Annotated in this window: 58 protein-coding genes and 2 tRNA genes (2 of these 60 running past the window's edge); 37 read left to right on the forward strand and 23 right to left on the reverse strand. The window is 63.7% G+C overall.

Annotation, left to right across the window (positions count from 1 at the left end):
- The 5 genes from ACZ46S_RS11680 to ACZ46S_RS11700 all read left to right on the forward strand — a co-directional run.
- On the forward strand, positions 1 to 353 hold the 3' end of the coding sequence (locus ACZ46S_RS11680) for an NAD+ synthase (protein ID WP_464061856.1). 1192 nt of this gene lie to the left of the window's left edge; the window shows 353 of its 1545 coding nt (coding positions 1193–1545); its start codon lies beyond the left edge, outside the window; it ends in the stop codon at positions 351 to 353.
- A gap of 119 nt (positions 354 to 472) precedes the next feature.
- Positions 473 to 1000 (forward strand): hypothetical protein, encoded by a 528-nt coding sequence (locus ACZ46S_RS11685; protein ID WP_464061857.1) that lies wholly within the window; start codon positions 473 to 475, stop codon positions 998 to 1000.
- Entirely contained in the window at positions 889 to 3192 is a 2304-nt protein-coding gene (locus tag ACZ46S_RS11690; RefSeq protein WP_464061858.1) for a DEAD/DEAH box helicase, read from the forward strand. Before ACZ46S_RS11685 ends, ACZ46S_RS11690 begins: the two co-directional genes overlap by 112 nt.
- 17 nt (positions 3193 to 3209) lie before the next feature.
- A complete protein-coding gene (locus ACZ46S_RS11695) occupies positions 3210 to 4031 on the forward strand; it encodes a sulfotransferase domain-containing protein (RefSeq protein WP_464061859.1) in 822 nt (273 codons plus the stop codon).
- Between the two features lie 134 nt (positions 4032 to 4165).
- Positions 4166 to 4333, forward strand: coding sequence for a YdcH family protein (locus ACZ46S_RS11700; protein WP_008494933.1), 168 nt, complete (start codon positions 4166 to 4168; stop codon positions 4331 to 4333).
- A gap of 70 nt (positions 4334 to 4403) precedes the next feature.
- On the opposite strand, the gene ACZ46S_RS11705 is transcribed toward ACZ46S_RS11700, so the two are convergent.
- Entirely contained in the window at positions 4404 to 4973 is a 570-nt protein-coding gene (locus ACZ46S_RS11705; protein ID WP_008494932.1) for a DUF1013 domain-containing protein, read from the reverse strand.
- A 125-nt stretch (positions 4974 to 5098) separates the two neighbouring features.
- Here ACZ46S_RS11705 and ACZ46S_RS11710 point away from each other — a divergent pair, with 125 nt between their 5' ends.
- Genes ACZ46S_RS11710 through ACZ46S_RS11720 form a run of 3 tightly spaced genes read left to right on the forward strand, consistent with a single transcriptional unit; the run spans position 5099 to position 6219 of the window.
- Positions 5099 to 5299, forward strand: a complete 201-nt coding sequence (locus ACZ46S_RS11710) for a DUF1192 domain-containing protein (RefSeq protein ID WP_295738684.1) — start codon at positions 5099 to 5101, stop codon at positions 5297 to 5299.
- Between the two features lie 6 nt (positions 5300 to 5305).
- The gene (locus ACZ46S_RS11715) at positions 5306 to 5866 is read left to right on the forward strand and encodes a Smr/MutS family protein (protein WP_464061860.1); all 561 of its coding nucleotides are present in this window, start codon (positions 5306 to 5308) and stop codon (positions 5864 to 5866) included.
- Positions 5863 to 6219, forward strand: coding sequence for a helix-turn-helix domain-containing protein (locus ACZ46S_RS11720; protein ID WP_295738690.1), 357 nt, complete (start codon positions 5863 to 5865; stop codon positions 6217 to 6219). The genes ACZ46S_RS11715 and ACZ46S_RS11720 overlap by 4 nt, the downstream gene beginning before the upstream one ends.
- Here the strand turns inward: ACZ46S_RS11720 and ACZ46S_RS11725 are convergent, their stop codons facing one another.
- The 3 genes from ACZ46S_RS11725 to ACZ46S_RS11735 are packed head-to-tail and all read right to left on the reverse strand — an operon-like array spanning position 6220 to position 7976.
- Positions 6220 to 6813, reverse strand: a complete 594-nt coding sequence (locus ACZ46S_RS11725) for a Maf family protein (RefSeq protein ID WP_464061861.1) — start codon at positions 6811 to 6813, stop codon at positions 6220 to 6222.
- Positions 6795 to 7808: an AraC-like transcriptional regulator QhpR gene (gene qhpR, locus ACZ46S_RS11730; RefSeq protein WP_464061862.1), complete on the reverse strand. Its 1014-nt coding sequence runs from the start codon at positions 7806 to 7808 to the stop codon at positions 6795 to 6797. Before qhpR ends, ACZ46S_RS11725 begins: the two co-directional genes overlap by 19 nt.
- Positions 7809 to 7820: 12 nt before the next feature.
- A complete protein-coding gene (locus ACZ46S_RS11735) occupies positions 7821 to 7976 on the reverse strand; it encodes a hypothetical protein (RefSeq protein ID WP_464061863.1) in 156 nt (51 codons plus the stop codon).
- Between the two features lie 76 nt (positions 7977 to 8052).
- On the opposite strand from ACZ46S_RS11735, the gene ACZ46S_RS11740 reads away from it, so the two are divergent.
- The 6 genes from ACZ46S_RS11740 to ACZ46S_RS11765 all read left to right on the forward strand — a co-directional run bounded on the left by ACZ46S_RS11740 (position 8053) and on the right by ACZ46S_RS11765 (position 13904).
- Positions 8053 to 10008, forward strand: coding sequence for a primary-amine oxidase (locus ACZ46S_RS11740; RefSeq protein ID WP_464061864.1), 1956 nt, complete (start codon positions 8053 to 8055; stop codon positions 10006 to 10008).
- A 117-nt stretch (positions 10009 to 10125) separates the two neighbouring features.
- The gene (locus ACZ46S_RS11745; protein WP_295743126.1) at positions 10126 to 11538 is read left to right on the forward strand and encodes an APC family permease; all 1413 of its coding nucleotides are present in this window, start codon (positions 10126 to 10128) and stop codon (positions 11536 to 11538) included.
- A 120-nt stretch (positions 11539 to 11658) separates the two neighbouring features.
- A tRNA-Met gene (locus ACZ46S_RS11750) sits at positions 11659 to 11733 on the forward strand.
- Positions 11734 to 11945: 212 nt separating this feature from the next.
- Positions 11946 to 12371, forward strand: a complete 426-nt coding sequence (locus tag ACZ46S_RS11755; RefSeq protein ID WP_464061865.1) for an Arm DNA-binding domain-containing protein — start codon at positions 11946 to 11948, stop codon at positions 12369 to 12371.
- 44 nt (positions 12372 to 12415) lie between these two features.
- Positions 12416 to 13132, forward strand: coding sequence for a tyrosine-type recombinase/integrase (locus ACZ46S_RS11760; RefSeq protein WP_464061866.1), 717 nt, complete (start codon positions 12416 to 12418; stop codon positions 13130 to 13132).
- A gap of 175 nt (positions 13133 to 13307) precedes the next feature.
- A complete protein-coding gene (locus ACZ46S_RS11765) occupies positions 13308 to 13904 on the forward strand; it encodes a hypothetical protein (protein ID WP_464061867.1) in 597 nt (198 codons plus the stop codon).
- Positions 13905 to 14281: 377 nt separating this feature from the next.
- Here the strand turns inward: ACZ46S_RS11765 and ACZ46S_RS11770 are convergent, their stop codons facing one another.
- The 3 genes from ACZ46S_RS11770 to serB all read right to left on the reverse strand — a co-directional run bounded on the left by ACZ46S_RS11770 (position 14282) and on the right by serB (position 16330).
- Entirely contained in the window at positions 14282 to 14869 is a 588-nt protein-coding gene (locus ACZ46S_RS11770) for a hypothetical protein (protein ID WP_464061868.1), read from the reverse strand.
- A gap of 9 nt (positions 14870 to 14878) precedes the next feature.
- A complete protein-coding gene (locus ACZ46S_RS11775) occupies positions 14879 to 15115 on the reverse strand; it encodes a helix-turn-helix domain-containing protein (protein ID WP_464061869.1) in 237 nt (78 codons plus the stop codon).
- A gap of 330 nt (positions 15116 to 15445) precedes the next feature.
- Positions 15446 to 16330, reverse strand: coding sequence for a phosphoserine phosphatase SerB (gene serB, locus ACZ46S_RS11780; RefSeq protein ID WP_464061870.1), 885 nt, complete (start codon positions 16328 to 16330; stop codon positions 15446 to 15448).
- Between serB and miaA the strand changes: the two genes are divergently transcribed.
- The 4 genes from miaA to ACZ46S_RS11800 all read left to right on the forward strand — a co-directional run bounded on the left by miaA (position 16329) and on the right by ACZ46S_RS11800 (position 20482).
- The gene (gene miaA, locus ACZ46S_RS11785) at positions 16329 to 17297 is read left to right on the forward strand and encodes a tRNA (adenosine(37)-N6)-dimethylallyltransferase MiaA (protein ID WP_464061871.1); all 969 of its coding nucleotides are present in this window, start codon (positions 16329 to 16331) and stop codon (positions 17295 to 17297) included. The two genes, serB and miaA, sit on opposite strands and share 2 nt — an antisense overlap.
- Before the next feature lie 62 nt (positions 17298 to 17359).
- Positions 17360 to 19153 carry an acetolactate synthase 3 large subunit gene (locus ACZ46S_RS11790; protein WP_295743136.1) on the forward strand — a complete coding sequence of 598 codons (1794 nt, stop codon included), beginning with the start codon at positions 17360 to 17362 and terminating at the stop codon, positions 19151 to 19153.
- Complete coding sequence (gene ilvN, locus ACZ46S_RS11795) at positions 19153 to 19662, forward strand: acetolactate synthase small subunit (protein ID WP_295743139.1); 510 nt, start codon at positions 19153 to 19155, stop codon at positions 19660 to 19662. Before ACZ46S_RS11790 ends, ilvN begins: the two co-directional genes overlap by 1 nt.
- Positions 19663 to 19810: 148 nt before the next feature.
- Positions 19811 to 20482 (forward strand): IS1595 family transposase, encoded by a 672-nt coding sequence (locus ACZ46S_RS11800; RefSeq protein WP_464061872.1) that lies wholly within the window; start codon positions 19811 to 19813, stop codon positions 20480 to 20482.
- Between the two features lie 38 nt (positions 20483 to 20520).
- Here the strand turns inward: ACZ46S_RS11800 and tldD are convergent, their stop codons facing one another.
- The 5 genes from tldD to folE all read right to left on the reverse strand — a co-directional run bounded on the left by tldD (position 20521) and on the right by folE (position 25335).
- Positions 20521 to 21957, reverse strand: coding sequence for a metalloprotease TldD (gene tldD, locus ACZ46S_RS11805; RefSeq protein ID WP_464061873.1), 1437 nt, complete (start codon positions 21955 to 21957; stop codon positions 20521 to 20523).
- A gap of 11 nt (positions 21958 to 21968) precedes the next feature.
- The gene (locus tag ACZ46S_RS11810; RefSeq protein WP_464061874.1) at positions 21969 to 23015 is read right to left on the reverse strand and encodes a COX15/CtaA family protein; all 1047 of its coding nucleotides are present in this window, start codon (positions 23013 to 23015) and stop codon (positions 21969 to 21971) included.
- A 3-nt stretch (positions 23016 to 23018) separates the two neighbouring features.
- Positions 23019 to 24119: a COX15/CtaA family protein gene (locus ACZ46S_RS11815; RefSeq protein ID WP_464061875.1), complete on the reverse strand. Its 1101-nt coding sequence runs from the start codon at positions 24117 to 24119 to the stop codon at positions 23019 to 23021.
- 81 nt (positions 24120 to 24200) lie between these two features.
- Positions 24201 to 24680: a nucleoside deaminase gene (locus tag ACZ46S_RS11820; protein ID WP_464061876.1), complete on the reverse strand. Its 480-nt coding sequence runs from the start codon at positions 24678 to 24680 to the stop codon at positions 24201 to 24203.
- 7 nt (positions 24681 to 24687) lie between these two features.
- Positions 24688 to 25335 (reverse strand): GTP cyclohydrolase I FolE, encoded by a 648-nt coding sequence (gene folE, locus ACZ46S_RS11825; protein ID WP_008494914.1) that lies wholly within the window; start codon positions 25333 to 25335, stop codon positions 24688 to 24690.
- Positions 25336 to 25520: 185 nt separating this feature from the next.
- On the opposite strand from folE, the gene ACZ46S_RS11830 reads away from it, so the two are divergent.
- On the forward strand, positions 25521 to 26012 hold the full coding sequence (locus ACZ46S_RS11830; RefSeq protein WP_464061877.1) for a hypothetical protein: 492 nt from the start codon (positions 25521 to 25523) through the stop codon (positions 26010 to 26012).
- Between the two features lie 10 nt (positions 26013 to 26022).
- Here the strand turns inward: ACZ46S_RS11830 and apaG are convergent, their stop codons facing one another.
- Positions 26023 to 26427: a Co2+/Mg2+ efflux protein ApaG gene (gene apaG, locus ACZ46S_RS11835; protein ID WP_464061878.1), complete on the reverse strand. Its 405-nt coding sequence runs from the start codon at positions 26425 to 26427 to the stop codon at positions 26023 to 26025.
- A 91-nt stretch (positions 26428 to 26518) separates the two neighbouring features.
- Here apaG and ACZ46S_RS11840 point away from each other — a divergent pair, with 91 nt between their 5' ends.
- From ACZ46S_RS11840 to ACZ46S_RS11850, 3 genes are all read left to right on the forward strand, one after another.
- On the forward strand, positions 26519 to 28234 hold the full coding sequence (locus ACZ46S_RS11840) for a tetratricopeptide repeat protein (protein ID WP_464061879.1): 1716 nt from the start codon (positions 26519 to 26521) through the stop codon (positions 28232 to 28234).
- Entirely contained in the window at positions 28231 to 29088 is an 858-nt protein-coding gene (locus ACZ46S_RS11845) for a 4-(cytidine 5'-diphospho)-2-C-methyl-D-erythritol kinase (RefSeq protein WP_464061880.1), read from the forward strand. The genes ACZ46S_RS11840 and ACZ46S_RS11845 overlap by 4 nt, the downstream gene beginning before the upstream one ends.
- A gap of 14 nt (positions 29089 to 29102) precedes the next feature.
- A tRNA-Gln gene (locus ACZ46S_RS11850) sits at positions 29103 to 29177 on the forward strand.
- Between the two features lie 7 nt (positions 29178 to 29184).
- Here the strand turns inward: ACZ46S_RS11850 and ACZ46S_RS11855 are convergent.
- Positions 29185 to 29862 carry a sensor histidine kinase gene (locus tag ACZ46S_RS11855; protein WP_464061881.1) on the reverse strand — a complete coding sequence of 226 codons (678 nt, stop codon included), beginning with the start codon at positions 29860 to 29862 and terminating at the stop codon, positions 29185 to 29187.
- A 132-nt stretch (positions 29863 to 29994) separates the two neighbouring features.
- Here ACZ46S_RS11855 and ACZ46S_RS11860 point away from each other — a divergent pair, with 132 nt between their 5' ends.
- Entirely contained in the window at positions 29995 to 30375 is a 381-nt protein-coding gene (locus ACZ46S_RS11860; RefSeq protein ID WP_464061882.1) for a response regulator transcription factor, read from the forward strand.
- An 88-nt stretch (positions 30376 to 30463) separates the two neighbouring features.
- On the opposite strand, the gene pgi is transcribed toward ACZ46S_RS11860, so the two are convergent.
- The 3 genes from pgi to folB form a co-directional block, all read right to left on the reverse strand.
- On the reverse strand, positions 30464 to 32038 hold the full coding sequence (pgi, locus tag ACZ46S_RS11865) for a glucose-6-phosphate isomerase (protein ID WP_464061883.1): 1575 nt from the start codon (positions 32036 to 32038) through the stop codon (positions 30464 to 30466).
- A gap of 63 nt (positions 32039 to 32101) precedes the next feature.
- Positions 32102 to 33964 (reverse strand): excinuclease ABC subunit UvrC, encoded by a 1863-nt coding sequence (uvrC, locus tag ACZ46S_RS11870; RefSeq protein ID WP_464061884.1) that lies wholly within the window; start codon positions 33962 to 33964, stop codon positions 32102 to 32104.
- A gap of 218 nt (positions 33965 to 34182) precedes the next feature.
- Positions 34183 to 34593 carry a dihydroneopterin aldolase gene (folB, locus tag ACZ46S_RS11875; protein ID WP_464061885.1) on the reverse strand — a complete coding sequence of 137 codons (411 nt, stop codon included), beginning with the start codon at positions 34591 to 34593 and terminating at the stop codon, positions 34183 to 34185.
- Positions 34594 to 34713: 120 nt separating this feature from the next.
- Here folB and ACZ46S_RS11880 point away from each other — a divergent pair, with 120 nt between their 5' ends.
- From ACZ46S_RS11880 to attM, 7 genes are all read left to right on the forward strand, one after another.
- Positions 34714 to 35172, forward strand: coding sequence for a copper chaperone PCu(A)C (locus tag ACZ46S_RS11880; protein ID WP_464061886.1), 459 nt, complete (start codon positions 34714 to 34716; stop codon positions 35170 to 35172).
- Positions 35169 to 35492: a c-type cytochrome gene (locus ACZ46S_RS11885; RefSeq protein ID WP_464061887.1), complete on the forward strand. Its 324-nt coding sequence runs from the start codon at positions 35169 to 35171 to the stop codon at positions 35490 to 35492. The genes ACZ46S_RS11880 and ACZ46S_RS11885 overlap by 4 nt, the downstream gene beginning before the upstream one ends.
- Before the next feature lie 171 nt (positions 35493 to 35663).
- A complete protein-coding gene (ahcY, locus tag ACZ46S_RS11890; protein WP_295743190.1) occupies positions 35664 to 36971 on the forward strand; it encodes an adenosylhomocysteinase in 1308 nt (435 codons plus the stop codon).
- Positions 36971 to 37387 carry a DUF4149 domain-containing protein gene (locus tag ACZ46S_RS11895; RefSeq protein WP_464061888.1) on the forward strand — a complete coding sequence of 139 codons (417 nt, stop codon included), beginning with the start codon at positions 36971 to 36973 and terminating at the stop codon, positions 37385 to 37387. The genes ahcY and ACZ46S_RS11895 overlap by 1 nt, the downstream gene beginning before the upstream one ends.
- A gap of 38 nt (positions 37388 to 37425) precedes the next feature.
- Positions 37426 to 38283: an amidohydrolase family protein gene (locus tag ACZ46S_RS11900; protein WP_464061889.1), complete on the forward strand. Its 858-nt coding sequence runs from the start codon at positions 37426 to 37428 to the stop codon at positions 38281 to 38283.
- A 57-nt stretch (positions 38284 to 38340) separates the two neighbouring features.
- Positions 38341 to 39477, forward strand: coding sequence for an iron-containing alcohol dehydrogenase (locus ACZ46S_RS11905; RefSeq protein ID WP_464061890.1), 1137 nt, complete (start codon positions 38341 to 38343; stop codon positions 39475 to 39477).
- 36 nt (positions 39478 to 39513) lie between these two features.
- Positions 39514 to 40305, forward strand: coding sequence for an AttM family quorum-quenching N-acyl homoserine lactonase (attM, locus tag ACZ46S_RS11910; RefSeq protein WP_464061891.1), 792 nt, complete (start codon positions 39514 to 39516; stop codon positions 40303 to 40305).
- 62 nt (positions 40306 to 40367) lie between these two features.
- Here attM and ACZ46S_RS11915 read toward each other — a convergent pair whose 3' ends face one another.
- Complete coding sequence (locus ACZ46S_RS11915) at positions 40368 to 41381, reverse strand: WD40 repeat domain-containing protein (protein ID WP_464061892.1); 1014 nt, start codon at positions 41379 to 41381, stop codon at positions 40368 to 40370.
- Between the two features lie 153 nt (positions 41382 to 41534).
- Here ACZ46S_RS11915 and ACZ46S_RS11920 point away from each other — a divergent pair, with 153 nt between their 5' ends.
- From ACZ46S_RS11920 to ACZ46S_RS11940, 5 genes are all read left to right on the forward strand, one after another.
- Positions 41535 to 42896, forward strand: a complete 1362-nt coding sequence (locus ACZ46S_RS11920; RefSeq protein WP_464061893.1) for a hypothetical protein — start codon at positions 41535 to 41537, stop codon at positions 42894 to 42896.
- Positions 42897 to 43141: 245 nt separating this feature from the next.
- Positions 43142 to 44521: an aspartate aminotransferase family protein gene (locus ACZ46S_RS11925; protein WP_464061894.1), complete on the forward strand. Its 1380-nt coding sequence runs from the start codon at positions 43142 to 43144 to the stop codon at positions 44519 to 44521.
- Complete coding sequence (locus ACZ46S_RS11930) at positions 44518 to 45882, forward strand: glutamine synthetase family protein (RefSeq protein ID WP_464061895.1); 1365 nt, start codon at positions 44518 to 44520, stop codon at positions 45880 to 45882. The genes ACZ46S_RS11925 and ACZ46S_RS11930 overlap by 4 nt, the downstream gene beginning before the upstream one ends.
- 7 nt (positions 45883 to 45889) lie before the next feature.
- The gene (gene aguA / locus ACZ46S_RS11935; protein ID WP_464061896.1) at positions 45890 to 46969 is read left to right on the forward strand and encodes an agmatine deiminase; all 1080 of its coding nucleotides are present in this window, start codon (positions 45890 to 45892) and stop codon (positions 46967 to 46969) included.
- A gap of 110 nt (positions 46970 to 47079) precedes the next feature.
- Positions 47080 to 48444, forward strand: a complete 1365-nt coding sequence (locus ACZ46S_RS11940; protein WP_464061897.1) for an APC family permease — start codon at positions 47080 to 47082, stop codon at positions 48442 to 48444.
- Positions 48445 to 48557: 113 nt separating this feature from the next.
- Here ACZ46S_RS11940 and ACZ46S_RS11945 read toward each other — a convergent pair whose 3' ends face one another.
- The 4 genes from ACZ46S_RS11945 to ACZ46S_RS11960 all read right to left on the reverse strand — a co-directional run bounded on the left by ACZ46S_RS11945 (position 48558) and on the right by ACZ46S_RS11960 (position 51128).
- A complete protein-coding gene (locus ACZ46S_RS11945; RefSeq protein ID WP_464061898.1) occupies positions 48558 to 49352 on the reverse strand; it encodes a hypothetical protein in 795 nt (264 codons plus the stop codon).
- A gap of 130 nt (positions 49353 to 49482) precedes the next feature.
- Positions 49483 to 50112: a DNA oxidative demethylase AlkB gene (alkB, locus tag ACZ46S_RS11950; protein WP_464061899.1), complete on the reverse strand. Its 630-nt coding sequence runs from the start codon at positions 50110 to 50112 to the stop codon at positions 49483 to 49485.
- 3 nt (positions 50113 to 50115) lie between these two features.
- A complete protein-coding gene (locus ACZ46S_RS11955) occupies positions 50116 to 50943 on the reverse strand; it encodes a PhzF family phenazine biosynthesis protein (RefSeq protein WP_464061900.1) in 828 nt (275 codons plus the stop codon).
- Complete coding sequence (locus ACZ46S_RS11960) at positions 50943 to 51128, reverse strand: HIG1 domain-containing protein (RefSeq protein ID WP_026439014.1); 186 nt, start codon at positions 51126 to 51128, stop codon at positions 50943 to 50945. The genes ACZ46S_RS11955 and ACZ46S_RS11960 overlap by 1 nt, the downstream gene beginning before the upstream one ends.
- A gap of 78 nt (positions 51129 to 51206) precedes the next feature.
- Between ACZ46S_RS11960 and ACZ46S_RS11965 the strand changes: the two genes are divergently transcribed.
- Entirely contained in the window at positions 51207 to 53501 is a 2295-nt protein-coding gene (locus ACZ46S_RS11965; protein WP_464061901.1) for a mechanosensitive ion channel family protein, read from the forward strand.
- Here the strand turns inward: ACZ46S_RS11965 and ACZ46S_RS11970 are convergent.
- Positions 53498 to 54220 carry a class I SAM-dependent methyltransferase gene (locus ACZ46S_RS11970; protein ID WP_295743559.1) on the reverse strand — a complete coding sequence of 241 codons (723 nt, stop codon included), beginning with the start codon at positions 54218 to 54220 and terminating at the stop codon, positions 53498 to 53500. The two genes, ACZ46S_RS11965 and ACZ46S_RS11970, sit on opposite strands and share 4 nt — an antisense overlap.
- 39 nt (positions 54221 to 54259) lie before the next feature.
- Between ACZ46S_RS11970 and gloB the strand changes: the two genes are divergently transcribed.
- Positions 54260 to 54893 carry the 5' portion of a hydroxyacylglutathione hydrolase gene (gloB, locus tag ACZ46S_RS11975; protein ID WP_464061902.1) on the forward strand. 92 nt of this gene lie beyond the right edge of the window, so only the first 634 of its 726 coding nucleotides appear in the window; the start codon lies at positions 54260 to 54262; the stop codon falls past the right edge of the window.

A 54893-nucleotide genomic window follows, 5' to 3' on the forward strand; every position in this document is an offset into this window, starting at 1 on the left:
ACGACAATCACCCGCAGGGCGCGCTCACCGCGCCCGGCCCGGCCATGCCCGAGCGCATCATCACCAAGCCGCCTTCGGCGGAGCTGCGCGACAACCAGACCGACCAGGACAGCCTGCCGCCTTACGAGGTGCTGGATGCGATTCTCGAACATCTGATCGAGGGCGAGCGCTCGGCCGAGGAGATCGTGGCGCAGGGGTTTGAGCGCGAGACGGTGCTGCGGGTGATCAAGCTGCTGGACCGCGCCGAATATAAGCGCCGCCAGGCCCCGCCGGGGGTGAAAATCACCGCGAAGGCCTTCGGGCGCGATAGGCGTTATCCGCTGACCAACGGGTTTACCAACCTTATCAAATAGCTCGGGTCAGCGTCCCGCAATATTCGCTGTAATTCCTCTGGCCTTTTCTCCAGAAGCGGCTATTACACCCTTTCGCCGGTTATTCCGGCGGGTGTCCTGTGGGGAGTTTGAGCTAGACGATGCCGGTGCCGTTTTCCGCCGAAGATTTTGATCGTGTCTTCGATTCCGCCATCATCCGCCGGGCTCAGAGCGTCATCGCGCTGGGCTTCGTGAAGGATGTGACGCTGCAGGGCGACACCATTGATGGCATCGTCGAGGATATGGACGGCACCCGCCGCACCACCTCCCTGACCCCGGAGCGCAAGGGCAGCCGGGTTTCCTTCGCCGAGCGGGAATGCTCCTGCGGTGAGCGCGGCTGCCGGCATCTGGCCGCCACCGCGCTGGCGGCGCTGGCGAAATTTCCCGAATTGCGCAAGGCCGAGCCGAAGAGCCTGATCGATACCGTGATTCCGGCCGCCGAGCGCACCTATACCCCGCCCCGGCCCGCCCGCGCCCGACCGGACGGCGCGCCCGCCCCGCCGCCACCCTGCTGGCCGTGGTGCCGGATGCGCCGGAGCCGGGTGCCACCGTGCTGGAGCGCGCCGCCACCCCGGTGCTGCGCCTGCGCCGTGTCACCGGCCCGGATGAATATAACCGCCAGCGCATGATCGATGTGCTGACGCTGGATTTCGATTATGGTGGCGTGCGCGTGGATGGCGCGGATGACAGCCAGTTCATGCGCATCCGCACCGGCGGGCAGATCGCCTTCATCCGCCGCGACCCGGCAGCCGAGGCCGCTGCCCTGGATGAGCTGCGCCCGGATGGCTTCGTGCAGATGCGCGTGGCCGACGGCAAGGCCGCGCGCGGCCAGCGCGTGCTGGTGTTCCGGGGTGAGGACGCCGCCGCCAAATGGCACCATTTCGTCGCGGTGCGCATCCCGGAACTCACCGAAAAAGGCTGGCAGGCGCAGATCGACGCGAATTTCGGCCCGCAGTTGGCCGATAATGTCGGCAATCTGGACGTGGTGGTGCAGGATGCCGAGAAGGGCAATTTCAGCCTGGAATTCGGCATCGAGATCGATGGCGAGCGGCACCCGCTGCTGCCGATCCTCGAACATCTTTTGGCCCGTGGCGGCTACGAGGCCGCGCAGATCGTCGATGGCGAGATCATCACCTCGCTGGAGGATGGCCGCGTGATCAAGCTGCCGGCGGATCGCATCAAGCGGCTGCTGAACGTGATGGGCGATCTGATCGAGGCCGCCGGGCGCACCGCCGAGAAAAACCTGGTGCTGCCGGTGGGGGCCGCCGCCACGGTGCTGGATCTGGAGGATGTGCTCACCACCTCCTGGCAGAATGCGGCGGATATCGAAGCCTATGTCGAGCGCTTCCGCGGCGAGCCGGAGATCATCCCGGTGGAAGTGCCGGAGGCCTTCAAGGGTTCGCTGCGCCCGTATCAGCAGCATGGCGTGGACTGGCTGCAGCATCTGGCCGGGCACGGGCTGGGCGCCTTCCTGGCGGACGATATGGGGCTGGGCAAGACCGCGCAGACCATCGCGCATATTTGCGTGGAGCATGCCGAAGGCCGGCTGACCGCCCCGGCGCTGATCGTGGTGCCGACCTCGCTGGTCGCCAACTGGACGGCGGAGCTGCGCAAATTCGCGCCGCATCTGCGGGTGGAAGTGCTGCACGGCATGGAGCGCCATGAGAAGCGCGACAAGCTGGAGGATGTGAATGTCGTCGTCACCACCTATACGGTGCTGACCCGCGATATCGAATTCATGAAGCCGCTGCCCTGGCACCTCACCGTGCTGGACGAGGCGCAGGCGATCAAATCCCCCGAGGCGCGGGCGACGCGCGCGGTCTGCCAGCTCAAGGCCGAGAACAAGATCTGCCTCTCCGGCACGCCGATTGAGAATAATCTGGACGAGCTCTGGTCGCAGTTCGCCTTCCTGATGCCCGGCCTGCTGGGCGACCGGCGCGGCTTCACCAAGCGCTTCCGCACGCCGATCGAGAAGAACGGCGACCCGGTGGTGCGCGGCCAGCTGATCAGCCGCATCCAGCCTTTCATCCTGCGCCGGACCAAGTCCGAGGTGGCAACCGAGCTGCCGCCCAAGCACACCATCCTGCGCCGTATCACGCTGGCGCCGGACCAGCGCGAGCTCTACGAGACCATTCGCGGCACGCTGTACGAGACGGTGAAGGAACAGATGGCCGAGCGCACGCTGGCACAAAGCCGGGTGATCGTGCTGGATGCGCTTTTGAAGCTGCGCCAGGCCTGCTGCGACCCGCGCCTGGTGAAGCTGGGTGCCACGCGCGGCACCGAAAGCTCCGCCAAGCTGGACGATCTGATGGAGATGGTCTCCGAGCTGATCCCGGAAGGGCGGCGCATCCTGGTGTTCTCACAATTCACCTCGATGCTGGACCTGATCAAGCCGCGCCTGGACGAAGCCGGCATTCCCTTTGTGGAGCTGCGCGGCGATACGCGCGACCGCGCCACCCCGGTGCAGCGCTTCGAGGCCGGCGAGGTGCCGCTCTTCCTGATCTCGCTGAAAGCCGGCGGGCGCGGGCTGAACCTGACCTCGGCCGATACCGTGATCCATTACGACCCCTGGTGGAACCCGGCGATCGAGGCCCAGGCCTCGGACCGCGCGCACCGGATCGGCCAGACCAAATCCGTGTTCGTCTATAAGCTGATCGCCACGGAGACGGTGGAGGAGCGGATTCTGGAGCTGCAGCAGCGCAAGGCGGAGCTGGCCTCCATCGCCTTCCAGGATGCCGGCGGCATGGCCTTCAATGCCGACGATATCGACTTCCTGTTCGGGCGCGATGCGGCGGCGGCGGAAGCGGCGGAAGCGGCGTAACCAGCCAGGAGGCGTGCATGGGCAAGCTGGTCTGGCTCGCCTCCTACCCCAAATCCGGCAATACCTGGGTCAGGGCGTTTCTGCATAATTATATCCTGAATGCGGAGACGCCCCACAGCATCAACGCGCTGGTGGATGTCACCATCTCCGAATGCGCGATGGCGTTTTTCGGCCCGCCGGGTGAGATTTTGCCCCCCGCCGAGGTGCAGGCGCGCCGGCCCCAGGTGCATGAGGCCCTGACCCGGCTGCATGAGGATCTGGTGTTCGTGAAAACCCATAACGCCCATCTCTCGGCGCATGGGGTCAGGCTGATCACGCCCGAGGCTACCGCCGGGGCCATCTATATTGTCCGCGATCCGCGCGATGTCGCACTCTCTTACGCCGCCTTCACCGGCAAATCGGTGGATGAGATCATCGATTTCATGGCCGCCGAGGGCGCGGCCAATGCCTCGGACGGCACCCAGGTGTTCGAGCTGCTCTCCTCCTGGTCCGCCCATGCGCTCTCCTGGGTCGCCTCCCCGCGACGTCTGCTGGTGCGCTATGAGGATCTGCTGGCCGATCCGCGGCGCGGCTTTGGCCGGATCATCCGCTTTCTGGGTGAAGCCGGGGACCAGCCCGACCCCGAGCGGCTCAGCCGGGCGATCGAATTCAGCAGCTTCAAGATCCTGGCCGGGCAGGAAGCGCGCGATGGCTACCGCGCCGGCGGCCCGGGTGAGGCAAAATTCTTCCGCCAGGGCGAGGCCGGGGGCTGGCGCGGCCGGCTCAGCCCCGCCCAGGCCGGCAAGATCTGGGCCGCGCACGGGCCGGTGATGGAAAAATTCGGTTATCCACAGAATTGATCCGCCCACAAACCAACTGATCCCGATTTCACGTGACAGTTCGATGGCAATGGGACTAGCCTGAGCATCCGGGCACAGCCCGCCGATCAAGGGGGCACCCGGGTTTCGTTGGCCATCAGCCATTAGGAGACACCATGAACCTGCAATCACGTCTCGCGGCCCTGAAAGGGCGTCATGCCAGCCTGGAAAGCCAGATCGCCGCCGAGGATCGGCGGCCGCTACCGGACATGGCGGCACTTTCCCGCCTGAAAGTTGAGAAATTGCGGCTCAAGGAAGAGATGGAACGGATACGCACTCAATAAGAGATCAGCGTCGGAATACGGAAAAGGGGGCTAAAAGCCCCCTTTTTTGCTGCCTTGCGTGTCGCTTTTGTCAGGCCGCTTCGGCCGGGCCGGGCGGCGGCGGCGGGGTGAGACCTTCGCGGGTGACGCGCTCATTGGCGGCATTCACCGCATCGTTCAGATCGGACTGCTTGCACAGCCCCAAAATCACCGGGTCGCGCGGCTTGATGTTGGCGGCGTTCCAGTGCGAGCGGTCGCGGATCTTCTGGATGGTGTCCTTGGTGGTGCCCAGCAGCTTGACGATCTGCGCGTCGGTGAGATGCGGGTAGGAGCGCAGCAGGAAGGCGATGGCGTCCGGGCGGTCATTGCGCTTGGCCACGGGGGTATAGCGCCCGCCCTTCTGCTTCTTGTGCATTTCCGGCTGCGGCAGCAATTTCAGCCGGCGGGAGCTGTCAGCCTCGCAGCGCTGGATATCCTCGGCGGTGATCTGCTTGTTCATCACCGGATCATAGCCGACAATCCCTTGCGCAACCTCGCCATCCGCGATCGCCTGGACTTCCAGCGGATGCATGCCACAGAAATCCGCGATCTGCTCGAAGGTGAGGCCGGTCTTGTCAATCAGCCAGACTGCGGTAGCTTTGGGCATCAAGGGCAAGGACATGGATCGATTACCTTTTCTCGTTTCGGGCCGAGGCGCCCGAAACGGACATAGTTACTCGCTTCGGCCCCGCAAGTACAACTGGCGGGGTTATCGAGCCCGCGCCACCTTTTGGTCAAGTCCAAACCATGACATTTTCTGAAGAAGACCTGCCGCCACGGAAGAAAAAGAGGCTGGAGCCGCCGGTTCTGGACACGCTCGGGGTGGAGGAGCTGCGGCTTTATATTACGGAATTGCAGGAAGAAATCCGCCGGGTGGAGGCGGAGATCAAGGCCAAGCAGGCGCATGCCGCCGCCGCCGCGCTTTTCTTCAAGCCGCCCGGCGCCTGAGCTTAGATGGCGCGACGCAACCAGGTGGGACGGGGGGCGCTGGAAAAACCAGCGCCCCGCCGGCCGAAAGGGCTTTCGGCTGAGGATCTGGAGCTGTGGGCGGCCTATGGGCGCACGCTGAGCCGGCTGATGCCAGGCCGCCGCCACGCGCCCTTGCCGCCGCCGCCGCCGGCTCCGGAACCGGCCCCGGAAGCGCCAGCGCCCGAGCCGCCGCGCGTAAAACTGCCCAGCCCCTCCTGGCTGGCGGTGAATGCGCCGCCGGCGGGGCTGGATAAATCCACCTGGTCGAAATTCCGGGGCCAGAAAATCCGCGCCGAGGCGAAGCTGGATCTGCACGGCCACACCGCCGCGCGGGCGCATACCGAGGTGACGCGGTTTCTGGAGATGGCGCAGGCAACGGGGCTGCGCTGTGTGGAGATCGTCACCGGTAATGGTGAGATTCTGGCGCGTGAACTGCCGCACTGGCTCAATACCCCGGCGATGCGCCCGCTGATCCTGGGCCTCGCCCACCCGCATGCGCGCAATATGGGGGCCATTCGCGTGCTGCTGCGCCGGCGCCGGGGATGACACCGTTCGGAGAGAAATTGCGGGCGCTGCGCCAGGAGCGGGGCATTCTGCTGAAGGACATGGCGGCGGCGCTGGAGGTCTCGCCGGCCTATCTCTCGGCGCTGGAGCATGGGCGGCGGGGCGCGCCCTCCGCCGGGCTGGTGCATCAGGTCTGCCAGTTTTTCGGGCTGATCTGGGATGATGCGGATGAGCTGGCGGCCCTGGCCCGGCAATCGCGCCCCAGGCTGAAGCTCAACAGCGCGGGGTTGAGCGCGGCGCAGACGGCACTGGCCAACCGGCTGGCCAAGGAGCTGCGGAATTTATCGCCGGAGACGGTGGCGGCGATCCAGAAGCTGTTGGACGCCAAGGAGTAGCTAGCCAGGCAGCACGCCCTGGGCGCGCAAGGCGCCGAGCAGCGGCAGCAGCGGCAGGCCGAGCACGGTGAAATAATCGCCCTCGATCCGCTCGAACAGCTGTGCGCCCTGCGCCTCCAGCCGGTAGGCGCCGACGCAATGCAGAATCTCATCGCCCTCGGCGACCAGGTAGTCCTGCAGAAAATCCTCGCTGAACTCGCGCATCGTCAGCCGTGCGCGCGCCGTGTGCGCCCAGAGCAGCGCCCCGTCCTGCACCAGGCAGGCGGCGCTGATCAGCTCATGGGTGCGGCCGCGAAAGCCGCGCAGCTGGTTGGCCGCCGCCGCCAGATCCGCCGGCTTGTCATAGACCACGCCGTCGCAGACCAGGACCTGGTCGGCGCCGATCACCCGCGCCCCGGGATAAAGCGCGGAGACCGCCTGCGCCTTGGCCTGCGCCAGCGCCGCCGCCAGCGCCTCGGGCGCGCCGGTAAAGCCAGATTTCAGCGCGGTTTCATCCACGGACGAGGCCACCGCCGAGAAATTCACCCCGGCCCCGGCAAGCATGGCTTTGCGGCTGGCGGAGGCGCTGGCGAGGATCAGGGAGCGTGTAGGCACGCTTGTCTGTACCGCGCGGGGGAGCGCCCCGTCCAGCGCGTGAAGGCGCGGGTGAAGGCGCTGAGTTCGGAATATCCCAGCAGCAGCGCGATATCCGTGAAAGCGATCCCCGGCTGGGCGACATAATCCTCGGCCAGCTCGCGGCGGATGCGGGCGGTGAGGTCCGAAAACGCCACCCCTTCCTGGCGCAGCCGCCGATGCAGCCCGGCCCGGCTCACCCCCAGACGCTGCGCCACCTGGTCGATCTGCGCCGCGCCGCTCAGAAACCCGTCCCGGATCAGCGCCAGCACCTGGCCGACAAAATCCCGCGCTCCCCCATCCGCCAATTGCGGGCGCAGCGCCGCGAGCAGCCCCGGCAGCCGGGCCGCATCCGCCCCGGGCATCTTCGCCGCCAGCAACTCCGCCGGAAACAGCAGCGCATTGCGCGGCGCCGCGTAATAGACCGGGGCGCGGAAGCCAGCCGCGGCGCGTGCCCCGGCCGGGCGCAGATGCTCGAACTGCACCTCCAGCGGCGCGAAGCCCGGCCCCAGAGCGCGGCGAAATATCCCCGCGAACACCGCCAAAGACAGCTCCGCATCCTGCCGGCGCTGGGTAATCCGCCCATCGCCGATCTGATATTCCAGCGCCATTATCGGCCCCTGGGCGCGCAGGCGCAGGCAGGAATGCTCCTGCAGCACCGGGAAATAGGCGCAGAGATTGCGCAGCGCCGCCCCCAGATCCGGCGAGGCCAGCACCAGCGCCCCCAGCGCGCCCATCTGTTCGGGCGTGTATTGCTGGCCAAAGCGCAGCCCGAAATCATCCAGCCCGGTCTGCGCCGCCGCCTGCTCAAACAGCCGGCAATAGGCCATCAGGCTCAAACGCTGGGTGGGGTCGGCCAGCCGGCCGGCGGGCAAGGCCAGCCCGGCCAGCAAGGACGGCGCGTCCCCGCCACACTGGCCGATCAGCGCCTCGATCCCTGCCGCGGCAGCGGCGGCGATATGCGGCTCCACACCCATGCGCCCACCCTTTCAGGAAAGATTTTTTACGCTAAAGCAAAAAATCACACAAGAATAAGCAATCGCCCATTTACGATGCAAACCAAGCCCAGTTTCTGCGCCGCCACTCTCAACAGCTTTGCTGGCTGCACCGATTTTGACACCAAATGTCAAGCGCGCCGCCGGCATCTTCGTCTCTACTCCTGGCATCAAACAGCCACCTGCCTTCAGGACGGCAGAACTGACCAAAACCAGGAGTGTGACGATGGACGATCTGCATCTGCCAACCCCGGCCACGCCGGCTCTGAGGAACGGCGCCCGCCACCCGCTCACCCCGCTGGACGCCGCCGAAATCCAGCAGGTGGTGGCGATCATCCGCGCCGATGCGGCATTCGGGCCGGATTATCTGTTCGAGGTGATCGAGCTGAAGGAGCCCAGCCCCGCTGCCCTCGCCGCCTACCGCGCCGGCCAGCCCTGCCCGCGCGAGGCCCGCGCCAATATCTTCCTGGCCGATGCGCCGGGCGTCTGGCGCCTGAGCCTGTCCCTGGCCGACAATCTCGTCACCGCAAAGAGCTTCCATCCGGACGCACGGCCGATGATCCAGCTCGAACAATTCATCCAGATCGAGGATATCGTCCGCGCCCATCCAGATTTCATCGCCGCCTGCGCCAAGCGCGGCGTCACCGATATGAGCAAGGTCTGCGTCGACCCGTGGTCGGCCGGGAATTTCGGCGTAAAGGGCGAGGAAGGCGGCTATCTTTCCCACACATTCTGCTGGCTGCGCCTGTATGAGAACGAGAATTTCTACGCCCACCCGATCGAGGGCATCAACGCCGTGGTCGATATCAAGGCGGGCAAGGTGATCCGCGTCGATGATTACGGCGTGCTGCCGATCCCGATGGCGGAATTCAATTACGAGGCGCAGTTCCGCGAGGATTTCCGCGCCCCCTTGAAGCCGCTGGACATCATCCAGCCGGAAGGGGCCAGCTTCGTGCTCAAGGACCGCGAAATCAGCTGGGATAAATGGCGCTGCGTGATCGGCTTCAACGCCCGCGAGGGGCTGACCCTGCACGACATCGCCTATGACGGCCGGCCGATCGTGGCCCGAGCCTCCATCGCCGAGATGGTGGTGCCCTACGGCGTGCCGGAGGGCGGGCATTTCCGCAAGAATGTGTTTGATATCGGCGAATATGGGTTGGGCAAGCTGACCAACTCGCTGAAGCTGGGCTGCGACTGCCTGGGCCATATCGCCTATCTGGATGCCGAGCTGAACACCATGGAAGGCGGCATTTTCAAGATCGAGAAGGCCATCTGCATCCATGAGGAGGATAACGGCATCCTCTGGAAACATTGGGATTTCCGTACCGAACGCACCGAGGTCCGGCGTGGCCGCAAGCTGGTGATCTCCTCGATCTGCACCGTCGGCAATTACGAATATGCCTTCTACTGGTATTTCGACCAGGCCGGCGAGATCGCCTTCGAGATGAAGGCCACCGGCATCATCAACACCTCCGCTTGCCTGCCCGGCCAGCCCACCAAATACGGGGTTGAAGTGGCCCCCGGCCTGCAGGGCCATATCCATCAGCACGCTTTCTGCGCCAGGCTGGAGATGGCGGTGGACGGGCCGGGCAATTCCATTGTCGAATGCAACAGCTATGCGGAGGAGGACGAGGCCAAGAACCCCTACGGCAACGCCTTCTACCAACAGGATACGGTGCTGAAGACCGAGCTGGAGGCCTGCCGCACCGCCAATCCGGCGACCCAGCGCTACTGGAAAGTGATCAACCCCAACAAGCTGAACCATACCGGCAAGCCGGTCGGCTATAAGCTGATGCCGGAATCTACCCTCACCCCCTTCTTCCGCCCCGGATCTCCGTCCGGAATCCGGTCTAATTTCATGCAGAACCATCTGTGGGTGACGAAATTCTCCGAGGAGGAGCGCTTTCCCGCCGGGGAATATATGAACCATTCTGACGGATCAGGCGGGGTGGCGGATTTCGTCAAGCAGGATCGGGCGCTGGAGAATACCGATCTGGTGCTCTGGCACGTCTTTGGCCTGCACCACCAGCCCCGGCCGGAGGATTTTCCGGTGCAGCCCTGCATCAAAACCGGCTTCAAGCTGATGCCGGTGGGCTTCTTCAACCAGAATCCCGGCATCGACATCGCCCCGGAGACCAACCGCGCCAGCAAACTGCATGGCGGCGGATGCTGCGCGCATTAGGCGGCCTCCCCGGGGGCATACGCAAAAACGGCACGGCGTTTGCATTGCCGCAACAACAGACCCCGCCGGCGCCCGGCGCTGGCGGGAGACAGGCTTCCAGCAAGGAGATTGAAGAGTATGGTCGCAACCACGGACATCGCGGCGCACCAGACTGAAGCGAAGTTGAGGCAGGGTTCGCTGAACCTGCCGGAGACGATCGGCCAGTCGATCGCCAATATCTCGCCCACCCTGACCCCGGCGCTGAATATCGCCGTGGTCGCCGGCATCGCCGGTACCGCCTCCTGGGTGTCGTATCTCATCGCCACCATCGGCTGCGTGTTCGTGGGTGCGAACATCTCCACCCTGGCCAAGCGCCATCCGGAGGCGGGCTCCTATTTCGTCTATATCGGCCGCAATCTCGGCCCGGTGGCGGGGGCGATGGCCGGCTGGCTGATGATCCTGGCCTATCTCGCCTGCGCCATCGCCGTGGTCACCGCGGCGCCGCTCTACATCAACACCATCCTGGCACCGTTCAATCTCAGCCTGAATAATTTTAGCCTCGGCGTGTACGGCGCCGCCTTCCTCGGCCTCGTCGCCTTCGCCTCCTTCCGCGACATCAAGATGTCCTCGCGCGCCGGGCTGCTGCTGGAAGCGTTGTCGATGGCGATCATCGTCGTCATCATCGCCATGGTGGTGGCGCAGAAGGGCACCGTGATCGACCCCAAGCAGCTGGATTTCAGCCATATGCCGGTCGGCGGCATGATGTCCGCGATGGCCTTCGCGGTGTTCAGCTTCGTCGGCTTCGAGAGCAGCGCCACCTTGGCCAAGGAAGCCCGCAACCCGCAGCGCGCCGTGCCGTTCGCCGTCATCGGCTCCGCCGCCGCCGCCGGGCTGTTCTTCGTCGTCACCAGCTATTTCATGGTCATGGGTTCGGGCGACAACACCACCGCCATGGGCAACTCCGCCTCGCCCTTCTCCGACATGACCAAGGCGGCGCATCTGCCCTGGGCCGGTGCCGTGGTCTATTTCGCCGCCACCATCAGCGCCTTCGCCTGCGCCCTGGCGTGCCTGAATGCCGGCTCGCGCATGCTCTTCTCCATGGGCCGCTACCAGTTCCTGCATAGCTCGATGGGCCTGGTGCATAAAACCCACCAGACGCCCTATGTCGCGGTGGGCTTCAGCACCGTCATCGTGATGATCGGCTATCTCGGCCTGGCGATCACCCAGGGCTATCTCAACGCCTTCAATATCGGCGGCACGATTTCCACCTATGGCTTCGTGGTGGTGTATCTGGGCGTGTCCATCGTTTCCTCGCTGGATGTCGCCAAGACCGGCAAGCTCAGCGCCTGGAACATCATCTGCAGCCTGGTCGGCGTGGCGCTGATGGGCTTCGTGATCTACAGCTCCGTGATCCCCTGGCCGGCCGCGCCGGACCAGTATCTGCCACAGATCTTCGCGGCCTATATCATCCTCGGGCTGATCTGGTTCATGGTGCTGAAATCCAAATCCCCGCAGGTGCTGGCCAGCATCGCCAACGACATGGAAGGCTGAAGCCCAGCCTCCACGGAAAAAGCCCCGGAGCACGTCCGGGGCTTTTTTTACGTCCATGTGCCGGTTTAACCACCATTGACTTCTGCCGCGCGGCGAAGTACCCGCACGCTCACCTCTTGTGGCGGCGTAGCTCAGTGGTAGAGCAGGGGAATCATAATCCCTTGGTCGGAGGTTCAAATCCTTCCGCCGCTACCAGTTTCTTATCGTCTCATGGTATCTCATGTGGCAAAGAAACTGCCAGAAATCAGCCGTATTTTCCGCTTATCCACAGGCAAAATTTGCTTCGCGGATGGTCTTAACCGTCTCATCCCGTATCACGAAGTGCGCCACAGTCTCGCTTTCGGCGAATACCCGTTGAATACTCGGCTACCGCCGGGTATTCACCTCCGCGTCATCGGAGCAAATGCATGACAACCATCCATCTCACCGATCCAGCCATCAACAGGGCTACACGCGAGGCAGTGGACGGGAAGAAGCGTATTGACCTGACCGACAGCACCCAGGAAGGGCTGCGCCTGCGCATAGGGGCTTCCGGGACGCGGATGTGGAATCTTGCGTGCCGGGACTCGGAAGGAAAGTTCCGGCTGTTTCCGTTCGGCGCGTATCCCGCCGTCGGCATCGCTGATGCCAGAGACAAGGCACGGCAACTTCGCGAGGAGGTGCGGCACGGGCGCGATCCAATAGCCGAGAAACGCCTTGCCAAGGGGTTGGGGCAGCAGGGCAGGTATCGACGCTGGAAGACCTCCTCGACACCTACAAGGCGAGCCGGGACGCACCGAAGACATGGGCACATTCGGAAATCAGGGTGCGGCGCGTTTTCGCGGGGCTGTTGAGAACAAGGCTCTCCAAATTAAAGCCTTCTCACTTCCAAATCGCCATGGATAATTGGCACAAAGCCCCCTCAGCCTATTTCGCCGGTAGAAACCTGCGACCGGTCATGAAATGGGCGGTGAAACGGGGCTATGCGGAGTGGGAACTGACCCGAATCGAGACTAAACCGGCAAATGAACGGGACAGGGTTCTTTCACCAGATGAACTCACCGCCATACTCAAATCGCTCAAAGCCTCCCCCTCCATGTATGCTCGCGCGATGCAGTTCGTTATTTGGACGGTCTGCCGCCTTAACGAGACATGCAATGCCAAATGGCAAGATGTGGATTTCGAGCTGGGGGTTTGGACCGTCAGGGAGACCAAAAACGAGTTGCCGCTGGTTTTGAAGCTTCCGAAGCAGGCGTTGGATTTCCTCACAAATCACAAGCCAGCAAAAAGCAAGCCGACAGACCTCATCTTTCCAAATGTGAAAGGCAGCAACAAGCCCATTACCAACTGGGATCGTTTCACAAAAGTGCTTCAAAAAGAGAGTAAAACCGCCGGTTGGCATCGGCATGACCTTCGCCGAACAGGAGCTACTGCGATGGCAAACGACCTTGGTATCGATGCAATTATCGTTGATTCGGCATTGAATCACAAAAACATATACTCGGCAGCCTTGGGCAAATATATCCGAGGAAGACCGCAAGGGCAGGTTGCAGACGCTTTGCAGAAGTATGCTGATTATCTGGACAAGCTGTCTGAACCAAAAAACGAGAGCTAAAACGGCATACTGGCCGCACGGCGGCCAGTATGCATCAGCAATCACAACAGGACATAGGCAGAGTTCAGGAATATAAGCCTATTTGTAATCGTTCCTTCTCGATGATAATTAGCGAATTCGTTGCAGACTAATAGGTAGTGCGGAAAGCCTAACTCTTGATAACGGGAGTGTTTTAATGCAAATCATCAACGGCTTCGCTTCCTATTTTATAAGCAAAAAACCCCGGCATTTTTTTGGACTGCTAACTTTCCTGTCTATTTTTCTGATTGGGCATACAGCAAGCGCAGTTCCACCATTATACGATGGCGACATGCACAATAATTGTCCTCCAAGTGGAATATGCAACAGCCAATCGCTCGATAATACCTTTGCGACGCCTGGTGTAACGCTCCCAACACATGGTTTCGTTCAGGCTACGGGGAGTTTCATTTCACCTATTGGGGAGTGGACGGTCGTCGATTTTGATCATCAGACTGTTGCGTCCATCACAACGATCTTTGATAGTTCAACGCGGACTTCAACCGTGCAGAAGAAGACCTCAGTAAAAGTTAGCACCGAGGCTATCGCCGTTGTGAAGAACTTGGCTGCCAGTTTGTGGAATGCAAAGACGTCTTTACCGCCTCATGATTTTTGCACCGATGTTGCGCAAGAATTTATACTTTTCGACGGCGACCGTGCAATGTGGTATAGGGGGGGCTGCCCTCCCGACGGTATTTCCGGCGAGATGAACAAATGGGCTGAAACGCAGTTGCAAGGCTCCACCAAACATTAATGTCTGCGTCAATTCAAATGGAGGCATAGCCTCCATTTTTCTTCATTGTTTCTTTTAAGATTTCTTTTTTGGCTTGTGTTCCGGATGTTTCTTTGGGGTGTCTCCCGGCTCAATGTGTTTGATCGGTTTTAGGTTTTGTAATGGCTTCATTGTTGGTAGCATCTTAATTTAGTCGGGTTTTGGTTTGATTACCTTAACTGGCTTTATCTCTTCTAATCTCATGGCGCATGTCCCTATTCTGTGTATCGTTAGCTTTTGACATAATTTTCTATTGCCACTCTTCCCAATGAAAAATGGCTCAAATTTCTCTGATATTCATTACTATCGGGAACGCGCGGGTGCCGCTTCGTCCTATCGAGAGAAATGACCCTCTGACTTCACACAGTTACGAGTTCTTGGCTGATGATCATTTCGTGCAATGAGCTTTGACCCACGCAATATTTGATCCAACCTTCGACGTCGTAAATTCGTTCGCACTTATGGGTTCCAGCAACCACAACTTGCGTCCATGGCGTTTTCTGCGCGCCATCGGCAAACAAGTTTTCAAAAGTGCTCCAACGATCCTGCGGGACGGTCCAGACCATGTGAACGTGCAACATGCATCCAGGCTGTGTGCCCGCAGGGAATGCGAAGAAATTCGACCGACCGGACAACGGCTTCTCATTGAAGCGGCATCCGAAGAGCCCACCATCCACCCTCGCCGAAAGCTCGTAAAGGTGGCGGCGAAGCGCTGCGTCGGTCGTTGATGCCCAGTGAGGGGCGGGGCGATTCGAGAAGGATTTGACGCCGGGAACAAGTTGCACCGTTCCCGTCGTTCCATCAATCCGCCTTCCCTCCCCAGCAGCCGACTTTACGACTGGGTAGGTGAGAGTCAGCGCGTGCGTCCAAGGCAATGCGCAAAGCCAGCCGAATGCGGCTTGGTCAATGGCGGTTTGTTGGAGGGCAGTCGAATTTGAATACGTCATAAATTCTATTTAGGCTGCACGCCCAGATACCGGCTTCCATGACGGAAGCGATTCGACGTAGGCAACTAACGCGGTGTGTAGGATAAGAGTCCTACCGTTTTGCCGGACTGCCCGGATTCTACCGGCGTTCATCTCGCGCCACATCGTGGCTCTCGATACGCTTATGGAAACGGCGGCTTCCTCGACTGAATAGGCTATTTTTCTGACAACAAATTTTTCTTGGCTGGGTTGAGGGTTAAGGGACATGAAAGGCACTACTGAAATACATGAGCCTGGATTGGCTAATTGAGGACAGATTACCACCTCACTGGCGCTCGCCGCATTATTGAAATGCCATAGTTATATGAAATTTTTATGACAGTCGTAAATTTTCCTTGACAACGAATCTTGGAGCTATCTTTCGGTGAGATGCCGCAGATTTGAATACCTGCGGAATACCCAGAGCAAAATAAGCTTATTGTATTTCCATTATTTGTAGTTTATAACTAAGATTATGGCGTTTGAGACTAAGGTAATCATAATCCCTTGGTCGGAGGTTCAAATCCTTCCGCCGCTACCAGGGTTTTCCTTACAATTTCAGCCTTTGAACGCGGATGCGGGATAGCCCTGCGCGAAGAGCAGCGCGGTCAGATCCGTATGCACCACGCGGTTCACCATTTCCGCCGCCACCACCGGCTTGGCACGATACGCCACGCCCAGCCCGGCGGCCTTCAGCATCGGCAGATCATTGGCGCCATCGCCCACGCTCAGCGTCGCGCTCAGCTGCACGCCGCGCGCCTGGGCGAGCTCGTTCAGCGAAGCGAGCTTGGTATCCTTGTCCAAAATCGGCTCGCCGACCTCGCCGGTCAGCGCTGTTCCGTCATCCAGCAGCGTGTTGGCGCGGTGGACGGCAAAGCCCAGCTCCTGCGCCACCCGGGCGGTGAAGAAGGTGAAACCGCCCGAGACCAGCGCCGTGGTGGCGCCGAAGCTGTTCATGGTGGCCACCAGAGTCTTCGCGCCGGGGCTGTACTGGATCTCTTTCCAGCATTCCTCCAGCTTCGCCACCGGCAACCCCTTCAGCAGCCCGACGCGCTCGCGGATGGCGGCATGAAAATCCAGCTCCCCGTTCATCGCCCGCGCGGTGATGCCGGCGATCTTTTCCTTCAACCCGGCGAAGGCCGCCAGCTCATCCAGCGTCTCGGCGGTGACGATGGTTGAGTCCATATCCGCCACCAGCACCGCCTTGCGCCGGCCGCGCGGCTTGGTGAGGAAAATATCCACCGCCTTATGGCTGAGAATGGCCGCGATCGCCGACCGGTCCGGGGCGCGCGGGGCATGGAATTCCACGGCCCGGCCCTCATCCAGCCAGGTCAGGTTGCGCCCTTCCGAATAGGCCAAGGCGCGGGCGGCGTCCTGGGCGGAGAGGGTGCCGGCCTCGATGCTGGCCACGAGCGTCACGATATGGGATTGGGCGGATGTCATGGACGCGACGGATAGGGCAGAGAACGGCTTAGAGCAACGGCGGGGGCTGATCCTGGCCGGGCCGACGGCGAGCGGCAAATCCGCCCTGGCCCTGGCTCTGGCCGGCGAACTGGGCGGCACCATCATCAATGCCGATGCGATGCAATGCTACCGCGAACTGCGCCTGCTCACCGCCCGCCCCTCTTTGGAAGACGAAGCCCAGGCCCCGCACCGGCTCTACGGCGTGCGCGCGGCGCATGAGCCGGCCAATGCCGCCTGGTGGCGCGAGGCGGCGAAGGCGGAGATGGCGGCTTGTGGCTATCCCATCCTCTGCGGCGGCACCGGCATGTATTTCTCCGCCCTGGTGAACGGCATCGCCGATATTCCGGACCCTGGCGAGACCGCCCGCGCCGAGGCCAGGGCGCTGCTGGCGCAGATCGGCCCGGAAGCGCTGCATGCGCGGCTGGATGCGCCGACCGCCGCCAAGTTGAAGCCCGGCGACAGCCAGCGCATCGCCCGCGCCTATGAGGTGCTGATCGGCACCGGCAAGGGCATCGCCCACTGGCAGGCGCAGCCGACCGACCGGCTGCAAGGCTGGGATCTGAAAATGATCCTGCTCGACCCGCCGCGTCCGGATTTGAAAACCGCCATTGAAACCCGCTTCACCGCCATGCTGGACGGCGGGGCGCTGGAGGAGGCGCGGGCGCTGCTGGCGCAAGCGCTGCCGCCGGACGCCCCGCTGCTGCGCGCCCATGGCATGCCGGAGCTGGCGGCGCATCTGCGCGGCGAGATCAGCCTGGAAGAGGCGAAAGCCCGCGCCTGCCTCGCCACCTTTCAATATACCAAGCGGCAGATGACCTGGTTTCGGCATCAGAAGCTTGTGGGCACAACAGGCATGCAAATAATTCATTCAAGAATTGGCGGTCAAACGCAATTTTCGGAAAGAGATATTGCCGATTTACGAAATTTTCTGAACAGCCCCGGTTGACCTTCGCATCTTGCCGCTGTACCGGAACATGAAATACTCCCGACGTGAATGGCAGGTTTAGCATGGATCACACGAACACAGCACCCGAGCTGATGAATTCCGGCGCGGAAGCCCTGCTCCGGGCGCTCAAGGCGCAGGGCGTGGATGTGATTTTCGGCTATCCCGGCGGCGCCGTATTGCCGATTTACGACGCGATTTTCCAGCAGAACGAAATTCGCCACATCCTGGTGCGCCACGAGCAGGCGGCGGTGCATGCGGCGGAGGGCTATGCCCGTTCCACCGGCAAGGTCGGCTGCGTGTTGGTCACCTCCGGCCCCGGCGCCACCAATGCCGTCACCGGCCTGGTCGATGCGCTGATGGACAGCATCCCGCTGGTCTGCCTGTGCGGCCAGGTGCCGACGCATCTGATCGGCAATGACGCCTTCCAGGAGGCGGATACCACCGGCATCACCCGCCCGGCGACCAAGCATAATTACCTGGTCAAGCAGTCCGGGGATCTGGTGCGGGTCGTGCACGAGGCCTTCCTGGTGGCGCGCACCGGCCGCCCCGGCCCGGTGCTGATCGATCTGCCGAAGGATATTCTCATCGCCCCGGCGCCCTATCAGGAACCGGCGGCCCAGGCCGTGCACCGCTCCTACCGCCCGCAGACCGCGCCGGATCCGCGGCGCATCGCGGAAGCCGTGGCGCTGCTCAAGCGCGCCGAGCGCCCGGTGATCTATGCCGGCGGCGGCGTCATCAATGCCGGGCCGGAGGCCTCGCGCCTGCTCACCGAGTTCACCCGCCTCACCGGCTTTCCGATCACCAACACGCTGATGGGCCTCGGCGCCTTCCCGGCTTCCGACCCGCTCTTCCTCGGCATGTTGGGCATGCACGGCACCTACGAGGCGAACCTCGCGATGCATGGTTGCGACGTGATGCTGAATCTCGGCGCCCGCTTCGATGACCGCGTCACCGGCCGGCTCAACGCCTTTTCGCCGAACTCGAAGAAAATCCACGCCGATATCGACCCCGCCAACATCAACAAGACGGTGCAGGTGGATGTCGCCATTATCGGCGATGCGTTGGAGACGCTGAAGGCGCTGATCGCCGCCTGGAAGCAGGACAGCACCAAGAGCGACAAGACCGCGCTGGCGAACTGGTGGGCGCAGATCGATGTCTGGCGCAGCAAGAACTCGCTGCGCTTCACCCAGCCGCGCGACAAGGGCAGCATCATCAAGCCGCAATACGCGATCGAGCGGCTGTACCAGGCGACGCGCGGGCGCGAGACCTACATCACCACGGAAGTCGGCCAGCATCAGATGTGGGCGGCCCAGCATTTCAAGTTCGAGAAGCCGAACCGCTGGATGACCTCGGGCGGCCTGGGCACCATGGGCTACGGCCTGCCCGCCGCGATGGGCGTGCAGGTGGCGCATCCGGACGCGCTGGTGGTGGATATTGCCGGCGAGGCCAGCATCCTGATGAACATCCAGGAGATGGGCACGCTGGCGCAGTACCGGCTGCCGGTGAAGATCTTCATCCTCAACAACCAATATATGGGCATGGTGCGCCAGTGGCAGGAGCTGCTACATGGCAGCCGCTATTCCCAGAGCTACAGCGAAGCCCTGCCGGATTTCGTGAAGCTGGCGGAGAGCTTCCATGGTGTCGGCCTGCGCGCCGAGAGCGTGGATGATCTGGACCGGGTGATCGCGGAGATGATCGCGATCGACAAGCCGGTGATTGCCGATATCTGTGTCGACCAGAAGGAGAACGTCTTCCCGATGATCCCCTCCGGTGCGGCGCATAATGAAATGCTGCTGGGGCCGGAGCATAAGGATGAAGGCCCGGCGGTTACCAATGAAGGGATGGCGCTGGTCTGATGTCTGAAACGAATTTGCGCTCCGCCACCATCTCGGTTCTGGTGGAGAATGAATCCGGCGTGCTGGCGCGCGTCATCGGGCTGTTTTCCGGCCGTGGCTATAACATCGACAACCTCACCGTGGCGCCGGTGGAGCGGGACGGCTCGAAGAGCCGCATCACCGTGGTGACGCGCGGCACGGCGATGGTAATCGAGCAGATCAAGGCGCAGCTGGACCGGCTGGTGCCGGTTTACAAGGTGCTGGATCTGTCGGTTGGCCCGCATCTGGCGCGCGAGCTGGCGCTGATCAAGGTGCTGGGCACGGGCGAGAAGCGGGCCGAGGCGCTGCGCCTGGCGGATGCGTTCCGCGCGCGCGTGATCGACGCGACGACGGAGAGCTTCACCTTCGAGCTGACCGGCGCGACGGACAAGCTGGACGCGTTTCTGGAGCTGATGCGCCCGCTGGGCTTGGCGGAAGTGTCGCGCACTGGTGTCGCGGCGATTGCGCGGGGCACCACGACGATCTCTTAAGTTTCAAAAGTTTTTGGGGGTGTGGGGTGTTTTTCAAAAACACCCCACAAACGTTTGGGGCGTTGGCACTTGCGTTGCCAACGCCCCAAACGTTTCCGCACCTTTTTTGAAAGGCTCTAGACCATGAATACTGAGGTATTGTGGTCTAATGCTGAACAAAAAGAACGGGTTATCTAAGTACAAGCAGCGAAAAATAATGAAGGCGTTTGCGGTGGACCTGACGGCCACCCAAACGGCCCATCTGCTGGGCTTTGATCGCAAGACGGTAAACCGTTACTACCGCTTGTTTAGAGAGGTCATTCACGCTCATCAGTGCCGGGAAATCGAGGCGCTGACCGGGGTTGTCGAGTGTGATGAAAGCTATTTCGGTCCGGCAAGAACGCGCGGTGTGGTTGGGCCGCGCAAGCGCGGACGCGGTACTTCAAAACAGCCTGTCTTCGGCATCTTCGAGCGTAATGGGCGCGTTCTCACGCAGATCGTCCCGGACGTAAAAAGAAAGACTTTACAGGACATTATTCGCGGAAAGATCGATCTCGAGAGCGTTGTGATGACCGATGGCTGGACCGCTTACGATGGTCTTGTTGACGTCGGGTATGACAAGCATTTCCGTATCAAGAAGCACAAAAAGGAAGGCAGCCCCTTCACCGACGGCATTATCCACGTCAACGGCATCGAGAGCTTCTGGTCATACACAAAACGCCGCCTCGCCAGGTTCAATGGCGTGAAGACGAACTTCGAACTTCACCTCAAAGAATGTGAGTGGAGGTGGAGCAAGGACCCTGATACGATCCTTGCCGAACTCGCCAAATTACTGGTCTAGAGCCTTTGAAAAAAGGGCTGCACCCCAAAAACTTTTATTTACGCCGCCGTCCCGCCGATGGTCAGCCCCGACAGCTTGATCGTCGGCTGACCCACCCCCACCGGCACGCCCTGGCCGTTCTTGCCGCAGGTGCCGATGCCCGGATCCAGCGCCGGATCATCCCCAATCATCTCCACCTTGGTCAACGCATCCGGCCCGTTGCCGATCAGCGTCGCCCCCTTCACCGGCGAGGTCACCTTGCCGTCCTCGATCAAATACGCCTCGGAGGCCGAGAACACGAACTTGCCGGAGGTGATATCCACCTGCCCGCCGCCGAAATTCACCGCATACAGGCCGCGCTTCACGGAGGCGATCATGTCCTCCTTCTTGTCCTGCCCGCCTTGCATGATGGTGTTGGTCATGCGCGGCATCGGCGCATGGGCATAGCTCTGGCGCCGGCCATTGCCGGTGGCGCGCATATTCATCAGCCGCGCATTTTGCCGGTCCTGAATGAAGCCTTTCAGAATCCCATCCTCGATCAGCACGGTGCGGCTGGTCGGCGTGCCTTCATCGTCGATGGTGAGCGAGCCGCGGCGGTTGGGGATGGTGCCGTCATCCACCACCGTCACACCCGGGGCGGCGATGCGGCTGCCCAGCAGGCCCGCGAAGGCAGAGGTCTGTTTGCGGTTGAAATCGCCTTCCAGCCCGTGGCCGATCGCCTCATGCAGCAAAATCCCCGGCCAGCCCGGCCCCAGCACCACCGGCATCTCGCCGGCAGGGGCCGCCACCGCGCCGAGATTGACCTCCGCCTGGCGGATCGCCTCGTGCACCGCATTCTGCCAGAAATTCGGGTCCACATAGGCGCCGTAGCCCGAACGCCCGCCGGCGCCATGGCTGCCGGATTCACGCTTGCCGTTCTCTTCCAGCACCACGGAAATATTGAGCCGCACCAGCGGGCGAATATCCGCCACCCGCGCCCCGCCGGCACGGACGATCTCGATCACCTGCCACTCACCGGCAATGCTCGCCATCACCTGCACCACGCGCTTATCCGCGCCACGGGCGAAATCGTCGATCTGCTTGAGCAATGCCGCGCGGTCCGCGAACGGCGCCTCGCCCAACGGGTTCACCCCGACATAAAGCGGCGCCCCGGCGGCGGCGGGCTCGCCGGCCGTCACACTCTGCTCCATCGCCTTCGCCGCGCGGATCGTCTGCGCCGCGCGGCCCAAGGCGGCAGAGGAAATATCCCCGGCATGGGCGTAATAGGCGGCCTCGCCCAATACCGCGCGCAGGCCAAAGCCCCGGCGCGTATCGAAGGAGGCGGCACGGATGCGGCCATCATCGAGCGAGATCGATTCCGATTCCCGGTATTCCAGAAACAGCTCGCCATCATCCGCCCCATCGAGCGCGGTGGCGATATGCTTGGCCGCATCCTGAAGGTCCAGCCCTTGCGGGCCGTGGAAAAATTCATCCGCCTTGGTCAGCGCGTCACTCATCTCTCATACTCCTATTCCGCCGCCGCCAGCGCCCCGGTTGGCGCGGCCACCGCGCCGCGCAGCCCGTGGCGGGCGGCGATGGCGGTGGCGAACAGCAGCACGGCGTTCAGCTCATGCACAAAGCCGAGCTCATTATTGCCTAGCACGAGCGTGGCCATGCCCAGCACATATTGCAACGCCACCAGCAAGGCGAGCAGCAGAAAAATATCTCGCAAGGAAGGCGGCAGCTTGCGGCGCAGCCCCATCACGGCGGTGGTGAGCACGGTCAACGCCGTGATCGTCGCCAGCAGCCGGTGGCAGAACTGCACCGTGCCCTTATTGGTGACGAAATTGCTCCAGACCGGGTCCTGGGCGAAGGCGCCGGGCGGCGTCCAGGCGCCATCCATGGTCGGGAAAGAGTTATAGACATGCAGCGCTCCGGACGTCGCGACCAGCGCCCCAAACCCCATGGTGATCCAGATCAGCAATACCGAGGCGCTGGCCAGCCCGCGCAAGGTGCCGGCACCTTCCAGCGGCGCCGGTTCCGGGGTGCGCAGGCTCATGCCGGTCCAGATCAGCAGAAACAGGATCAGCATGGCGGAGAGCAGATGCGGCGCCGCCCATTCCGGCGGCGGGGAGACCACGCCGGGATACATCCCGGTCCGCACCATGTACCAGCCATAGGTGGCCTGGCCGGCGCCGAGCAGGAAGATGAAGCCGAGCCACAGCGCCAATTTCCGCTGGATGCGGCCCTTCCAGAGAAAATAGCCGAACGGAACCAGGAACACGCAAGCCATCAACCGGCCCCAGCAGCGATCCAGGAACATCGGCCAGAACAAGGCCTTGTACTGCGCCATGTCGATCGGATGCGCCTGATATTGCGCGGTGTGCTGATACAGCCCGTAAAGCTGGTTCCAGTCCGCCGCGTTCAAAGGCGGGATGAAGCCGGTGAAGGGCCGCCAGACCTGAATGGAAAACCCCGCCCCGATGGTGCGCGCATGGCCGCCGCCGATGACCATGCCAAACACCATGCAGGCCAGCAGCAGCAGCCAGGTGCCAACGGCGCGGTCCTGCTTCATTGTTTAACGCGCCACGACTTTAACGCGCCGCGTCGCCCCGCGCAGGGTGAAGACGATGAACAGCATCCCCCCCAGCAGCAGCACCGCGTTCATCTGATGCGCCACGCCGATATCGTAGCGGCCAGAGACCAGAGCGGTCACGCCCAGGATGAATTGCAGGATCACCAGCCCGCCGACAATCAGCGCGCCATCGCGCACCGGGCCGGGCAGCTCACTGCGCAAGGCGCGCACGGTGAGGGTGAGGATGCCCAGAGCCGCCAGCACCGCCAGCAGCTGATGGCCGAAAATAATCGCCCCGGCGGAGTTCAGCACGCCGCTCATCGGCCAGCCGGCGGGCGGCTGGCCGGTGCCGATATGGTCCTTCAGGCTGAAATCCGCGATGCCGTGAATGCCGGAGACCATGGTGCCGCCCCACATCGCCAGCAGCAGCAGCAGCAGCGCGCCGATGGTATGGCCGCGTAAGCCCTTCAGCCCTTCATAACGCGCCGGTTCCGGGTGGCGGATGACCAGAGCCGTCCACAGCACCGCGCCGAACAGGAACATCGCCCCGAAGAAATGCAGCGAAAGCCGCCAGCCCTCCACCGCGATGCTGTCCGCCCGGAAGCCCGAGGAGACCATGAACCAGCCGATGAAGCCCTGCAGCCCGCCGAGCAGGAACAGCAGCGCCAGCCAGGGCACCAGCCGTTTCTCCACCCGCCCGGTGAGCGCGAAGACGATCAGCGGCAGCAACAGCACCGCCCCCATCAGCCTGCCCCAGAGGCGGTGGATATATTCCGGCCAGAAGAGCTGCTTGAATCCGGCCAGGTCCATGCCCTGATGCAGCAGCTGATATTGCGGGATGGTCTTGTACAGCGCGAATACTTTATTCCAGGCATCCTGGCTCAAGGGCGGCAGCACCCCGATGATCGGCTCCCATTTCATGATCGACAGGCCCGAGCCGGAATCGCGCGTATAGCCGCCGATGCCGACCATCACCCAGATCATGAAGGCCAGCAGGAACAGCCAGTTGGATACAAGTTTTCGGTTGGCCAGACTGCCCGCCCCGCCTTGCGGGCGGATGTTGGAAAAGGCTGTGGCGTTCAAGCGGGTCGTGTCGCTCGGCACGAGGAAACTCCTTCAAACTTGGCGCAGAGGGCTTACGCCTCCAGGCCCGAAATCGCCAGCCCCTGTACCGAATGGCAGCAATCAGTAAGTGATGCGCGCCTCGCGCCGGATCCAGTCCTGATAGGAGTCCCGCGCCTCTTCGAGGAATTCCGTGAGCTGGATGGCCGGGGTGTCGCGCTCGCCCTCGGGCTTGGCGAGCTGGCGGTAAAATTCCTGATCGTCAAAGCCGATCGCCTCGGCATCCGCCGGGGCGCAGGCATAATACACCTTGCCGATCCGGGCCCAGAAAATCGCCGACATGCACATCGGGCAAGGCTGGCCGTTCACATAGATCTCGGTGCCTGAGAGGTCGAACTGGCCTTCCTTCTTCGCCGCGTCGCGAATGGCCGTCACCTCGGCATGGGCGGTGGGGTCGATCGAGGAGAGCACGCGATTATGCCCCTCGCCGATGATCTTGCCATCGCGCACGATCACCGCGCCGAACGGGCCGCCATGGCCCCCAGCCACGCCCTGGCGCGCCAGGGCGATGGCGCGTTTCATGAAAGGCTCGTGCTGACTCATGCGTAGGCTACTCCCCGGTGCAACTCCGGGTTTGGATCATGGCCAGAAATTCCCGCCGGGTCGAGGGGTTGTCGCGGAATTCGCCCACCATATGGCTGGTGATCATCGAGACACCAGGCTTGTGCACGCCGCGGGTGGAGATGCATTGATGATTCGCCTCAATCACCACCGCCACGCCGCGCGGCTGCAGCACCTCCTGGATGGTGTTGGCGATCTGGGCGGTGAGTTTTTCCTGAATTTGCAGACGCTTGGCATAGGCATCCACGACGCGGGCGAGCTTGGAAATCCCCACCACGCGCTTGCCCGGCAGATAGGCGACATGCGCCTTGCCGGTGATCGGCACCATGTGATGCTCGCAATGGCTCTCCAGCCGGATGTCCCGCAGCAGGATCATCTCGTCATAGCCCTCGGTTTCCTCGAAGGTGCGCGAGAGGATCTCGACCGGATCCTCCTCATAGCCCTTGAAGAATTCCGCGTAGGATTTGGCGACCCGCTTGGGGGTATCCAGCAGCCCCTCGCGGGTCGGATCGTCCCCGGCCCAGAGCAGCAGCGTGCGCACCGCCTCCTCGGCCTGTTCCCGCGTCGGGCGGACCAGGCTCTGCTTGCGTTTCGCGGCCTTGGCGGCTTTCAACTGGATGTTCACGCGGCGCTCCATTTCAGGTCTCAGGCATTAAAGACGTCATTTATGACGGATACGTTTATATGGGCCAGCCGGATCACTGAGCCAATATCAAGTTCCCATATGGCAGGGATGGCTTGCGGCGGCCCCCTTTGAAGGGCAATAGTTTAATGAACCAAAAAGGTGGGACAATGCCAGGCTACATCAGCAGGCAAAGCCAAATGAACAACAATCACATCTCGCAAGAAGACGGTAATGTGCTACCGTGGCCGGACTTTATTTCCGGAGTGCGGCGCTTTGCTTATGCTGTATGGTTCACTCTAATCGGGCTGGGAATGCTCATCACCGCCGCTGTATATCAGTATGATTTATCAAGCCCGACACTCGACTTCGATCAACCATTGATCGCCGGCGCCATCCCTCTCGCGATCTTTGTCATGATCATCGCTTGGAATGGCCCTTATCGCAAACGCCGCTGGGCAATTGGATTGACGTTCATTTTGGCTCGGGCCGTATTCATCCTCACCCTTCTCGGACAGTGTCTATTCTGGATCTGGGCGGCCCGCCTTCATCCAGCTTTCGACCTTATCAACCCCTCTTTTGGTGATAACCCGCCGGCGATGACCGCATTCTGCCTAATTTGTGCGACAATTTGCGCCATCGCGTCACTGCTCATCGGCTATCGCAACCGCTGGTTCCGCGGGCTCTGGTAGCCAGCCAGGCTCAGTGCCGCCTGGTATCCTCGTGCGGGCTGTCCAGGCTGAAGGCCGGCACCGCGACATCAAACGGCTCACCCCCGGGCAGACGCTGCATGTGATAGGTGCCGACCATGAAGCCCGAGGCGGTGGCCAGCGGCGTGCCGGAGCTATATTCGAACCGCGCCCCCGGAGAGAGCACCGGCTGCTCGCCCACCACCCCGTCGCCATGCACGATATGGGTGTAGCCGGTGCTATCGGTGATGTGCCAGGTGCGCTTGAGCAGCTGCACGGTGGCGCTGCCTTGGTTGATGATGGAAATATGATAGGCCCAGAAGAAGCGCCCTTCATCCGGCTCAGACTGCGCGTCCAGAAACGTGACCCGCACCTGCACGGTGATGTCGTTGGTTGTCGCTTCGAACCCAGGCTCCATGCCGCCAGCCTATCCCAGCCCCCGGGCGCGAACAAGCGAGCCCTGCTTCACGGTTTTTGCCGCTCCGCAACAGCGCTGCTAGTGTTTGTTCATGCGCATCTCCTTGCCGTTCGGCCGCTTCGCCGTCGCTGCCTGCATCATGCTTTCCGCCTGCGCGGCGGGCGCTGCCGGTACGGCCCCCTTCCCCGACACCGCCCCCACCCCGGCCACCAAACCCAACCCGGCCTTCGGGGCGTTTCTGGCGGCGCGCTACGCGGCTTCCGTGAACGACCCGGCGCGGGCCGCCAGCTTCTACGCCAAGGCGCTGCAAACGGACCCGGATAATCCGCGCCTGGCGCAGGAAGGGTTTCTCTCCGGCGTGCTGGCCGGCAGCGACGAGGCGCAGGCGCTCGCCCCGCGCCTGCCCGGCAACGCGCTGGCCGCCTTGCTGCGCGGCAATCAGGCGGCGATGCAAGGTGATTACAAGCAGGCCGCAACCTTCTTCAAATCCCTGCCCAGCGACCAGCTGGCGGCGCTGATCGAGCCCTTGCTGATCGCCTGGACGCAATTTGGCCAGGGCGACGAGCAGGCGGCGCTGAACACGCTCGGCCCCAGCTTCAATAATGGCGCCTTTGGCGGCGTGTATGTGCTGAACGCGGCGCTGATCGCCGATGCGGCGGGCGATACCAAGAGTGCGACCCAGCTTTACGGCGCCGTCTCCGCCGCCTCGCCCAATCTGCGCCTGGCGCAGATCCTGGCCAGCTGGGATACGCGCCAAAGCAACAAATCGCAGGCCGAGGCGGTGCTGATGGCGCTGATCGCGGCGCATCCGGACCTCGCCATCGCGCTGCCGCAGCTGCAGGCGCAGATGGGGGCGAAGGTGATCTCCACCCCGGTGCAGGGCATGGCGGAGGCCTATCTCACCTTGGCGGCCTCGCTCAGCCAGCCGCAGGCTCTGTTCCTGCGCAGCGTGTTCCTGCGCTTCGCGCTGGAGCTGCGGCCAGACCTGTCCGCCGCGCGGCTGATCCTGGCCTCCACCCAGATCGACAGCGATGACCCCAACGCCACCCCGACGCCGGTGGAAATGCGCAATGCGCTCGAGACGCTGGCGCCAATCCAGCCCGGCGATGCGCTCTACGGCCCGGCGGCGGTGCAGCAGGCCAGCCTGCTCGCCAGCCTGGGCGAGCCGGACAAGGCGGTGGCGCTGCTCGACGGGCTGAGCGCCAAGCACCCGGACAATGCCGGGCTGCTGGCCGCCGCCGGCGATGTCTGGCGCACCGCGCAGCAATGCGGCCAGGCCCTGCCTTATTACCAGAAGGCGATCGCGCTGGCCGGCAACCCGCCGCCCGCCGCCGCCTGGAGCCTGTATTTCGACCGCGGCATCTGCGAGGACGAAACCGGCAACTGGGCGGCCGCGGAGCCGGACCTGGAACAGGCGCTGAAACTCTCTCCCGACCAGCCTTATGTGCTGAATTATCTCGGCTATAGCTGGGCCTCGCGCGACGAGAAGCTGGATGAGGCACAGGCGATGCTGAGCAAGGCCGCCGGGCTGGACCCGAAGGACCCGGCGGTGCTGGATTCGCTCGGCTATGTCGAGATGAAACGCGGCAACACCAAACGGGCCCTGGCGCTGTTGATCCAGGCGGTGGAGCTGTCGCCGGACGATGCCGAGATCAACGGCCATCTCGGCGATGCGTTCTGGCAGGGCGGGCAAAAGCTGCAGGCGGCCTATCAATGGGACCGCGCGCTGGGGCTGAACCCGGATGCGAAGCTGAAAGCGGCGCTGGCGGCGAAGATCCAGCAGCATTTCGGCGCCGCCACGCCATGAGCCTGACGGTTTTCGCGCCGGCGAAGGTCAATCTCTATCTGCATGTCACCGGCAAGCGGGCGGATGGGTATCATCTGCTCGACAGCCTGGCGGTGTTCCCGGATGTCGGCGACCGGGTGGAGGTTGAGGCGGCGGAGACGCTGAGCCTGAGCCTGGGCGGGCGCTTCGGCGCGGCGTTGCAGAGCGAGCCGGATAATCTGTTGCTGAAGGCAGCTCGGGCGCTGGCGCCGGGGCGCGGGGCGCGGCTGCATCTGCAAAAGGATCTGCCGGTGGCCTCGGGCATTGGCGGCGGCTCGGCCGATGCGGCGGCGGCGCTGCGCGCCCTCTGCCGGCTCTGGGGCGTGCAAAAGGCGGATCTGCCGGGGCTGGCGCTGGCGCTAGGGGCGGATGTGCCGGTCTGCCTGCGCAGCGAGCCGGCGCGGATGCAGGGCATCGGCGAGGTGCTGGCGCCTGCCCCTCGCCTGCCGGAGTTTGGCATGGTGCTGGTCAATCCCGGCGTGGCGGTGCCCACGCCGTCCGTGTTCAAGGCCCGCAGCGGCGGCTTCTCGCCGCCGCCGCGCCTGCCCGCGATGTGGCCCAGCGCCCGGCTGATGGCCGAGGATCTGAAGCGCTGCGGCAATGATCTGCAGGCGGCGGCGATCTTCATTCAGCCGGTCATCGGCACGGTGCTGGCGGCCTTGGCAGCGCTGCCGGGCGTATTGCTGGCGCGGATGAGCGGTTCCGGCGCCACCTGCTTTGCCCTGTTCGAAACCGCCGATGCCGCGCGCGACGCCGCCGCGACGCTGCAGGGTGAACAATCTTCCTGGTGGTGCTGGGGCGGGGGGCTTTACCAGCCGCCCCCGACCGGCTTATGAGAGCGCCCAGCCGATGGGACGTCGCCAAGCGGTAAGGCAGCGGATTTTGATTCCGCCATGCGGAGGTTCGAATCCTCCCGTCCCAGCCAGGCTTTCCTACCCCTCCGCCGGCCGCAACAGCAGCCGCGCCACGCAGCCCTGCCCTGGCGCGCTGTCCAGCACCAGCGTCCCGCCGGCCCGCTCCACACTGCGCGCGGCGATGGCCAGCCCCAGCCCGCGCCCGGCGCCGTTGGCGCGGGTGGTGAAAAGCGGTTCGGCGGCCTGGGCCAGCACCTCCGGCGCCATGCCCGGGCCATCGTCGCGCATTTCGATACAGACCATGCCATCCTGCAGCGCGGCCCGCAGCGCCAGGGCGCGCGAGGCCGGGGCGGCTTCCCGTGCATTTTCGATCAGCTCCACCACCGCCTGCTGCAGCCCGTCCGGATCGGCCATGGCGAAGAGCGGCTGCGGCGGCAGCGTCATCGCCACGCCACGCCCTTCGGGCTGGCCTGCCAGCGTGCGCAGCAAGGCGGTCACCTCCACCGGCTCCGCCGGGCGGGCAGTGCGGCCGGAATAGACCAGCAGCCGGTGCGCGAACCCCGCCGCGCGGGCGCCGGCATTGCGGGCGCCGGAGAGATAGCTCTCCAGCCCCTCGATCTTGTTGCGGGCGGCGCGCATCTCCAGCAATTCGAGATTGCCGAGCACGCCGGTCAGCAGATTATTGAAGTCATGCGCCACCTGCGCGGCGAAAGGCTCCAACCCGCCGGGGACGTCGTCCTCCTCGGCGGGCATCATGCCTGAGTCTCCTGTGCCACTCTCATCCCCGCTTTCTTCAACCAAAAGCAACCCAACTGTAAACTATGATCATAGAAATTGGCCCTATACAGGAGGTGAACAAGTGTTTGTGAGACCGGGAAAGAGAGTTGGATGATGCGCATTCTGCTCATCGAGGATGACGAGACGGTGGCCAACTTGGTCACCAATGGCATGGCCGAGGCGAATCACGAGGTCACGCATACGATGGACGGGCAGGACGGGCTGAGCCGCGCCGCCAAGGGCAAGTTCGACGTGATGATCTTCGACCGCCAGCTCCCCGGCGGGGTGGACGGGGCGGAATTGCTGCGCGAGCTGCGCGCGCATGACGTGACCACGCCGGTGCTGTTTCTCTCCGGCCTCGGTGCGCTGGGCGACTGGATGACCGGGCTGGAAGCCGGCGGCGATGACTATATCGTCAAGCCCTTCGTATTTTCTGAGCTGCTGGACCGGGTGGAGGCGTTGCATGAACGCCGCGCCACGCCGGAAGTTTGAAATAACGCCCTGAGATAATCATGAAGTTTTTTGGTGCCGCTTTTTTGCAAAAAAGCGGCGAAAAACCTTCGGGGCGTTGGCAACGCCGTTACCGCTGCCCCCCGCGCAGATAGCCAAGCAGCCCGGTGGTGGAGCCATCCGCCCCATCGCCGGCCTCGCCGCGCACCATCGGCAGCAGCCTGGTCGCCAGCTCCTTGCCCAGCTCCACCCCCCATTGGTCGAAGGCGTTGATGTTCCACACCGCCGCCTCGGTGAACACGCGGTGCTCATAGAGCGCGATCAGCTTGCCCAACGTCGCCGGGTCCAGCTTGCGGTAGGCGGTGACGATGGAGGGGCGGTTGCCGGGGAAGACGCGGTGTGGATTGCCCTTCGCCTCCTCCAGGCTGCGGCCCTGCAGCAGCGCCTGGGCCTGGGCCAGGCAATTGGCCACCAGCAGCTCATGATGCGCCGCCATCTCCGGCTCATGGCCTTCGGCGGCGATGTAGAATTCGCACGGGATCACATCCGTGCCCTGATGGATCAGCTGATAGAAGGCGTGCTGGCCGTTGGTGCCGGGTTCGCCGAACACCAGCGGGCCGGTGGGCTGCGCGACCGGGCTGCCCTCGCGCGTCACCTGCTTGCCATTCGATTCCATGTCCAGCTGCTGCAGATAGGCCGGGAGCCGCGCCAGGCGCTGGTCATAAGGCAGGATGGCGCGGGCCGGGTAGCCCAGCGCGTCGCGATGCCAGAGCCCGACCAGCGCCAGCAGCACCGGCAGGTTTTCCTCCAGCCTGGCGTCGCGGAAATGCTCGTCCATCTCCCGTGCCCCGGCCAGGAAGGCGCGGAAATTATCCGCGCCGATGGCGATGGCCACCGGCAGCCCGACCGAAGACCACACCGAATAGCGCCCGCCGACCCAGTCCCAGAAGCCGAAAATCCGGTCCGGCGCGATGCCGAAGGCCGCGCATTTCTCCAGCGCGGTGGAGACGGCGCAGAAATGCGCCCCCACCGCCTCCTCACCCAGAGCGGCCGCGAGCCAGCGCCGGGCGGAGGCGGCGTTGGTCATCGTCTCCACCGTGGTGAAGGTTTTCGAGGCGATGATGAACAGGGTCCGCGCCGGGTCCAGCCGCTTCAGCGTGTCCGAAAGATGCGCCGCATCGACATTGGAAACGTAATGCAGGCGCGGCCCGTCATGATACGGGACGAGCGCGGCGGTGACCATCGCCGGGCCGAGATCCGAGCCGCCAATGCCGATATTCACCACATCGGTGAAGGGCCTGCCGTCGGCGGCCGCGATGGCGCCGCCGCGCACCGCCTCGGCGAAGGCCAGAAAGCGGCCCAGCGTCTCCTGCACCGCCGGCACCACATTCTCGCCGCCGACCAGGATTTGCGCATCCGCCGGGGCGCGCAAGGCGGTGTGCAGCACGGCGCGGTTTTCGGTGAGGTTGATCGGCGCGCCGGCGAACATGGCGGCGCGCTTTTCCTCCAGCCCGCTGGCGCGGATCAGCCGCAGCAAGGCCGCGAAGCTGCTGCCGGTGAGGGAGGTTTTGGAGAAATCCAGCAGCAGCCCGGCGGCGGCGACGGAGAAATCCGCGAACCGCCGGGCATCTTCGGCAAATAACGTGCGCATGTCCGGCGCCTCGGCCGCCAGTCGCTTCACATCCGCCCAATCAGACTGGCTCATCGAAACCTCCACGCGCTTGTTTTGTCCCCCAAACTTATAGCTTCGGCGCGGGAAGCCAAGAGGCTAATCCTCCAGCCTTACACCGGGATGAAAGAAGCCATAGACGGCGCGGGCCGTGGCCCGGTTGATGCCGGGAACGGATTCCAGATCCTTCAGCCCCGCCCCCTTCACCCCGCGCGCCGAGCCGAAATGCAGCAGCAGCGCCTTCTTGCGCGCGGCGCCGATGCCCGGCACCTCGTCCAGCTCCGAGGTGGTGAGCTTTTTGCTACGGGCGGCGCGGTGGGTGGTGATGGCGAAGCGATGCGCCTCGTCGCGCAGCCGCTGCAGAAAATACAGCACCGGGTCGCGCGGCGGCAGCTGGAATGGCGCACGATGTTCCATGTGGAACCATTCCCGCCCGGCATCGCGGTCCGGCCCCTTGGCGATGGCGACCATCGGGATATCCTCCAGCCCCAGATCCGCCATCACCGCCTTCGCCGCCGAAAGCTGGCCGGCACCGCCATCGATCAGCACCAGATCCGGCCAGGTTTCGCCGCTGCGGTCCGGGTCTTCCTCCAAGGCGCGGCCGAAGCGGCGCTGCAGCACTTCGCGCATCATCGCGAAATCATCGCCCGGGGTGAGCATGGATTTGATGCTGAATTTGCGGTAGGCGGATTTCATCGGCCCCTCGGGCCCCGCCACCACCATCACCCCATAGGCGTTGGTGCCCATGATGTGGGAGTTATCATAGGTCTCGATCCGCCTTGGCGTCTCCGCCAGCCCGAACAATTCCGCCGTGGCGGCGAGCAATTTGCCCTGGCCAGCACTCTCCGCCAGCCTGCGCTCCAGCGCCTCGCGCGCATTGGTGGCGGCATGGGCCACCACATCGGCCTTCTCGCCCCGCTGCGGCACCGAGATATAGACCTTGCGCTCAGCCTTCAGGCTCAGCGCCTCGGCCAGCAGCGCCTGCTCCTGCGGCGCGTAATTCAGCAAAATCTGCGCCGGGGGCGGCTTGTCGTCATAGAATTGCGCGATGAAGGCGGCCAGCACCTCCGGCGCCTCCTCATCCTTGGCATGGGCCGGGAAGAAGCTGCGATTGCCGTTATTGCGCCCGCCGCGGATGAAAAACACCTGGACGCAGGCCTGGCCCGCCTGCTGGTGCAGGGCGATCACATCCGCATCCCCCAGGCTTTCCGGGTTGATCACCTCGCTGCCCTGCACATAGGCCAGGCCCCGGATCCGGTCGCGCAGCGCCGCCGCGCGCTCGAACTCAAGATTTTCAGAGGCTTGCTGCATTGCGGCAGCGAGATCCTTTTGCACCGCGCCGGTCTTTCCCTGCAGGAAATCCCGCGCCTGGGTGACGAGCTTGCCGTATTCTTCCTGGCTGACCCGGTCCACGCAGGGCGCGCAGCAGCGCTTGATCTGGAACAGCAAACAAGGCCGGGTGCGGTTGGCGAAGACGGTGTCCGCGCAGGTACGGAGCAGGAACACGCGCTGCAGCGCCTGCACGGTCTGGTTGACCGCCCAGACCGAGGCGAACGGCCCCCAATAGAGATTGCCCTTCTCCTGCACGCCGCGATGCTTGGCGATGCGCGGGAACTCATGCCCCGCCGTCAGCATCAGCCAGGGATAGGTCTTGTCGTCCCGCAGCAGGATATTATAGCGCGGCTTCAACCTCTTGATGAGATTGGCTTCCAGCAGCAGCGCTTCGGCCTCGGTATGGGTGGTGAGGATCTCCATCGCGGCGGTATCCGCCACCATGCGCCGCAGCCGCTCCGGCAAACGGGCGATCTGCGTGTAGGAGGTGACACGTTTCTTCAGGTTGCGCGCCTTGCCGACATAGAGCGCATCGCCCTTGCCATCCAGCATGCGATACACGCCTGGGTTGTTCGGCATCGTCTCCAGCGCGGTTTCGATCACCTCGACGCCGATTTTCGCAGCCTCCAAACTTATCCCCTTCCGCCTGTGGATAACTCTGTGGAATTTACGCGGCGAAGCTGTGCGCAAGCCCTGCCGGCACGCCCCGAAAAGAGCCGGGCGCGGCCCTGGTTATTCGCAGTTAATATGTTGTTTTTGAACGAAATTAACATTTGTTCAGCGAATTATCCCCGCTTCCACATTCACCCGGAACCCGTTGATAGATGGGTCTTCCGGGCCGTGGACAACTAGATATTCCGGCGTTCGATTTCCACACCCACGCTGGCGGCATCGGCGAACACGTCCAGCTTTTCCACCATCACCCGCGCCACCCGCACCCTTGGATCGCGCAGGCAGGCCTCGGCGACGCGCTCGGCCAGCGTTTCCACCAGCTGCACATGGCCGCTGGCGATGATCTCGCGCACCGCGTTGATCACCGTGTCGTAATCTACCACCCGGCGCAGATCATCCGCCCCCACCGCAGGGCGCGACAGATGCGCCGCGCCATCATCCTCGACCGCCAGATCCAGATTGAAGCGCACGCGCTGGGTGCGGCCATGCTCCTGGGCATAGACGCCGATCTGCGTCTCCAGCACCAGGTCGCGGACGAACATGCGCCGCGTGGCCCGGGCGGCATCGGCGAGGCGGATATGGTCCATGGCCGCCTTTTGCGCCGCAACGGCGGGATTGGCAATAAATGCCGGCCATGCGGCAATGTCGGGCAAAGCCTCCCACGCTGTAAGCTTTTCTTGCGCTGAAGGCTGCGCTATCCAGGCTGCATGAAACGCCTCCTTGCTCTGCTCGCGCTGCCGGTGCTGCTCGGCGCCGCCGCCCCCAGCCCCTCGGCCACGCCGCAGCCCTCTCCGGCCAACATCCATGCCTCGAATGGCTGGTTCCGGTATCTGCTGCCGAACATCCCGGCCGGTGGCTACATGACGCTGAGCAATAGCGGCGACAGCACCACCAGGCTAATCGGCGCCAGCTCCCCGGCCTGCGGCACGCTGATGCTGCACAAGACGGTGAATGATGGCGGCACCTCGATGATGGAGATGGTGAAGAGCATCACCATCCCCGCGCATGGCGAGGTGAGCTTCGCCGAAGGCGGCTACCATTTGATGTGCATGAAGCCGAAGATGAAGGTGGGCGACAAAATCGGCATCACGCTGAAATTCGCGGATGGCGGCGATTTGCTGCTGCTGCTGCCGGTCTATGGCCCCTCCGGCCCGTCGGGCGCGTGAAGGCGCTGCGCGCCGCACCTGTGCTGCTGCTGGGCCTGGCCGCCGCGGCGCCGGCGGGGCAGCAGATCGTCCTGCACGGCAATGAAAACGGGGCCATGCCCTGCGCCGCCTGCCATGGCGCACAGGGCCAGGGTAACAGCGCCATCGGCGCGCCGGCGCTGGCCGGGCGCAAGGCGGACGACATCGTCGCCGCGCTGAATCTGATGGCGGCCGGCCAGGGCGGCAATGCGCTGATGCGCCGCATCGCCAGCGCGTTGACCTTGAGTGAACGCCAGGATGTGGCCGCCTATTTCGCCAGCCTGCCCGCCGCCAAGCCTTAAAATATCAAATTGATTTATATAAGACGGGCGCGATTGAACCGCAATTCATCAATTCGCAAGCCATTCCGGCGAAAGCTGAAAGCCTCGCCGGTTGGCATATCCGCCCCGAGCGAATAAGGGTTTCTCCAGTTTTTCAAGTTTCCCGTTTTTCAAGTTTGAGGACGTACCGCCATGCCAGACGCCAACCTGCCCACCGATTACAAGGTCAAGGACATGTCCCTGGCTGAATGGGGCCGCAAGGAAATCTCCATGGCCGAGGACGAAATGCCCGGCCTGATGGCGCTGCGCGAGGAATTCGGCAAATCCAAGCCGCTGGCCGGTGCCCGCATCGTCGGCTGCCTACACATGACCATCCAGACCGCGGTGCTGATCGAGACGCTGGTGGCGCTGGGTGCCTCCGTGCGCTGGTCCTCCTGCAATATCTTCTCCACCCAGGACCAGGCCGCCGCCGCCATCGCCGCCGCCGGCATCCCGGTCTTCGCCTGGAAGGGCTTGAGCGAGGAAGAATTCTGGTGGTGCATCGAACAGACGCTGCGCGGCCCGGATGGCTGGACCCCGAACATGATCCTGGACGATGGCGGCGACGTCACCCAGATCATGCATGACAAATACCCGGAGATGCTGGCGAATATTCGCGGCATTTCCGAGGAGACCACCACCGGCGTGCATCGCCTCTGGGAGATGGCCAAGGCCGGCAAGCTGCTGGTCCCCGCCATCAATGTGAACGATTCTGTCACCAAGTCCAAGTTCGACAATCTCTATGGCTGCCGCGAGAGCCTGGTGGACGGCATCCGCCGTGGCACCGACGTGATGATGGCCGGCAAGGTCGCCGTCGTCGCCGGCTTCGGCGATGTCGGCAAGGGCTCCGCCGCCAGCCTGCGCAATGCCGGCTGCCGCGTGAAGGTCGCCGAGATCGACCCGATCTGCGCCCTGCAGGCCGCGATGGAAGGCTATGAGGTGGTGACGATGGACGATGCCGCCCCGGAAGGCGATATTTTCGTCACCGCCACCGGCAATGTCGATGTCATCAATATCGACCATATGCGCGCCATGAAGCATCGCGCCATCGTCTGCAACATCGGCCATTTCGACAGCGAGATCCAGATCGACGCGCTGCGCAACTATAAATGGGAAAATGTGAAGCCGCAGGTGGATGAGGTGGTGTTCCCGGATGGCAAGCGCCTGATCGTGCTCTCCGAGGGCCGCCTGGTGAATCTCGGCAACGCCACCGGCCATCCGAGCTTCGTGATGTCCGCCAGCTTCACCAACCAGGTGCTGGCGCAGATCGAGCTCTGGACCGCCCCGGAAGGCAAGTATGAGCGCAAGGTCTATGTGCTGCCACGCCATCTGGACGAGAAGGTGGCGGCTTTGCACCTCGCCAAGGTTGGCGCCAAGCTGACCCAGCTCACCAAGAAGCAGGCCGATTATCTGGGGCTGGACGTGCAGGGCCCGTTCAAGCACGAGGCGTATCGCTACTGATGCGCCGTCTCGGCCGCCTGCTGGCCCTGCCTGGGCTGGGCTTGCTTGCGGGCGGGATGCTGTTTTTCGGCGCGGTGATGGCCCCTCTGGTCTTCACCAGGCTGCCGCTTGCCATCGGGGGGCCGTTCATCCGAACGGCCTTTCCGGTTTTATATCTCTATTGCCTGATCACCGCCGGGGTTTCGGCCTTTGGCTATCTGCTGCTGGGCCGGGGCCGCGCCGCCTTGGTGCCTTGCGTCACGCTCATCGGCACGCTCTGGAGCTGGTTCTGGCTGATGCCAAGGCTGGATGCGTGGCGGGCCGCGGGCAATGCAGCCGCCTTCGCGCGCGGGCATGATATTTCCACCTGGGTCTTCGGGCTGGAATTCTTCCTGGCGCTGCTGCTGCTGATCCGCGAGGGTGCCAAGCGCGGCTGAGGCTTTGCCGGACGGATCAGCTGCGCTTCACTGGCGCCATGACCGACCTCGCCACGCTGATCCGCGAACCCAAGATCGACACCCATCTGCATCTGCTCGACCCGGCCCGCCATGGCTATGCGGCCGGGACCGGCTATCACCCGGGCGGGCAGGAGCTGTGCACGCTGGATTATCTGCGCCCGCTGCTGGCCTGCCATGGGGTGGGCAAGGCGGTGCTGGTGCAGCCCACCTCCGGCTACGGCCAGGACAATACCGCGCTGCTGGAGGCGCTGGCCGCCGCACAGGGCGCCTGGCGCGGCATCGCCGTGCTGGCGCCGGATATCAGCGTCGAGGCGCTGGCCGCGCTGAAGGCGCAAGGCATCATCGGCGCCGCCTTCCAGATGCCCGCCTACCCGCCCGGACATTTCCGCACTCATGCCGGGCTGATCGAAAGACTGGCGGCGTTGGACATGGTGCTGGATCTGCAATTCGAGGGCGAGCAGGTCTTCGAGGCGATGGCGCTGATCGAGGAGTCCGAGGTGCGGGTGGTGATCGACCATTGCGGCCGCCCGGATCTCGCCGCCGGGCTGGATGGCTTCGCCTTCCGCGCCCTGAAATGCCTGGCCGAGCGCGAGGCGCCGACCTGCATCAAACTCTCCGGCCTGCATAAATTCGCCCCCTTCCCCTGGCCGTTCGAGGGCGCGCACCCGGTGGTGGCCGAACTGCTGCGCGCCTTCGGACCGCAACGCTGCATCTGGGGCTCGGATCTGCCTTATCTGCGCCTGCCGGAGCGGCTGGATTACGGCATGTCGCTGGCTTTAGCCGGGCGGCTGTTTCCGGACCCGGCGGTGCGGGCACAGGTGATGCACGAGACCGCCGAGGAGATGTTCTTTTTTGACACATCTTTGAAGGGCTGACCAAGTCAGCCATCCTGCCTGGGTTACCCGCGAAATCCAATAATCAAGGAAACGCCGATGACCCCGTTTGCCTTCAACACGGTCCCCGCGCTGGACATGGCCTGGCAGGGCGCCGGCCGGCTGGGTGAAATTCTCTCTACCCGCTTCGCCGCGCGGAAGCTGTTTCTGATCACCGATGCCGGGCTGGTGAAAGCCGGGCTGATCGCGCCGGTGGAGGCGGATCTGCGCCGCGCCGGGTTCAGCGTGACGATCTTCGACGCGGTGGTGGCGGACCCGCCGGAAGCGGTGCTGCTGCAGGCCGTGGACCTCGCCAAACAAGCCGGTACGGACATCGTGCTCGGGCTGGGCGGCGGCTCCTCGCTGGATATTTCCAAGCTGGTGGCGGTGCTGCTGCACGGCAGCCAGAGCCTGGCGGAGATGTATGGCATAGGCAACGTCAACGGCACGCGCGCGCCTTTGGTGCTGGTGCCGACCACGGCGGGCACGGGTTCGGAAGTCACCAACATCGCCATCATCACCACCGGCGCGACCACCAAGATGGGCGTGGTCTCACCGCAGCTCTATGCCGATTACGTGCTGCTGGACGCCGCGCTGACCACCTTCCTGCCGAAACTGCACACCGCCGCCACCGGCATCGATGCGATGGTGCATGCGATCGAGGCCTATACCGGACGGCACAAGAAAAACCCGGTCTCGGACGCGCTGGCGCGCGAAGCGCTGCGGCTGCTGGGCGGCAATCTCATCGCTGCCTGCCAGGATGGTGGCAACCGGGAGGCGCGGGAGGCGATGCTGCTCGGCGCGATGCTGGCCGGCCAGGCTTTCTCCAACTCGCCGGTCGGGGCTGTGCATGCGCTGGCCTACCCGCTGGGTGGGCATTACCACGTGCCGCACGGCCTCTCCAACGCGCTGATGCTGGGGCCGGTGCTGCGCTTCAACGAAACCGCCGCCGGGCCGCTTTATGCCGAGCTGGCGGGCGTGCTGGGGGCGGGCAGCACGGCCACCGCTTTCGTCAGCCATATGGAAACATTGATGAACGCAAGCGGCGCGCCGCGGCGCCTGCGCGAGGTGGGGGTGACGGATAACAACCTCGCCATGCTGGCCGCCGATGCGATGAAGCAGACCCGGCTGCTGCAGAATAATCCGGTCGAGGTGACGGAAGCGGACGCGCTGGCGCTGTACCGCGAAGCCTTCTGATTTTCGCCGCATAAATCCCTAAAGGAGGAACCCAAAATGAGCGATATCCGGCTCTACATGCTGCAATCCGGCACGCTGAAATGCAAACTCCACAACATCAAGATGAATGAGGGCAATGGCGCGGATTATGAAATCCCCGTGCCCTTCTTCCTCATCACCCACCCCAAGGGCCATGCCATCATCGATGGCGGCAACGCCATCGAGGTCGCCACCGACCCGCGCGGCCATTGGGGCGGGGTTTGCGATGTCTATTGGCCAGTGCTGGACAAGGACAAAGGCTGCGTGGACCAGGTGAAGGCGCTGGGGATCGACCCGGCGGATGTGAAGTACGTCGTGCAGTCGCACTTACATCTGGATCATACAGGCGCGATCGGCCGATTTCCGAACGCCACCCATATCGTCCAGCGCGCCGAGTATGAATATGCCTTCACCCCGGACTGGTTTTCCGCCGGCGGCTATATCCGCAAGGATTTCGACAGGCCCGGGCTGAAATGGCAGTTCCTGAAAGGCGATATCGATGATTTCTACGATCTCTATGGCGACGGCACGCTGACCACGATTTTCACGCCGGGCCATGCGCCGGGGCACCAATCCTTCATGGTCAAGCTGCCCAATACCGGCAAGATGCTGCTGACCATCGATGCCGCCTACACGCTGGACCATTGGAACGAGAAATCCCTGCCCGGCTTCCTGGCGTCCACCGTGGATACGGTGCGCTCGGTGCAGAAGCTGCGTACCCTGGCCGAACGCGAAGGCGCGCAGGTGGTCACCGGGCATGACCCGGATGCCTGGCCGCGCTTCAAACAGGCGCCGGCGTTTTACGATTGAGATGCAAGGGGTGGGGTGTTTTTAAAAACCCCCCAAAAACTTGGACCTTTGGAGCCGGGGTGTCAGCCGGCGAAATCCACGATCGCGGCGAAGCCTTCTTCCGTGCCGAAGGCGAGCTGCGCGCCGTTCTGGCTCCAGCCCAGCGCGCTGACACTGCCGCGCCCCGGCCCGCACACCGCCAGCACGCGCTCACGCGCCACATCCGCCACCAGCACCATGCCGGTATTGAACCCGGCCGCCACCACCTCATGCTGCGGATGGCAGGCGACGCGCTTGATCACGCCATCGCCCATGCCCAGCTCCATCGGCGGCTTGCCCATCGGCCCGCCGCCGAAGAAGGGCCAGAGCACAATGCTCTCCGCCCCGGCCGTCGCCAGCCATTTGCCGGATTTGGTGAAGCCCAGCGATTCCGGTTTGGAGGGATAGCCGGACATGCGCATATGCTTGCCCCCCGGCAGCGTCCAGCCATGCAGGGCGTTCTCCTGCATCGCCGTCACCAGCGCCTCCCCGGCCGGGTGGATGGCAACGCCGGTATGGCTGCCCTTCCATTCCAGCTTCGGCGCCACCAGCGCGCCGGACGCGGTGAACCACAGGCTCGCCCCGTTATAATGCGAGGCCGCGACGCGCTTGCCCTTGGCGTCAAAGGCGATGCCGGTGACGGTGGAAGGGTGCGCGATCTCTTTCAGCACCTCGCCGCCAGGGCTCAGCAGATAGAGCATCTTGCCCACCGCGGCCGCCAGCAGCGCGCCTTTGCCGGCGAAGGCCGCCACCTGCTCCACCCATTTGGAGCCGAATTTATACAACTCCTGGGTGCCGCCATCCGGCCTGGTCCAGATCAGCCGCCCATCATCGCCGCCGGTCACGAAGCCACCCTGCGGATGCGCTGACAGGCTCAGCGCCGCGCCGTCATGCGCGGCGATGCTCTGATGCGCGGGCCCCAGGCGCAACGTGCCGTCACCCAGCGCGAAGCCGGGCAAGCCGGATGCGTCAAACGCCAGGGCGGTGACATAGGCGCCGAATTGGCTGGAACGGCCGCGCTTGCTCAGCAGCTCGTCGAGATCGGTAAGGTCGGACATGGCCCTTGTCTTGCCCCGACCGGCCCGGGCGGGCAAGGGGCGGCGTTTCCCGCAAACATGATGGGGTTTGCGCCATATCAAGGCCAACAGGGCGAAATGGGACGATGGCAGGCTTGGCTTCACAACCACAACCAAACAGCCAGGAGACGCGCGATGCGCCGCTTCATCAGCTCCACCACCGCCCTCAGCTTGGCCGGGCTGGCCGGGCTGCTGGCCTTCAGCCGCCCCGCCCAGGCGATTCCCGCCTATGCGGCGCAAACCGGCCTGGCCTGCGCCGCCTGCCATATCGGCTTTCCCCAGCTCACCCCGTTCGGGCGGCTGTTCAAGCTGGAAGGCTACACGCTGGGCGACCAGACCTACCCGCGGGCGCATAATTTTTCCGCCATGCTGGAGGCCGGCTATACCTATCTGAACAAGAGCGTCCCCGGCGGGCTGGCGCCGGATTATCCGCCCAATAATGCCTGGTCGATCCAGCAGACCAGCCTGTTCTATGGCGGCGTGCTGGATAAAAATCTCGGCCTCGGCGCCTTCATCCAAGGCACGTTCGACGGCGTGGCGCATCAGTTCCACTGGGACAATACCGATATACGCTTCGCCCAGAGCGCCAAGCTGGCCGGGCGGCAGATCGTCTATGGCGTCACCTTCAACAACGCGCCGGGCCTCACCGATGTGTGGAACACGCTGCCCGCCTGGGGCTATCCGTTCATCCCCGATGAGCTGGGCGTCTCGCCCACCGCCGGGCTGCAGATCAGCGGGCTAGCGCAAAGCGTCGTCGGCGTGGGCGGCTATGCGGCCTATTACGTGACCCCGGCGGACATGCTCTATGGCGAGTTCGACGCTTATAAATCCCTGCCCAACCATACCGCCTACGCGCTGGGGGTCGGCCCCGCCAACGGGGTGGGCGGCACCATTCCTTACTGGCGCCTGGCCATCCAGCACAGTGTCGGTGAGAATTCCTACGAGATCGGCACGTCCGGGCTGGTCGACCATCCTTATCCCAGCGGCTTCAGCCATGGCCCGCAGGACGACATCACCGATCTCGGGCTGGACGCGCAGATCCAGCACATCACCGCCAACCAGGCGATCTCGCTGCAAGCCTCCTGGTATCATGAGAGCCAGCATTGGGGGGCGAGCTTCCCAGCCGGCAACACCGCCAATCTGAACGACACGCTGAACCAGGAGAGTGTGACCATCTCCTATCTCTGGCACCAGATGTTCGGCGCCACCGAATCCTTCACCAATATCGGCGGCAACGCGGATTCCGGGCTGTACGCCGCCGCCCCCATCTCCGGCAACGCCAACGGCAAGCCCAACACCGCCAGCTTCACCACCGAGCTGGATTACTATCCGTTCAACAAAGGCGGACCGAAAATCTTCCCCTGGGTGAATGCGAAATTCTTCCTGGAGGGCACGATCTACCCGTATTTCAACGGGCTCGCGCATAATTATGACGGCAATGGCCGCTCGGCTTCGAATAACGACATCTTCTTCGGCGGCATCTGGCTGGTGTTTTAACCCGCCGCGCCCCGTCCGCCTCCCGGCGGGCGGGGCGGTCTGTTATAAAAATTTCTTGATAGGTTTTTACCGCCATGCCAGATTTGGGCATGGTTTCGGCAGCCCTACCACCTGCGCTTACTTTACAAGCAGAGTTGCTTATCCTCTGCGCACGTATTGGCTTCAGCCCGCCCCGGTTCTGAGTTTTCCCCTGCCCGAACGGGGAGTTTGGGCATTTTCATATTCAGAAATCATCGGAGCCCACTATGCTGGACAACCTCACCCACGGCCTTGATTGGCAGGCGCTGGACGCCGCCCACCATTTCCACCCCTTCACCGACCATAAGGAGCTGCACGAGCAGGGCGTGCGGCTGATCACCAAGGCGGAAGGCGTGTATCTGCACGATTCCAACGGCAACAAGATCATGGACGGCATGGCCGGTCTCTGGTGTGTCGCCGCCGGCTATGGCCGCCAGGAGCTGGTCGAGGCCGCCGCCACCCAGATGGCGAAGCTGCCTTATTACAACACCTTCTTCAAAACCACGAACGAGCCGGCGGTGCGCCTGGCCACCAAGCTGGCGGAGATTTCCCCGGCCGGGTTCGAGCACGCCTTCTTCGCCTGCTCCGGCTCCGAGGCGGTGGACAGCGCCCTGCGCACCGCGCGCGTCTACTGGCAGACGCTGGGCAAGCCCGAGAAGAAAATCATCATCGGCCGCGAATATGGCTATCACGGCTCCACCACGCTCGGCGCCTCCGCCGGCGGCATGAAGGATATGCACCGCCAGGCCGGCGACATGCCGAATTTTGTCCAGGTGCTGCCGCCTTACTGGTATGGCAAGGGCGGACAGATGAGCCCGGAGGAATTCGGCCTCTACGCCGCCAAGGAGGTCGAGAAGAAGATCCTCGAACTCGGGCCTGAGAACGTCGCCGCCTTCATCGGCGAGCCGATCCAGGGCGCTGGCGGCGTGCTGATCCCGCCCGCGACCTACTGGCCGGAGATCAACCGCATCTGCAAGCAGTACGATATTCTGCTGATCGCCGACGAGGTGATCTGCGGCTATGGGCGCACCGGCAACTGGTTCGGCAGCAACACGTTCGGCATCGAGCCGGACATGATGACCACCGCCAAGGGCCTCACCTCCGGCTATCTGCCGCTCTCGGCCTTGCTGATGAACCGGCGCGTCGCGGATGTGCTGGTGAATGAGGCGGGCGAATATTATCACGGCTTCACCTATTCGGGGCATCCGGTCTCCTGCGCCGTGGCGCTGCGGAATCTGGAAATCATCGAAAGCGAGAATCTGGTCGCCGAGGCCACCCGCAAGGGCGCGCTGCTGCGTGAAAAACTCACCGCGGCCATCGGCGATCTGCCGATCGTCGGCGAGATCCGCGGCGTCGGGCTGATCGGCGCGATCGAGCTGACCGCCGACAAGCGCACCCGCAAGAATTTCGAGAAAAATGGCCGTGTCGGCGTCATCTGCCGGGATCATTCGATCAAGGCCGGGCTGATGATGCGCGCCACCCGCGACACCATGCTGTTCTCCCCGCCGCTGACCATCAGCGATGCCGAGATCGAGCAGTTCGCGGCGATGGCGAAAATCGCCTTCGAGAAGACCTATGCCGATGTGCGCAGTGAGGTTGCGGAATGAACATGCTCGCCAACCCGGAGCTTGAAGCCAAGCTCTCCTTGCTCTCCGGCGCCGATTACATCGAGGCCTTCATCATCGATGTGAACGGCGTGCCGCGCGGCAAATGGCTGCAGCGCGACAAGGCGAAATCCCTGCTCGGCACCGGCATCGCGATTCCGCGCTCGGCCTACCTGCTCGACATCTGGGGCCGCGACATCGTCGAGGGCGGCATCGCCTACGATACCGGGGATCCGGACGGGCTCTGCGTGGCGGTGCCGCATTCCATCACCCGCATGGGCTGGGCGGAGGGCAATGTCGCCCAGGCGCTGCTGACCATGCGCGAGGAAGATGGCAGCCTCTATTACCTCGACCCCAGAGGCGCGTTGGAGCGGGTTCTCGCCCGCTACGCCAAGGCCGGGCTGACCCCGGCTCTGGGCGTGGAGCTGGAATTCTATTTGGTCGATTCCCGCCAGAACGGCATGAAGATCGCCCCGCGCGGCGCCGATGAGAGCGGCTGGCGCGGCTGGCAGATCGACGCCGTCGGGCTGGGCGAAGTGCATGATTACGAGCCGATCCTGCGCGAAATGATGGGCTGCGCGAAAGCGCAGGACATCATCCTGGAAACCCTCGTCTCCGAATCCGGCCCCGGCCAGTTCGAGGTGACGCTGAAATACTCGACCGACGCGATGCGCCTGGCCGACGGCGCCACTTTGTTCAAGCGCACCATCAAGCAGGTGGCGCGCAAGCACGGCCTCACCGCCACCTTCATGGCCAAGCCCTACGGGCAATGGGCGGGCTCGGGCATGCATGTGCATATGTCGATCCTCGACAATGCCGGCAAGAACATCTTCGTCGGCACGCCGGAGCGCGCCGCGCCGGAGCTCTATCACGCGCTGGGCGGCATCATCCACAACATGCCGGATACGATGCTGACCCTGGCGCCGCACGCCAATTCCTATCGCCGTTTCGCGCCCGGCGTGCATGCGCCCACTTATGGCGATTGGGGGCATGATAACCGCATGGCCTCGGTGCGGGTGATCACCGCCGACCCGGCGGCCTCGCGCATCGAACATCGCGTCGCCGGGGCGGATTGCAACCCCTATCTCTCCTTCGCCTCGCTGCTCGGCACCGCTCTGGCCGGGCTGGAAGGGCGGATGGACCCGGGGCCGGAAACGCATGGCACCATCCGCAGCCCCCTGGCGCCGCCATTGCCCATCGCCTGGTCGGGTGCCGTGGACAAGTTCGGCGCCTCCGCCATGATGGGCGATATTTTCGGGGCGGAATTCCAGCGCTATTACACCGCCACCAAGCGCCAGGAAATCAGCGAGCTGCGCAAGCGGATTTCCGATGTGGAATATGACGCCTATCTGAAAAACGCCTGAGGGTGCCATGAAAGATGTGATCACCCCGCGCGAGGCCGGCTTTGCCATGCCGGCGGAATGGGCGGCGCATGACGGGTGCTGGATGATCTGGCCGGAGCGGCCGGATAATTGGCGCCTGGGTGCGAAGCCCGCGCAGAAAGCCTTTGTCGCTGTCGCCAGCGCCATCGCCCGGTTCGAGCCGGTGACGATGCTGGTCAGTGCCGCGCAATATGAAAACGCCCGCGCCAGCCTGCCGCCGGAGGTGCGGGTGGTGGAGATGAGCAGCAATGATGCCTGGGCGCGTGACATTGCCTGCACCTTCCTGCTTGGCCCTGACGGCCAGCTCGGCGGGGTGGACTGGCCGTTCAAAAGCTGGGGCGGGCTGTATTTCCCCTGGGACAAGGACGATGCCATCGCTGGCAAGATCCTAGGGCTGGAGCGTGCGAGGGCGTTCCGCGCGCCTCTGGTGATCGAAGGCGGGGCGCTGCATGTGGATGGCGAGGGCAGCGTGCTCTGCGTCGAACAATGCGTGCTCAACGAGAACCGCAATCCCAACATCACCCGCCAGGATATGGAGCGGATGCTGAAGGATTATCTCGGCGTTAGCCACGTCATCTGGATCGCCGAAGGCGTGCCGCATGACGAGACCGACGGGCATGTGGATAATCTCGTCTGCTTCGTGAAGCCTGGCGTGGTGCTGCTGACCTGGTGCGACGATCCGGCGGATGCGCATTACGCCATCAGCCGCGCCGCCGAGGCCGCGCTGAAGGGCGCGCGCGATGCCAAGGGCCGCGACCTCGTGATCGAAAAAATCCCGATGCCGACGCCGATGTTCTATACCCAGGACGAGGCGGACGGGGTGGATGCCACCGCCTCGGGCATGAACCGGCGCGCCGGTGAGCGCCTGGCCGCCTCCTACGTGAATTTCTACATCGCCAACGGCGCCATCATCGCGCCCGCCTTCGGTGTGGAAACGGACGCGGCGGCGCGTGCCGTGCTGGCCAGGCTGTTTCCCGAGCGCGAGATCGTGATGATCCCGGCACGCGAAATCCTGCTTGGCGGCGGCAACATCCACTGCATCACCCAGCAGCAGCCGGCCGCGCGTTAAAGCTTCTTTTTCCGTCTACCACCGTTTGACCGCAGACGGTGCTTGGCTTTCTGTAAACGCCTTTGATACCATCCCAAAACAACCCTCATTCCCTACGGGGAGGAAGCAGCATGAGCACGAAACTCAAAGCGGATTCGTTATCGTTTTTCGAATCGATCATCATGGGCGTGGCCGGCTCCGCGCCGGGCTTTTCCATCGCCGTCGCCATTGCCGGGCTGCTCGCCACGGCGGGCAGCGTCTCGCCCAACGCGCTGCTGATTTTCGCGGTGCCGATGCTGGGCATCGCCGTCGCCTATAAGGGGCTGACGCATAAAATGCCGAATGCGGGCGCGGCCTATGAATGGACGAAATCCGTGTTCGGCGGATTTTTCGGCTATTTCTCCGGCTGGGCGCTGCTGATCGCGGCTCTGGTGTTCATGGTCACCGGCTCGGTGCCGCTGGGCACCGCCACGCTGCAGCTCATCGACCCTGATCTCGCCAGCAATGTTCTGCTCACCACCGGCATCGGCGCGGTCTGGTTCATCGTCATCGGGCTGGTGCTGATCACCGGCATCGAGCTGACCAGCAAGATCCAGATGGTGATGAGCGGCATCGAGCTTGGCATTCTCGCCATCATTTGCGTCGCCGCCTTCATCCATAGCGGGCTGCATGGCTCGGTTTCGCCCTTCTCCTGGTCCTGGTTCGGCTTCAACTACCCTGCCGGCAGCTTCGCCGCCTCCTCGCTCAGCGTGGTGTTCCTGTATTGGGGCTGGGACGTCACGGCGAATCTGGCCGAGGAAACCAAGGGCCAGGAGCAGAACCTCGCCGGGCGCGGCGGGTTTCTCTCCATCTTTGCCACCATCGCCTCCTTCGTCGCCTTCACCGTGGCGGCGCTGATGATGTTTTCCCTCAAGGATGCGTCTGGCTTTTCCGATAATCTGATCTATCACGTCGCGGTTGCCGCCGGGCTTGGCAAGGTGGGCGGGTATGGCGCGGCCCTGGTGCTGATCCTCTCCTCCGTCGCCACGCTGGAGACGACGATGCTGCAATTCTCCCGCACCCTGTTCGCCATGGGCCGCGACCGCGCGCTGCCGGGCTATTTCGGCCAGGTGCATGAGAAAACCATCACCCCGGTGCGCACCATGTATATGCTGCTGATCGTCGGGCTAGCGCTGATCGTGATTTCCAGCTTCCTGCCTTCGGTTTCCGCGATTTTGAATGACTCGGTCGCCGCCATCGCGGTGCAGGTCTGCTATTATTACGGGCTGGCCGGGCTGGTCTGCGCCTGGGTGTATCGCAAGAGCACCGGCTTCACCTTCGTGCAATATGTGATCTTCCCGGCGCTGTCGGCGATCGCGCTGATCGGGCTAGGGTTTTACGCGATCACCACCTTCAACATGATCGTGAAGGTGGTCGGCATTGGCGGGCTGGCGCTGGGGATCCTCTTCTACCGGCCGCGGGGGTACAAGCTGCCATCAATCGTCGCGGCGGAGTGATGAGGGAACGGGGCCGCAAGGCCCCGTTTTACACGCTATTCGACGAAGAAAATGTCGCGCTGAAAAGCAACATAGAGCATACAATTAAACTATAAATTTTGTCTGCGACTGATCTATTGAACGAAAACGGGACAGAGGGATATTTTTCGAGCAAACAAATACTCTCGAGAAGACAATGCGCTAAGTAAATTTATCCGCCCAACATCAATTTTATGTAAAATTCTATTTTGAATTCTTAACGTTAATGTATCAACCAGACAGCATCTTGGCGTGATGGGTAGAATACGTGAAGCAGGAAAATCTGAAACTAAAAATTCGCCTTCATCTGCGTTTACCACAATCCAGTCTGATCGGGTCTCATCACAATGCCGCCAAACATTTATCATAATTTGTGGGCCGTTAATCAGGCGACTGGGAATTTTAGCACCAGACCTGATGTAATTTACACCCGATTTTTCGAGTCGTTCTTCATCGTCTTTCGATAGACCATCATATCCACTAACACCTTTAAGCTGAACTTCTTGCGATAAAAGGATGCGGCGCTCCGACCTGCAGTGCCACAACCAATAAAACAAACTGATCGTTTGCGCTTGAGCATTAGTGAAATTCGTAAGCCCAGAAAGAATTAAAGTAACAAGGCTCTGAAACTCATTTTCGATGCTTTTCATCAGACCTTTTTCCGTCTTTTCATCCCAACTTCTGTGAGCGCAAAAGATCCGATCTTCAGCATTGGCTGGTCTTTTGACATTACGAATTTTGTCAAACACCTCGACTTTTCTGTTTAAATTTGCAAATCGGCCAATTGATCGCGTTGGAAAGACATGTTGATAATATGTGATTTGGTACGGGTTACCTCTTTGCAGTTTTTCGCCTCGTACCAATTTAAGCTCCTCTTGCCGGAACTTCATTCGACAAAAATTTTTGGCGATTCGGCAACACTTAAGTTCTTTGTTTGGCTTCATAGAAAAAATTTGGGCACGAATACGAGATCATCGATTTTCTTATTGTCAATCGCGATACCAAAGGGGAGTTGCCCACCTACAGCGCCCGCCGAAACGTCAAATTCACCCGCGCTGCCCCGGTCAGCGGATGCGCCCCCGCCTTCACCGGCGCGATGCCGTGGAAAAACCGCCGCGCGGCGCCACCCCAAACCAGCACGTCGCCGCTGGCCAGCGCAATCCGCGCCGCCTTATCCGTCCGCTTCGCCCCGCCCCATAAAAACATCGCGGGCAGGCCGAGGGAGACCGAGACGATGGGGGCGGAAAAATCCCGCTCATCCACATCCTGGTGCAGGGACATTTTTGCCCCCGGCTCATAGCGGTTGATCAGCGCCACATCCGGCGCGAAGCCCGCAAACCCGCCAGCGTCCGCCGCGCGCTGCGCCAGGTCGCGGAAAATCTCTGGCATTTTCGGCCAGGGCAGACCGGTATAGGGGTCGCTCGCCTGGTAGCGATAGCCCTTGGCGTCGCTCACCCAGCCGGCGGCGCCGCAATTGGTCATCGCCGCACTCATCTCCTTGCCACCGGGGGTTTTCATACGCCGGAAGGGGGCATGGGCGGCCACCGCCTGCACCGCCGCCATCAGCGCGGGCGCGGCCTCGGCGGCGAAGCCCGGCAGGATGGTCAGGCCGGGATGGGTCAGGGTTTCGGGGAACAGATCACCCGGCATGGCTCACAGGCTGAGCGTGCCGGAGATCACCTCCACGCTCTCCCCGCCAATCCAGAATTCTTCTCCGTCATGCGCCACATGCACCCGCCCGGCGCGGCCCAGAGCGGTGCCCTGCGCGGCGACATAGCGCGCCGGGGCAATCCCCGCGCCGATCAGCCAGCGTGCCAGCCCGCCATTCAGGCTGCCGGTGACCGGGTCTTCCCCGCCGACATCGTTCACAAACCCGCGTACCTCGAAATCCACCCCATCCGCGCCATGCGGGGCGACAACGCCAAGCTCCATCTCCCCCAGCGCCGCGAAATCCGGCCGCAGCGCCAGCACCGCGGCGCGGTCCTTCAGCAGCACGCCGGTCCAGCCGGGGCGGGTGGCGGAGAGTTGGCGCGCGGCGACAATCTCCGCCTCTGCAATGCCCAACACCGCAGCGATGCGGGATTTCAATTCGGGCCCGATGTCCGACTGCGCGGCCGGCGGCGCGGCGAAAGCCAGGCGCCGCCCATCCCGGCGAATTTTCACCAGCCCGGCCTGGCATTGCTGCACGATGAATGCGCCCTTCGGCACCCCGCCGGCGGCCAGCCAGCCATGGCAGCTGCCCAAGGTCGGGTGGCCGGCGAAGGGCAGCTCGGATTTCGGGGTGAAAATGCGCACCTGGTAATCCGCCTCCGGCGCCATGGGCGGCAGCAGAAAGGCGGTTTCGCTGAGATTGGTCCAATGCGCGAAATGCTGCATCTCGTCGCTGCTCAGCCCGGCCGCGCCATGCACCAGCGCCAGCGGGTTGCCATAGCCAGGGCGGGCGGTGAACACATCGATCTGGGAAAAGGCAAAACGCGGCATCAGCTGACCATCAAAATCACGACGAGCAGGATCGCCAAGCCTTGCAGCCCCACACGCCAGCGCATCAGCAGATTGGCGCGGCGCGGGTCGCGGGTTTTGTCGGCCATGCCCAGCACGCCGGCGAGCATCACGCCCACCACCGCCAGCATATCCAATCCCAGCAAGACCAGTATTATCCCCCGCATGGCGCCACTATACGATGACTCACGGATTTGCCTATCTCCCCAATTGACGTCCCCCGCTTCGGCTTACAGGCTTGGTGCATGCGCTTTTTGTTGATGTTCCTGTTTCTGGTCTTGCTGGTGCCGGGGCTCGGCCGCGCCAGCACGCCGGCCGCCGCGCCGGCGCCAGCCGCCGCCCCCGCCGCGAGCGCCCCGGCGGCACCGGCCAAGAGCACACCGGCAATCATCCCCGGCTCGCCGCTGGCCGCCCTCACCGGGGCGGATGCCAGCGCCGGCACCGCCAGCCAGAGCCCGGCCCCAGCGCCGTTCGGCACCTCTGAGATCGGCTTCGCGCTGACCAGCGTGCTGGGCCATGAAGCCACCCGCACCTTCGATGATTTCACCGATGCGCTGCATCGATCCACCCGGCTGACGCCGGTCTGGCACTGGCTGGCGGGCTTTGCCAATGCGCCGCAGCGCCGGGCGGATGCGCTGGCCATCGGGCTGGCGCTGGCCATCGCGGTGGTGCCGGGGGTGGCGCTGGATGTGCTGCTGGTGCTGGCGCTACGCGGCGCCGCAGCACTTTGCGCCCGCCAGGCGGTGCCCCGCCGCAACGAATATCTGCCGACACCGGATCTGGACGGCCTCACCAGCGCCGAGGAGGGCGAGAGCGAGCAGCGCCCGCCCCGGCGCACCAGCCTGCGCGCCTGGAGCCGGCGCTTCGGCTTCGCGCTGCTGAAATTCCTGCTGATGCTGTTGCCGATCGCCGCCTTCGGCATCACCGAACAGCTCATCCTCAATTCCGGCCTCATCGCCCGGCGGCCGGCGCATCTGGCGGTGGTCGGCATCGTCAACGCCTATCTGGCGGCACGGCTGACCCAGGAGGTGCTGCGGCTGCTCTTCTCGCCCAACGCCCCCAGCCTGCGGCTGGCGCATCTGGCCAGCGCCCATGCGAAATGGCTGATGCGCCGGGCGATGCTGCTGATCATCACCATCTTCGTCGCCTTCTGCATCATCTCGGTGGCCGAAATCCTGTTCCTGCCCAAGGAGGGCGCCGGGGCGCTGCTGCGGCTGGCGGCGCTGGTCGTGCATCTGGAGGTCGCCTTCGCGATCTGGCGCAGCCGCCGGGTGATCAGCCGCTGGATCGCCGGCAAGCCCGGCAATGACAGCTATTTCGCCGGCATGCGGCGGCGTGTCTCCAAAGGCTGGTACATCTTCGCGCTGTTCTATGTGCTGGCACTCTGGGTGGCCTGGGCAGGTGGGGTGCAGAACGCGCTGGTGGTGCTGCTGCGGGCCTTGCTAGTGGTGTTCATCGCTTTGGTACTGGGGCGGCTGGCCTGGGTGGGCAGCAACCGCGCCCTCGCGCGCATCTTCCCGGATGAGGACAGCGCCGCCCGCCGCAGCGCCGTACTCGGCCGGGCGCGCGCCTATAATCCGTTGATCCGCTTCGTCGTGCGCTTCGTCATCGCCTTGCTGGTGCTGGTGCTGGTGCTGCAAGGCTGGGGGGTGGATGCGTTCGGCTGGCTGCTGACCAACAATATCAGCCGCGCCTTGCTCTCCGCCGGATTCAGCGTGCTGGTCACCGTCGCCGTCGCCATCGTGCTGTGGGAGGCGATCAACTACCAGCTCGATGCGCGGATCGAGCGTCTCAACAATGCCGGCAAGACCCGCCAGGCCTCGCGCCTGCGCACGCTGCTGCCGATGCTGCGCGCCGCCATCGGCATCGTGCTGGTGCTGGTGGCGCTGATTGTCAGCCTCTCGCGCATCGGGGTGAACACCACCGGGCTGCTGGCGGTCTCCTCGGTGGTTGGCATCGCGGTCGGCTTCGGCAGCCAGAAGCTGGTGCAGGACATCATCACCGGGCTGTTCCTGCTGTTCGAGGATGCGATGCAGGTGGGCGATGTGGTCACGCTGGGCGGCATGTCCGGCACGGTGGAGCGGCTTTCGCTGCGCACCATCCGGCTGCGCGGCGGCGATGGCTCGGTCAACATCATCCCGTTTTCCTCGGTCACCACCGTCACCAACCAGACCCGGGATTTCTCCTACGCGCAGATTTCGGTGATGGTCTCCTATGACGAGGATATCGAGCGGGTCAGCGCCTTGCTGAAGGAGATCGGCGCGAAGATGCGGGCCGAGGCCGCCTGGGGGGCGATGATGCGCGACGATCTGCAGCTGTTCGGGCTGGATAGTTTCGGCGAGCTGGGGCTGGTCTTTACCGGACAGATCCGCACCGGGCCGGGCCAGCACTGGGCGGTGCGGCGCGAATTCAATGCGCGTGTGCAGAAGCGCTTCGCCGAGGCGGGCATCACCCTCTCCTATCGGCGCCAGAGCATGCGCCTGGACCTGCCCCCCGGTGAGACGCTGCTGGGGCCGCCGGCCAAGCCGGAGAAAGCTTAACCCGCCCGCGAAAACCCGGCCCCGGCCAGCACCCGCCGCGCCGTGGCCATCCGCCCGGCCGGCACCGCGCCATGCAGGGCCTTGCTCACCTCCGCCAGCGTCAGCCCGGCAAATTGCGGCGCCAGCACCGGGCCCGCCTTTTCCAGCAGCCCGGCCATACGCCGCAGCGGGGCCGGCAGCAGCGGCGGGGTATAGAGGGCGGTGGTCTGCGCCTCCACCTGGAAGAACAGCCCGGTGAGCAGCCGCGCCAGCTGGCCTTCCGAATAAGGCTGGCCATGGCCGAAGGGCGTGCTCTCCGCATAAGCCCAAAGCCCGCGCCGGTTGGGCGCCACCACGATCATCCGCCCGTCATCCTTCAGCACCCGCCAGGCCTCGCGCAGCGTGCGCCTGGCGTTTTCGGCCTGTTCCAGCCCGTGGATCAGCAAAATCCGGTCGAAGCTGAGATCCGCAAAGGGCAGCGCCTCCGCCTCGGCCATGCAGGAGAGATTGGCCAGCCCCGCCGGCCAGGGTGCCGCCCCCATATGGTTGGGCGAGAGCGCGATGCAGCGCGCCTGCTCGCGCCAGGGATGCAAACACGGCCCGGCATGGCCGATGCCCAGAACCGACAGCCCCTCCATGCGCGGCCAGAGCCGCGCCAGCTTCTGGCGCAGCAACAGGGCCACATGCCGGCCCAGCGCGGTTGCGTAAAATCCGGCCGCATCTCGTGCATCGATCGCCATTGCCCCTATATAACCACGTAACGCGAAGGAGCGAGAGCGATGACCGTCACGGCGCAAGCCATTCCCATGCTGTCCGACAATTATGCCTGGCTGCTGGTCGATAGTGTCTCCGGCAAGACCGGCATCGTCGATCCGGCGCAGGCCGCCCCGGCGGTCGCCGCGCTGGAGGCGCTGGGCAAAAGGCTGGATTACATCTTCCTCACCCATCATCACGACGACCATATCGGCGGCGTCGCGGCGCTGGTGGCGGCCTACCGCCCGCAGGTGGTCGGCAATGGCGCGGACGCGCAGCGCCTGCCGAAGCTGGATATTGCCGTGCATGAAGGCTCGCTGGTGGAATTCGGCAGCGCCAGGCTGCGGGTGATCGAAACCCCAGGCCATACGCTGGGCCATATCTCCTACTACATCGCCGATGGCGGCATCCTGCTGCCGGGCGACACGCTGTTCAGCCTCGGCTGCGGCCGGCTGTTCGAGGGCACGCCGGCGCAGATGTTCAATTCCATCGCCAAATATGGCGATCTGCCGGACGACACGCTGGTCTGCGCCGGGCATGAATATACCGCCTCCAACGCCAAATTCGCGCTGAGCGTGGAGCCTGACAATGCGGCGCTGAAGGCCCGCGCCGCCGAGGTGCAGGCGCTGCGCGCGGCGGGCAAGCCCACCTTGCCGGTGA

The organism is Acidocella aluminiidurans (assembly GCF_055383125.1).

Bases quoted from the DNA above. Each gene is read 5' to 3' on its own strand.
- ACZ46S_RS11685 (WP_464061857.1), top strand. From the start codon at position 473: ATGCCGGTGCCGTTTTCCGCCGAAGATTTTGATCGTGTCTTCGATTCC.
- ACZ46S_RS11695 (WP_464061859.1), top strand. From the start codon at position 3,210: ATGGGCAAGCTGGTCTGGCTCGCCTCCTACCCCAAATCCGGCAATACC.
- ACZ46S_RS11700 (WP_008494933.1), top strand. From the start codon at position 4,166: ATGAACCTGCAATCACGTCTCGCGGCCCTGAAAGGGCGTCATGCCAGC.
- ACZ46S_RS11705 (WP_008494932.1), bottom strand. From the start codon at position 4,973: ATGTCCTTGCCCTTGATGCCCAAAGCTACCGCAGTCTGGCTGATTGAC.
- ACZ46S_RS11710 (WP_295738684.1), top strand. From the start codon at position 5,099: ATGACATTTTCTGAAGAAGACCTGCCGCCACGGAAGAAAAAGAGGCTG.
- ACZ46S_RS11715 (WP_464061860.1), top strand. From the start codon at position 5,306: ATGGCGCGACGCAACCAGGTGGGACGGGGGGCGCTGGAAAAACCAGCG.
- ACZ46S_RS11720 (WP_295738690.1), top strand. From the start codon at position 5,863: ATGACACCGTTCGGAGAGAAATTGCGGGCGCTGCGCCAGGAGCGGGGC.
- qhpR (WP_464061862.1), bottom strand. From the start codon at position 7,808: ATGGGTGTGGAGCCGCATATCGCCGCCGCTGCCGCGGCAGGGATCGAG.
- ACZ46S_RS11735 (WP_464061863.1), bottom strand. From the start codon at position 7,976: ATGCCGGCGGCGCGCTTGACATTTGGTGTCAAAATCGGTGCAGCCAGC.
- ACZ46S_RS11740 (WP_464061864.1), top strand. From the start codon at position 8,053: ATGGACGATCTGCATCTGCCAACCCCGGCCACGCCGGCTCTGAGGAAC.
- ACZ46S_RS11745 (WP_295743126.1), top strand. From the start codon at position 10,126: ATGGTCGCAACCACGGACATCGCGGCGCACCAGACTGAAGCGAAGTTG.
- ACZ46S_RS11755 (WP_464061865.1), top strand. From the start codon at position 11,946: ATGACAACCATCCATCTCACCGATCCAGCCATCAACAGGGCTACACGC.
- ACZ46S_RS11760 (WP_464061866.1), top strand. From the start codon at position 12,416: ATGGATAATTGGCACAAAGCCCCCTCAGCCTATTTCGCCGGTAGAAAC.
- ACZ46S_RS11765 (WP_464061867.1), top strand. From the start codon at position 13,308: ATGCAAATCATCAACGGCTTCGCTTCCTATTTTATAAGCAAAAAACCC.
- ACZ46S_RS11770 (WP_464061868.1), bottom strand. From the start codon at position 14,869: ATGACGTATTCAAATTCGACTGCCCTCCAACAAACCGCCATTGACCAA.
- ACZ46S_RS11775 (WP_464061869.1), bottom strand. From the start codon at position 15,115: ATGTCCCTTAACCCTCAACCCAGCCAAGAAAAATTTGTTGTCAGAAAA.
- miaA (WP_464061871.1), top strand. From the start codon at position 16,329: ATGGACGCGACGGATAGGGCAGAGAACGGCTTAGAGCAACGGCGGGGG.
- serB (WP_464061870.1), bottom strand. From the start codon at position 16,330: ATGACATCCGCCCAATCCCATATCGTGACGCTCGTGGCCAGCATCGAG.
- ACZ46S_RS11790 (WP_295743136.1), top strand. From the start codon at position 17,360: ATGGATCACACGAACACAGCACCCGAGCTGATGAATTCCGGCGCGGAA.
- ilvN (WP_295743139.1), top strand. From the start codon at position 19,153: ATGTCTGAAACGAATTTGCGCTCCGCCACCATCTCGGTTCTGGTGGAG.
- ACZ46S_RS11800 (WP_464061872.1), top strand. From the start codon at position 19,811: ATGCTGAACAAAAAGAACGGGTTATCTAAGTACAAGCAGCGAAAAATA.
- tldD (WP_464061873.1), bottom strand. From the start codon at position 21,957: ATGAGTGACGCGCTGACCAAGGCGGATGAATTTTTCCACGGCCCGCAA.
- ACZ46S_RS11810 (WP_464061874.1), bottom strand. From the start codon at position 23,015: ATGAAGCAGGACCGCGCCGTTGGCACCTGGCTGCTGCTGCTGGCCTGC.
- ACZ46S_RS11820 (WP_464061876.1), bottom strand. From the start codon at position 24,680: ATGAGTCAGCACGAGCCTTTCATGAAACGCGCCATCGCCCTGGCGCGC.
- folE (WP_008494914.1), bottom strand. From the start codon at position 25,335: ATGGAGCGCCGCGTGAACATCCAGTTGAAAGCCGCCAAGGCCGCGAAA.
- ACZ46S_RS11830 (WP_464061877.1), top strand. From the start codon at position 25,521: ATGAACAACAATCACATCTCGCAAGAAGACGGTAATGTGCTACCGTGG.
- apaG (WP_464061878.1), bottom strand. From the start codon at position 26,427: ATGGAGCCTGGGTTCGAAGCGACAACCAACGACATCACCGTGCAGGTG.
- ACZ46S_RS11840 (WP_464061879.1), top strand. From the start codon at position 26,519: ATGCGCATCTCCTTGCCGTTCGGCCGCTTCGCCGTCGCTGCCTGCATC.
- ACZ46S_RS11845 (WP_464061880.1), top strand. From the start codon at position 28,231: ATGAGCCTGACGGTTTTCGCGCCGGCGAAGGTCAATCTCTATCTGCAT.
- ACZ46S_RS11855 (WP_464061881.1), bottom strand. From the start codon at position 29,862: ATGATGCCCGCCGAGGAGGACGACGTCCCCGGCGGGTTGGAGCCTTTC.
- ACZ46S_RS11860 (WP_464061882.1), top strand. From the start codon at position 29,995: ATGATGCGCATTCTGCTCATCGAGGATGACGAGACGGTGGCCAACTTG.
- pgi (WP_464061883.1), bottom strand. From the start codon at position 32,038: ATGAGCCAGTCTGATTGGGCGGATGTGAAGCGACTGGCGGCCGAGGCG.
- folB (WP_464061885.1), bottom strand. From the start codon at position 34,593: ATGGACCATATCCGCCTCGCCGATGCCGCCCGGGCCACGCGGCGCATG.
- ACZ46S_RS11880 (WP_464061886.1), top strand. From the start codon at position 34,714: ATGAAACGCCTCCTTGCTCTGCTCGCGCTGCCGGTGCTGCTCGGCGCC.
- ahcY (WP_295743190.1), top strand. From the start codon at position 35,664: ATGCCAGACGCCAACCTGCCCACCGATTACAAGGTCAAGGACATGTCC.
- ACZ46S_RS11895 (WP_464061888.1), top strand. From the start codon at position 36,971: ATGCGCCGTCTCGGCCGCCTGCTGGCCCTGCCTGGGCTGGGCTTGCTT.
- ACZ46S_RS11900 (WP_464061889.1), top strand. From the start codon at position 37,426: ATGACCGACCTCGCCACGCTGATCCGCGAACCCAAGATCGACACCCAT.
- ACZ46S_RS11905 (WP_464061890.1), top strand. From the start codon at position 38,341: ATGACCCCGTTTGCCTTCAACACGGTCCCCGCGCTGGACATGGCCTGG.
- attM (WP_464061891.1), top strand. From the start codon at position 39,514: ATGAGCGATATCCGGCTCTACATGCTGCAATCCGGCACGCTGAAATGC.
- ACZ46S_RS11915 (WP_464061892.1), bottom strand. From the start codon at position 41,381: ATGTCCGACCTTACCGATCTCGACGAGCTGCTGAGCAAGCGCGGCCGT.
- ACZ46S_RS11920 (WP_464061893.1), top strand. From the start codon at position 41,535: ATGCGCCGCTTCATCAGCTCCACCACCGCCCTCAGCTTGGCCGGGCTG.
- ACZ46S_RS11925 (WP_464061894.1), top strand. From the start codon at position 43,142: ATGCTGGACAACCTCACCCACGGCCTTGATTGGCAGGCGCTGGACGCC.
- ACZ46S_RS11930 (WP_464061895.1), top strand. From the start codon at position 44,518: ATGAACATGCTCGCCAACCCGGAGCTTGAAGCCAAGCTCTCCTTGCTC.
- aguA (WP_464061896.1), top strand. From the start codon at position 45,890: ATGAAAGATGTGATCACCCCGCGCGAGGCCGGCTTTGCCATGCCGGCG.
- ACZ46S_RS11940 (WP_464061897.1), top strand. From the start codon at position 47,080: ATGAGCACGAAACTCAAAGCGGATTCGTTATCGTTTTTCGAATCGATC.
- ACZ46S_RS11945 (WP_464061898.1), bottom strand. From the start codon at position 49,352: ATGAAGTTCCGGCAAGAGGAGCTTAAATTGGTACGAGGCGAAAAACTG.
- alkB (WP_464061899.1), bottom strand. From the start codon at position 50,112: ATGCCGGGTGATCTGTTCCCCGAAACCCTGACCCATCCCGGCCTGACC.
- ACZ46S_RS11955 (WP_464061900.1), bottom strand. From the start codon at position 50,943: ATGCCGCGTTTTGCCTTTTCCCAGATCGATGTGTTCACCGCCCGCCCT.
- ACZ46S_RS11960 (WP_026439014.1), bottom strand. From the start codon at position 51,128: ATGCGGGGGATAATACTGGTCTTGCTGGGATTGGATATGCTGGCGGTG.
- ACZ46S_RS11965 (WP_464061901.1), top strand. From the start codon at position 51,207: ATGCGCTTTTTGTTGATGTTCCTGTTTCTGGTCTTGCTGGTGCCGGGG.
- ACZ46S_RS11970 (WP_295743559.1), bottom strand. From the start codon at position 54,220: ATGGCGATCGATGCACGAGATGCGGCCGGATTTTACGCAACCGCGCTG.